Source organism: Microbacterium barkeri (genome assembly GCF_027921765.1).
GTDB classification, from domain to species: Bacteria; Actinomycetota; Actinomycetes; order Actinomycetales; family Microbacteriaceae; genus Microbacterium; species Microbacterium barkeri.
In genome coordinates this window covers 173014-230684 of the sequence record NZ_BSEJ01000004.1, presented here as the reverse complement: position 1 = coordinate 230684, position 57671 = coordinate 173014, and the positions used below count along the sequence as shown (strand labels likewise).

Annotated in this window: 47 protein-coding genes (2 of these 47 only partly in view); 24 read left to right on the top strand and 23 right to left on the bottom strand. The window is 72.5% G+C overall.

Translation table 11 applies throughout. From position 1 onward, the window contains the following. The 4 genes in view from PKE79_RS06485 to rfbA are tightly spaced (at most 6 nt apart) and all read right to left on the bottom strand, a layout consistent with a single transcriptional unit that may run on beyond the window. On the bottom strand, positions 1-939 hold the beginning of the coding sequence (locus PKE79_RS06485; protein ID WP_271172854.1) for an acyltransferase family protein. It extends 1101 nt beyond the left edge of the window; 939 of the gene's 2040 nt are visible here — the first part of the coding sequence; its start codon is at positions 937-939; its stop codon lies beyond the left edge, outside the window. Next, a complete protein-coding gene (locus PKE79_RS06480) occupies positions 936-2348 on the bottom strand; it encodes a sugar nucleotide-binding protein (protein ID WP_271172853.1) in 1413 nt (470 codons plus the stop codon). The genes PKE79_RS06485 and PKE79_RS06480 overlap by 4 nt, the downstream gene beginning before the upstream one ends. Positions 2349-2354: 6 nt before the next feature. Beyond that, positions 2355-3353 (bottom strand): dTDP-glucose 4,6-dehydratase, encoded by a 999-nt coding sequence (rfbB, locus tag PKE79_RS06475; protein WP_271172867.1) that lies wholly within the window; start codon positions 3351-3353, stop codon positions 2355-2357. 5 nt (positions 3354-3358) lie between these two features. Beyond that, positions 3359-4228, bottom strand: a complete 870-nt coding sequence (rfbA, locus tag PKE79_RS06470) for a glucose-1-phosphate thymidylyltransferase RfbA (RefSeq protein WP_271172852.1) — start codon at positions 4226-4228, stop codon at positions 3359-3361. Between the two features lie 160 nt (positions 4229-4388). Between rfbA and PKE79_RS06465 the strand changes: the two genes are divergently transcribed. After that, entirely contained in the window at positions 4389-5726 is a 1338-nt protein-coding gene (locus PKE79_RS06465; RefSeq protein ID WP_271172851.1) for an MFS transporter, read from the top strand. A 76-nt stretch (positions 5727-5802) separates the two neighbouring features. Then, positions 5803-7995 (top strand): hypothetical protein, encoded by a 2193-nt coding sequence (locus tag PKE79_RS06460; protein WP_271172850.1) that lies wholly within the window; start codon positions 5803-5805, stop codon positions 7993-7995. Here PKE79_RS06460 and PKE79_RS06455 read toward each other — a convergent pair. The 3 genes from PKE79_RS06455 to PKE79_RS06445 are packed head-to-tail and all read right to left on the bottom strand — an operon-like array spanning position 7950 to position 10215. Beyond that, positions 7950-8906 (bottom strand): glycosyltransferase family 2 protein, encoded by a 957-nt coding sequence (locus tag PKE79_RS06455; protein WP_271172849.1) that lies wholly within the window; start codon positions 8904-8906, stop codon positions 7950-7952. The two genes, PKE79_RS06460 and PKE79_RS06455, sit on opposite strands and share 46 nt — an antisense overlap. Continuing rightward, the gene (locus PKE79_RS06450) at positions 8903-9733 is read right to left on the bottom strand and encodes a glycosyltransferase family 2 protein (RefSeq protein ID WP_271172848.1); all 831 of its coding nucleotides are present in this window, start codon (positions 9731-9733) and stop codon (positions 8903-8905) included. Before PKE79_RS06450 ends, PKE79_RS06455 begins: the two co-directional genes overlap by 4 nt. Continuing rightward, positions 9730-10215, bottom strand: coding sequence for a GtrA family protein (locus PKE79_RS06445; RefSeq protein WP_271172847.1), 486 nt, complete (start codon positions 10213-10215; stop codon positions 9730-9732). Before PKE79_RS06445 ends, PKE79_RS06450 begins: the two co-directional genes overlap by 4 nt. A 96-nt stretch (positions 10216-10311) precedes the next feature. Here PKE79_RS06445 and glf point away from each other — a divergent pair, with 96 nt between their 5' ends. Together glf and PKE79_RS06435 are read left to right on the top strand one after the other, a co-directional pair. Beyond that, a complete protein-coding gene (gene glf, locus PKE79_RS06440) occupies positions 10312-11451 on the top strand; it encodes a UDP-galactopyranose mutase (RefSeq protein ID WP_271172846.1) in 1140 nt (379 codons plus the stop codon). Between the two features lie 28 nt (positions 11452-11479). Continuing rightward, positions 11480-13531, top strand: a complete 2052-nt coding sequence (locus PKE79_RS06435; protein WP_271172845.1) for a DUF6541 family protein — start codon at positions 11480-11482, stop codon at positions 13529-13531. Between the two features lie 201 nt (positions 13532-13732). Here PKE79_RS06435 and PKE79_RS06430 read toward each other — a convergent pair whose 3' ends face one another. Beyond that, positions 13733-14194, bottom strand: coding sequence for a GtrA family protein (locus PKE79_RS06430; RefSeq protein WP_271172844.1), 462 nt, complete (start codon positions 14192-14194; stop codon positions 13733-13735). A 133-nt stretch (positions 14195-14327) separates the two neighbouring features. Between PKE79_RS06430 and PKE79_RS06425 the strand changes: the two genes are divergently transcribed. Genes PKE79_RS06425 through PKE79_RS06410 form a run of 4 tightly spaced genes read left to right on the top strand, consistent with a single transcriptional unit; the run spans position 14328 to position 18276 of the window. After that, positions 14328-15305 (top strand): glycosyltransferase, encoded by a 978-nt coding sequence (locus tag PKE79_RS06425; protein ID WP_271172843.1) that lies wholly within the window; start codon positions 14328-14330, stop codon positions 15303-15305. After that, a complete protein-coding gene (locus PKE79_RS06420; RefSeq protein WP_271172842.1) occupies positions 15302-16099 on the top strand; it encodes an ABC transporter permease in 798 nt (265 codons plus the stop codon). Before PKE79_RS06425 ends, PKE79_RS06420 begins: the two co-directional genes overlap by 4 nt. Beyond that, positions 16099-16845 carry an ABC transporter ATP-binding protein gene (locus PKE79_RS06415; RefSeq protein WP_271172841.1) on the top strand — a complete coding sequence of 249 codons (747 nt, stop codon included), beginning with the start codon at positions 16099-16101 and terminating at the stop codon, positions 16843-16845. The genes PKE79_RS06420 and PKE79_RS06415 overlap by 1 nt, the downstream gene beginning before the upstream one ends. 27 nt (positions 16846-16872) lie before the next feature. Continuing rightward, on the top strand, positions 16873-18276 hold the full coding sequence (locus PKE79_RS06410; protein WP_271172840.1) for a glycosyltransferase 61 family protein: 1404 nt from the start codon (positions 16873-16875) through the stop codon (positions 18274-18276). 4 nt (positions 18277-18280) lie between these two features. On the opposite strand, the gene PKE79_RS06405 is transcribed toward PKE79_RS06410, so the two are convergent. After that, positions 18281-20317: an acyltransferase family protein gene (locus tag PKE79_RS06405; RefSeq protein WP_271172839.1), complete on the bottom strand. Its 2037-nt coding sequence runs from the start codon at positions 20315-20317 to the stop codon at positions 18281-18283. An 8-nt stretch (positions 20318-20325) separates the two neighbouring features. Beyond that, the gene (locus tag PKE79_RS06400; protein ID WP_271172838.1) at positions 20326-21972 is read right to left on the bottom strand and encodes a glycosyltransferase; all 1647 of its coding nucleotides are present in this window, start codon (positions 21970-21972) and stop codon (positions 20326-20328) included. 145 nt (positions 21973-22117) lie between these two features. Between PKE79_RS06400 and PKE79_RS06395 the strand changes: the two genes are divergently transcribed. Genes PKE79_RS06395 through PKE79_RS06380 form a run of 4 tightly spaced genes read left to right on the top strand, consistent with a single transcriptional unit; the run spans position 22118 to position 28694 of the window. Then, positions 22118-23932: a glycosyltransferase family A protein gene (locus PKE79_RS06395; RefSeq protein WP_271172837.1), complete on the top strand. Its 1815-nt coding sequence runs from the start codon at positions 22118-22120 to the stop codon at positions 23930-23932. Between the two features lie 3 nt (positions 23933-23935). Continuing rightward, entirely contained in the window at positions 23936-25822 is a 1887-nt protein-coding gene (locus PKE79_RS06390) for a DUF6020 family protein (protein ID WP_271172836.1), read from the top strand. Next, complete coding sequence (locus tag PKE79_RS06385; RefSeq protein ID WP_271172835.1) at positions 25819-27540, top strand: DUF6020 family protein; 1722 nt, start codon at positions 25819-25821, stop codon at positions 27538-27540. The genes PKE79_RS06390 and PKE79_RS06385 overlap by 4 nt, the downstream gene beginning before the upstream one ends. Next, positions 27537-28694, top strand: coding sequence for a glycosyltransferase (locus PKE79_RS06380; protein WP_271172834.1), 1158 nt, complete (start codon positions 27537-27539; stop codon positions 28692-28694). The genes PKE79_RS06385 and PKE79_RS06380 overlap by 4 nt, the downstream gene beginning before the upstream one ends. Before the next feature lie 8 nt (positions 28695-28702). On the opposite strand, the gene PKE79_RS06375 is transcribed toward PKE79_RS06380, so the two are convergent. From PKE79_RS06375 to PKE79_RS06355, 5 genes are read right to left on the bottom strand one after another with little or no spacing between them, the layout of a single operon-like run. Further along, positions 28703-29158 (bottom strand): acyltransferase, encoded by a 456-nt coding sequence (locus PKE79_RS06375; protein WP_271172833.1) that lies wholly within the window; start codon positions 29156-29158, stop codon positions 28703-28705. 4 nt (positions 29159-29162) lie between these two features. After that, positions 29163-30176, bottom strand: a complete 1014-nt coding sequence (locus PKE79_RS06370) for a glycosyltransferase family 2 protein (RefSeq protein WP_271172832.1) — start codon at positions 30174-30176, stop codon at positions 29163-29165. Further along, positions 30173-32083, bottom strand: a complete 1911-nt coding sequence (locus PKE79_RS06365) for a glycosyltransferase (RefSeq protein WP_271172831.1) — start codon at positions 32081-32083, stop codon at positions 30173-30175. The genes PKE79_RS06370 and PKE79_RS06365 overlap by 4 nt, the downstream gene beginning before the upstream one ends. A gap of 56 nt (positions 32084-32139) precedes the next feature. Then, positions 32140-33453 carry an O-antigen ligase family protein gene (locus PKE79_RS06360; RefSeq protein ID WP_271172830.1) on the bottom strand — a complete coding sequence of 438 codons (1314 nt, stop codon included), beginning with the start codon at positions 33451-33453 and terminating at the stop codon, positions 32140-32142. Next, a complete protein-coding gene (locus PKE79_RS06355; RefSeq protein WP_271172829.1) occupies positions 33450-34877 on the bottom strand; it encodes an O-antigen ligase family protein in 1428 nt (475 codons plus the stop codon). Before PKE79_RS06355 ends, PKE79_RS06360 begins: the two co-directional genes overlap by 4 nt. Positions 34878-34926: 49 nt before the next feature. On the opposite strand from PKE79_RS06355, the gene manA reads away from it, so the two are divergent. The 4 genes from manA to PKE79_RS06335 all read left to right on the top strand — a co-directional run bounded on the left by manA (position 34927) and on the right by PKE79_RS06335 (position 40845). Then, complete coding sequence (gene manA, locus PKE79_RS06350; protein ID WP_271172828.1) at positions 34927-36084, top strand: mannose-6-phosphate isomerase, class I; 1158 nt, start codon at positions 34927-34929, stop codon at positions 36082-36084. A 197-nt stretch (positions 36085-36281) separates the two neighbouring features. After that, positions 36282-36602 (top strand): WhiB family transcriptional regulator, encoded by a 321-nt coding sequence (locus tag PKE79_RS06345; protein ID WP_271172827.1) that lies wholly within the window; start codon positions 36282-36284, stop codon positions 36600-36602. Positions 36603-36676: 74 nt separating this feature from the next. Continuing rightward, positions 36677-39472, top strand: a complete 2796-nt coding sequence (locus PKE79_RS06340) for a glycosyltransferase (protein WP_271172826.1) — start codon at positions 36677-36679, stop codon at positions 39470-39472. Continuing rightward, on the top strand, positions 39469-40845 hold the full coding sequence (locus PKE79_RS06335) for a DUF5719 family protein (protein ID WP_271172825.1): 1377 nt from the start codon (positions 39469-39471) through the stop codon (positions 40843-40845). The genes PKE79_RS06340 and PKE79_RS06335 overlap by 4 nt, the downstream gene beginning before the upstream one ends. Before the next feature lie 4 nt (positions 40846-40849). Here the strand turns inward: PKE79_RS06335 and PKE79_RS06330 are convergent, their stop codons facing one another. After that, positions 40850-41308 carry a hypothetical protein gene (locus PKE79_RS06330; protein WP_271172824.1) on the bottom strand — a complete coding sequence of 153 codons (459 nt, stop codon included), beginning with the start codon at positions 41306-41308 and terminating at the stop codon, positions 40850-40852. A 71-nt stretch (positions 41309-41379) separates the two neighbouring features. On the opposite strand from PKE79_RS06330, the gene PKE79_RS06325 reads away from it, so the two are divergent. Further along, complete coding sequence (locus PKE79_RS06325; protein ID WP_271172823.1) at positions 41380-41586, top strand: DUF3499 family protein; 207 nt, start codon at positions 41380-41382, stop codon at positions 41584-41586. A gap of 17 nt (positions 41587-41603) precedes the next feature. Here PKE79_RS06325 and PKE79_RS06320 read toward each other — a convergent pair whose 3' ends face one another. Beyond that, a complete protein-coding gene (locus PKE79_RS06320; protein ID WP_271172866.1) occupies positions 41604-42599 on the bottom strand; it encodes a stage II sporulation protein M in 996 nt (331 codons plus the stop codon). A 16-nt stretch (positions 42600-42615) separates the two neighbouring features. On the opposite strand from PKE79_RS06320, the gene PKE79_RS06315 reads away from it, so the two are divergent. Beyond that, entirely contained in the window at positions 42616-43437 is an 822-nt protein-coding gene (locus PKE79_RS06315; RefSeq protein WP_271172822.1) for an RDD family protein, read from the top strand. A gap of 7 nt (positions 43438-43444) precedes the next feature. Here the strand turns inward: PKE79_RS06315 and PKE79_RS06310 are convergent, their stop codons facing one another. Further along, a complete protein-coding gene (locus tag PKE79_RS06310; RefSeq protein ID WP_271172821.1) occupies positions 43445-44200 on the bottom strand; it encodes an aquaporin in 756 nt (251 codons plus the stop codon). A gap of 127 nt (positions 44201-44327) precedes the next feature. Between PKE79_RS06310 and PKE79_RS06305 the strand changes: the two genes are divergently transcribed. Together PKE79_RS06305 and katG are read left to right on the top strand one after the other, a co-directional pair. Next, positions 44328-44789, top strand: a complete 462-nt coding sequence (locus PKE79_RS06305) for a Fur family transcriptional regulator (protein WP_374727739.1) — start codon at positions 44328-44330, stop codon at positions 44787-44789. 33 nt (positions 44790-44822) lie between these two features. Then, positions 44823-47087, top strand: coding sequence for a catalase/peroxidase HPI (gene katG, locus PKE79_RS06300; RefSeq protein WP_271172819.1), 2265 nt, complete (start codon positions 44823-44825; stop codon positions 47085-47087). Positions 47088-47301: 214 nt separating this feature from the next. Here the strand turns inward: katG and PKE79_RS06295 are convergent, their stop codons facing one another. Genes PKE79_RS06295 through PKE79_RS06275 form a run of 5 tightly spaced genes read right to left on the bottom strand, consistent with a single transcriptional unit; the run spans position 47302 to position 52873 of the window. Next, positions 47302-48606 (bottom strand): DUF58 domain-containing protein, encoded by a 1305-nt coding sequence (locus PKE79_RS06295; protein WP_271172818.1) that lies wholly within the window; start codon positions 48604-48606, stop codon positions 47302-47304. Positions 48607-48622: 16 nt separating this feature from the next. Beyond that, the gene (locus PKE79_RS06290) at positions 48623-49546 is read right to left on the bottom strand and encodes an AAA family ATPase (RefSeq protein ID WP_271172865.1); all 924 of its coding nucleotides are present in this window, start codon (positions 49544-49546) and stop codon (positions 48623-48625) included. Positions 49547-49587: 41 nt separating this feature from the next. After that, on the bottom strand, positions 49588-50766 hold the full coding sequence (locus tag PKE79_RS06285) for a DUF4350 domain-containing protein (RefSeq protein ID WP_271172817.1): 1179 nt from the start codon (positions 50764-50766) through the stop codon (positions 49588-49590). Then, positions 50763-51440, bottom strand: a complete 678-nt coding sequence (locus tag PKE79_RS06280; protein WP_271172816.1) for a DUF4129 domain-containing protein — start codon at positions 51438-51440, stop codon at positions 50763-50765. Before PKE79_RS06280 ends, PKE79_RS06285 begins: the two co-directional genes overlap by 4 nt. After that, positions 51437-52873: a DUF7847 domain-containing protein gene (locus PKE79_RS06275; RefSeq protein ID WP_271172815.1), complete on the bottom strand. Its 1437-nt coding sequence runs from the start codon at positions 52871-52873 to the stop codon at positions 51437-51439. The genes PKE79_RS06280 and PKE79_RS06275 overlap by 4 nt, the downstream gene beginning before the upstream one ends. 179 nt (positions 52874-53052) lie before the next feature. Between PKE79_RS06275 and mtrA the strand changes: the two genes are divergently transcribed. The 4 genes from mtrA to PKE79_RS06255 all read left to right on the top strand — a co-directional run. Beyond that, positions 53053-53733: an MtrAB system response regulator MtrA gene (mtrA, locus tag PKE79_RS06270; protein WP_271172814.1), complete on the top strand. Its 681-nt coding sequence runs from the start codon at positions 53053-53055 to the stop codon at positions 53731-53733. A gap of 5 nt (positions 53734-53738) precedes the next feature. Further along, positions 53739-55400 carry an MtrAB system histidine kinase MtrB gene (mtrB, locus tag PKE79_RS06265; RefSeq protein ID WP_271172813.1) on the top strand — a complete coding sequence of 554 codons (1662 nt, stop codon included), beginning with the start codon at positions 53739-53741 and terminating at the stop codon, positions 55398-55400. Then, positions 55397-57100 carry an LpqB family beta-propeller domain-containing protein gene (locus tag PKE79_RS06260; protein WP_271172812.1) on the top strand — a complete coding sequence of 568 codons (1704 nt, stop codon included), beginning with the start codon at positions 55397-55399 and terminating at the stop codon, positions 57098-57100. The genes mtrB and PKE79_RS06260 overlap by 4 nt, the downstream gene beginning before the upstream one ends. Positions 57101-57197: 97 nt before the next feature. Continuing rightward, positions 57198-57671: the 5' portion of a ComF family protein gene (locus tag PKE79_RS06255; RefSeq protein WP_271172811.1), read on the top strand. The gene runs 198 nt beyond the window's last position; 474 of the gene's 672 nt are visible here — the first part of the coding sequence; the start codon lies at positions 57198-57200; its stop codon lies off the right edge, out of view.

Here is a 57671-nt window from a genome sequence, read left to right as displayed (position 1 = left end):
ACGGCCGAGCACGTGCGGCGCGATCACCACGAGGGGCCAATGCCAGAGATACACGCCGTACGACTGATCGCCCACCCACTGCACGGGGCGCCATGCGACGAGTCGCTCGAACGCGTGCGAGGGCGCGGTCGGCCCGATCGCGATGAGGAGCGCGGTCGCCGCGGTCGGCACGAGCGCCCAGGGGCCGGGGAAAGCCGTCGCGGCGTCGAACACGAGCATCGCCATCACCAGCGCGGCGACCGCGGCGACCCAGATGGCCAGGCGGACGGATGCCCTCAGGGCGAGTGGGGGCAGGAGCGCGACGATCGCGCCCAGCGCGAACTCCCACAGGCGACTCGCGGTCGAGAAGTAGCCGTACGGATAGCTCGCGCCCGTGAGCCACACGCTCACCGCGAAGCCGACGACCGCGACCGCCACGGCGCCGACGACGAGCACCCGTCGCCCCCGCAGGCGGCGCGCGGTGGCGGCGAGGACGAGCAGGGGCCACAGGAGGTAGAACTGCTCCTCGACGGCGAGCGACCAGTAGTGCTGGGCGATCGGCGGAGCCGCGTCGTGCGCGAGGTAGTCGACCCCGTCGGCCGCGAGCTGCCAGTTCACGGCATACAGCGCGCTCGCCACGATCGAGCGCAGGTCGTGGGCCTGCTGGGGCGCGGGCGTCCACACGAGCACGAGCACGACGCTCGCGAGCAGCACGAGCAGGCTCGCGGGCAGCAGGCGGCGGGCGCGGGCGGCCCAGAACGCTCCCAGTCTCAGCGTTCCGCGCTCGCGTGCGCGGACGAGCTGGCCCGTGATGAGGAAGCCGGAGATGACGAAGAAGACGTCGACGCCCGCGTAGCCGCCCGGCAGGGCTCGCGGCCAGATGTGGAACAGGACGACGCCGAGCACCGCGAGGGCGCGGAGGGCCTGGATGTCGGCGCGCGCGGGGCTGCGCGTGGTCACTGCGGGGTGAGGTAGGCGGCGAGGCGGTCGGTGTGGTCGGCGGGGGTGTGGCCGGTGGCGGTGATCTTGGCGAGGTCGAGGACGCTGTTGCGGGGGCGGGGGGCGATGGGGCCGGTCGCGGTGGCGTAGTAGGCGTCGGTGGTGACGGGGGTGATGCGGGCGGGGTCGTGGCCGGTGAGGGTGAAGACGCTCTGGGCGATCTGGGCCCAGGTGGCGGGCTGTCCGCTGCCGGTGAGGTTGTAGGTGCCGTAGGGGGCGCGGGTGGTGAGGAGGTGGTGGATGCCGGCGGCGAGGTCGTCGGTGAAGGTGAGGCGTCCGGTCTGGTCGGCGACGACGGAGGGGTCGATGCCGCGTTCGGCGAGGGAGGCCATGGTGGTGACGAAGTTGCGGCCGTCGCCGATGACCCAGCTGGTGCGGATGAGGTAGTGGCGGGGGACGGTCTGCACGATCGCGTCGCCGGCGGCCTTGGTCTGCCCGTAGACGCCGAGGGGCGAGAGGGGGGCGTCCTCGGGGTAGGGGGCGTCGGATGTGCCGTCGAAGACGTAGTCGCTGGAGATGTGGACGAGGGTGCAGCGGTGCTCGGTCGCGATGCGGGCGAGCGCGGCGACGCCGGTGGCGTTCGCGGCCCAGGCCTGGGTGCGGCCCTCGGGGGTCTCGGCGTGGTCGACGGCGGTGTGGGCGGCGGCGTTGACGATGACGTCGTAGTCGCGCCAGGGTCGTGCGGTGTCGAGGTCGGGGGAGGCGAGGTCGAGGTCGGCGCGGGTGGCGTACTCGATGTCGGGGCGGTCGCCGAGGAGGGCGCGCAGGGCGCGGCCGAGCTGGCCGTTCGCGCCGAGCACGAGAGTCTTGCGGGGCGGGATCGGCACGACGTCGGCCAGGCGCGGGTGGGTGCGGTCCTTGTCGCTGATCTCGACGTCGGAGAGCGGGATGGGCCAGTCGATCGCGACGGTCTCGTCGGCGAGATTGAGGAAGGAGTAGGCCGCGTCGGGGGACCAGTGGTCGTTGACGAGGTAGACGTAGGCGGTGTCGGGCTCGAGGGTCTGGTAGCTGTTGCCGACACCGCGGGGCACGAAGATCGCCTTCGACGGGTCGAGCTCGGCGGTGAACACGGCCCCGAAGGTGGGGCCCTCGCGCAGGTCGACCCAGGCGCCGAAGATCCGCCCGGTCGCGACGGAGACGTACTTGTCCCACGGTTCGGCGTGGATGCCGCGGGTGGTGCCGGGCTTGTCGTTGAAGGAGATGTTGTTCTGCACGGGCCCGAAGTCGGGCAGCCCGAGCGCGGTCATCTTCTCCCGCTGCCAGTTCTCCTTGAACCAGCCGCGGGCGTCGCCGTGGACGGGCAGGTCGAGCACGACGAGCCCCGGGATCGGGGTGTCGGTGACGGCGAGGGTCTTGCCGAACGTCGTCACTGCCGGTCACTGTCCTTTCGAGGCGTAGAAGGCTTCGACGTGGTCTTTGGCGGGGGCCCACCAGGTCTCGTTCTCGCGGTACCAGTCGATGGTCGCGGCGAGTCCTGCTTCGAAGTCCTGGTAGCGGGGGGTCCAGCCGAGTTCGGTGCGGAGCTTGGTGGAGTCGATCGCGTAGCGCAGGTCGTGGCCGGGGCGGTCGGCGACGTGGTCGTAGGCGTCTCGGGGCTGGCCCATGAGGGTGAGGATGAGCTCGACGACGTCCTTGTTGTTCTTCTCGCCGTCGGCGCCGATGAGGTAGGTCTGCCCGATCTGGCCGTGCTCGAGGATCGTGAGCACGGCGGAGGAGTGGTCGTCGGCGTGGATCCAGTCGCGTACGTTCTGCCCGGCGCCGTAGAGCTTGGGGCGGATGCCGCGGATGACGTTCGTGATCTGGCGGGGGATGAACTTCTCCACGTGCTGGTAGGGGCCGTAGTTGTTGGAGCAGTTCGAGATGGTCGCGGCGATCCCGAACGAGCGCACCCACGCGCGCACGAGCAGGTCGGAGCCGGCCTTCGTCGACGAGTACGGGGAGGAGGGGTTGTAGGGGGTGGTCTCGGTGAACCGGGCCGGGTCGTCGAGCTCGAGGTCGCCGTAGACCTCGTCGGTGGAGATGTGGTGGAAGCGGGTGCCGTGGCGGCGGGCGGCTTCCAGCAGCGTGTAGGTGCCGACGATGTTGGTGTCCAGGAACGGGCGGGGGTCGTTGAGGGAGTTGTCGTTGTGGGACTCCGCGGCGTAGTGCACGACCGCGTCGGCGCGGGCGAACAGGGAGTCGACGAGGTCCGCGTCGGCGATGTCGCCCACGACGAGCTCGACGCGGTCCTCGGGCAGCCCGGCCAGGGAGGCGGGGTTGCCGGCGTAGGTGAGCTTGTCCAGCACGATCACCCGGTGGTCGGTGTGCGCGATGACGTGGTGGACGAAGTTCGATCCGATGAAACCGGCCCCGCCGGTGACGACAAGAGTGCCCACGATGCTCACTTACCCCGTTCCAGGACCTCGAGGAGGTACGCCCCGTACCCCGACTTCACCAGCTTCTGCGCCCGCTGACGCAGGTCGTCGTCGGACAGGAACCCCTGCCGCCACCCGATCTCCTCCGGAGACCCGATCTTCAACCCCGTGCGCCGCTCGATCGTGCGCACGTAGTCTCCCGCGTCGGCCATCTGATCGAACGTGCCCGTGTCCAGCCACGCCGTCCCGCGCGGCAGCACCTCCACCCGCAGCTTCCCCCGTCGCAGGTACGCGGCGTTCACGTCCGTGATCTCCAGCTCCCCCCGCGGGGAGGGCCGAAGCCCCCGGGCGATGTCGACGACGTCGTTGTCGTAGAAGTACAGGCCGGGGATGGCGTAGTTCGACTTCGGGTGCGTCGGCTTCTCCTCCAGCGACACCGCCCGCCCCGTCCCGTCGAACTCGACCACCCCGTACGCCGACGGCTCCGCGACCCAGTACGCGAACACCGCCGCACCGTCCACATCCGCGAACCGCTTCAGCTGCGTGCCCAGCCCCGGCCCGTACAGCAGGTTGTCGCCCAGCACGAGGGCGACCTTGTCATCGCCGATGAAATCCGCCCCGATCGTGAACGCCTGCGCCAGCCCATCCGGCGACGGCTGCACCGCGAACGAGATCGACACCCCGAACTGCGACCCATCCCCCAGCAGACGCTCGAACGAGGCCGCATCATGCGGCGTCGTGATCACCAGGATCTCCCGGATCCCCGCCAGCATCAGCGTCGACAGCGGGTAGTACACCATCGGCTTGTCATACACCGGCACCAGCTGCTTCGACGTCCCCAACGTCACCGGATGCAGACGCGTCCCCGACCCACCCGCAAGAATGATGCCCTTCACACAGCCATCGTGACACAGGAGACCCCGTGACCCCTGGCGGACGCCGTCGCCCGCACCGCCCATCGACGCCCGAGTTGTCGCGATTGAAACGTTCCATTACGATGGAAAACGCTTACCCACGTTCGGGTCGGCGAGTCAGTGCGGACAGGAGAGTGACGGCATGAGCGCAGCGAAGCAGGCCGAAGCCGACAGCGGGATCGTTCGGGAGCCGAAGAAGGCGGCCCTCAGCGCATGGGTGGGCAGCGCCCTCGAGTACTACGACTTCGCGCTCTACTCGCAGGCCGCGGCGCTCGTCTTCCCGGTCGTGTTCTTCCCGACCGGCGACCCGACGGTGGGCATCATCTCGTCCCTCGCGACCTACGCGGTCGGCTACGTCGCGCGCCCTGTCGGCGCCGTGCTGCTGGGCGCCTGGGGCGACCGGCGCGGGCGCAAGAACGTCCTCATCCTCGCGATGCTGCTCATGGGCTTCTCGACCCTGCTCGTCGGCCTCCTCCCGACGTACGCGCAGGTGGGCGTCCTCGCGCCGATCCTCCTCGTCATCCTGCGCCTCGTGCAGGGATTCGCCGTCGCGGGAGAGCTGGGCGGCGCCGGGGCGATGGTCGTCGAGCACTCGCCCGACGCGCGACGGGGCTTCTTCACGAGCTTCACGCTGCAGGGCACCCAGATCGGCTCCATCCTCGCCACAGGTGTGATGCTCCCGCTGGCGGCCGTGCTCAGCGAGGAGGACTTCGCCGCGTGGGGATGGCGCATCCCGTTCCTCCTCAGCGCCGTCGTCATCATCGCGGGATACCTCATCCGCCGCGGCGTGCACGAGACGCCCGTCTTCTCCGCAGAGAGCGCCGTCGAGGTCCGTCGCCGGTTCCCCGTCGTGGAGCTCCTGCGCTCGTACCCGTGGGTCATGATCCGCTGCATCCTCATGACGTTCACGAACGTGATCGGGATGGCCACGCTCGTCTTCGGCGTGTCGTATGCGACGCAGGAGGGGTACGGGATCGGGTTCTCGACGAGCGACTTCCTCTGGGTCACGCTCGTGGCCAATCTCACCGCCGCCCTCACCATCCCGATCTTCGGCGGCCTGTCCGACCGGTTCGGACGCCGTGGCTTCATGGTCGCGGGCGGGCTCGGCGGAGGCCTCCTCACGGTCGCGTACCTGTGGGCCGTGGAGCAGCGCAGCCTCGTGCTCGTGTTCGTCTTCGTCGTCATCGTGCAGAGCATCTTCTTCCAGATGTGGAACGCGACCTTCGCGACCTTCTTCCAGGAGCAGTTCCCCGCGCGCATCCGCGTGACCGGCTTCGCCGTGTCGCAGAACATCGGGCTCATGCTGGCGGCGTTCTTCCCGTCGCTGTTCACGGCGATCGCCCCTCCTGGGACGGAGAACGTGCCGCTCACGATCGGCGCCGTGACGTTCGCCATCTGCGCGGTGTCGGCGCTCGCGACGCTCCTCACCCGCGAGACCCGCGGCCGCTCGCTCGAGGAGCTCGAGGGCCCTGCGCGCTGATCGCGGGGTCCGCCCGGCCGCTCGCACTACCATCGAGTCTGGCCCGCCGCGCGGCGGGGCGAGCAGCGGAGGACAGATGACGGCGGACGGCACGAATCGGGCACGGCGGCGCGCGCAGCGGGTGGGCTGGCCCCTTCTCACCGTCCTGGCGACCCTCGCTCTCGCGGCCGCACGGCTCCTCGTGACCCCGCGGTTCTACTTCTCCGACGACACCGAGCGCGGCTCGGCGGGGCAGTGGTGGCAGCTCGGCGACCAGCTCCTGCAGGGGCGCCTGCCGATGCTCGACCCATCGGCCTGGCAGGCCGGCAACTACTGGGCCGAAGGCCAGTGGGGCCTCCTCAACCCCATGACGTGGCTCATCGCCGTCACGGCGCGGCTCAGCGAGAGTCCGGTCGCGCACGCGACCGGCGTGAAGCTCGCGTTCCTCGTCGTGCTCGCCCTGGGCGTCTACCTGCTCGCGCGCCAGTTCGGCGCGCACCGTCCGTGGGCGGCGCTCGCGGGCGTGCTCGTGCCGTCGTCCGGCTTCGTCGTCTACATGGACGCCGCGTCCTGGTCGACCGACCTCATCAACGTCGCGCTGTTCCCGTGGGTGTGGTGGGCGCTGCGGCGCACGGTCGAGCACCGCCGCTCGCCGCTGCCGTACCTCGTCGCGAGCTACCTGCTCATCACGGTCGGCTACGTGTTCGGCGTCATGATGCTCGTCGTCGTGCTCGTCGAGTCGCTCGTGCGCCATGCGGTGCGCCGCGACGGCCCCCGAGTGCTGCGGACCCTGCTCGCCTCGGCGTGGGGCGCGCTGCTCACGATCGTCGTGTACCTGCCCGCTGTCCTCACCGCGCCCGTGACGGAGCGCGGGAACGCGCCGTTCGAGAACCTCGGGTTCCTCAACGCCGATCTCACGGACCTCGCGTCGGCGGGGAGTCCCTGGGTGAGCGCGACCATCCGCTCCTGGTTCGGCGACATCACGCCCGGTCCGCTCGTCTACATCGCGTGGGTGCTCCTGCTCTTCCCGCTCGCGCTGCCGCTCGCGCGCTCGGCCGTGCGGCGCGCCATCCCGCTCTTCGTGCTCGGCGGCCTCGTGCTCGCGCTCGTGCTGGGGCCGAGCCACATGGGGCCGATCCGCTGGCCGCTGCGTCTCATCCCGTATCTCGCGATCGTGCTCATCGTGCTCTTCGCGGTGGGGATCTCGCGCCGCTTCCCCGCGGGGGCGACGCGCCGCGCCTTCTGGCTCTCGGCGCTCGTCATCGCCGTGACCTCGGTCCTGACCTGGGGAAACGGGCCGTACGCGTGGAAGGTCATCGGAGCCGCCGCGCTCGTCTCCCTCGCGGCGCTCGTCGCGCTGCGATGGGTCGCGCGCTCGCCCCGCGTGCGACGGCGCACGACCGTCGCGGTGGTCGGGGCGATGATCGTGACGGCCGTCTTCGCCGCGGGGCAGATGCGCTTCCTGCCCGAGTCGCCGCTGCCGAGCCGCAGCGCGCCCGACAGCGCGACGGCCCTGCAGGCCGTCCTCCCGGACGCGCACGGCGACGCGATCGTCGTCGGCGACGCGGAGGACGGATGGCAGGACCGCGACAGCTGGTCGGAGCGGCTGCTCGCCAACCTCTGGTACTTCAGCCCGACGGAGGTGAGCAGCCTCTACACCGTCCTGCCGTTCGAGACGTTCGGCGACGACCTCTGCATCGACCTGCGCGGGCAGACCTGCGAGGACGCCCTCGAGACGCTGTGGTCGGTCGACGAGGAGACGGGCCTGCGCGTGGCCGACCTCATGAGCGTGAGCACGATCGTCGCGATGAAGGACACGTACCCCGAGCAGCCGGAGGCGCCCGAGGGATGGACGCTCGCGGCCGACGGCGAGTACACCTGGCTCTTCGAGCGCGATGAGGCGCTGCCGAGCGCGGGCGGCGTCGTGTGGACGGCTCCCGACACGCGCGTCACGGTGACCGCGCAGGACGACACGTCGGTGTCCTTCGAGGTCGACGAGGCCGGCGAGGACGGGCGCGTGGTGCTGAGCCGTCTGCCGTACCCGGGCTACGCCGTCGCGGGCGCGGCGGAGGCCGAGCCGCTGCGGGGCTGGCTTCTCACGGTCGACACGACGGACGTGGCGCCCGGCGAGACGGTGACCGTGTCGTTCCGCCCGCCCGCGTGGCCGCTGCTCATGGGCGCCTACGGCCTCGCGATGGCGATCGGCCTCGGCTGGCTCATCGGGCGCGGGGTGGCGCGCCTCCGTCAGCGCGCGGGCGGGGGCCCGGCCTCGGCGACCGCGAAGGCGTAGAGCGGGCGGCCCTGCACCTCGACGTAGATGCGGCCGAGGTAGCTGCCGAGCACCCCCAGCATGAGCATCTGCACGCCGCCGAGGAGGAACATCCCGGCCGCGAGGTAGGTCCAGCCCTCGATGACCGACTCCGGGTTCACGAGACGCGCGATGACGAGGTAGATCGTCCACAGGAGCGCGAGGACGGCCATCGCGCCGCCCACGCGGCTGATGAGCTTGAGGGGCGCGGTCGAGAAGCCGAAGATGCCGTCGCCCGCGAGCTTGAGCATCTTCCGGAGGGGATAGCCGGTCTCGCCCGCGTGCCGCGCGTCGCGGTCGAAGAGGACGGCCTCCTGGCGGAACCCGATCGACGCGACGAGCCCCCGGATGAACCGGTTGCGCTCGGGGTGCTTGCGCAGCTCCTCGACGACCCGGCGGTCCATGAGGCGGAAGTCGCCCGTGTCGCGGGGGATGTCCACGCTCGAGAGCTTGCTCAGCAGCCAGTAGAAGCCGTGCGCCGTCGTGCGCTTGAAGAGGCCGTCGTCGCGTGTGCGCCGCTGCGCGTAGGCGACGTCGACGCCGTGCTCCCACCGCTCGATGAGCTCGAGGCTGACCTCGGGAGGGTCCTGCAGGTCGCTGTCCATGACGATCACGGCGTCGGCGTCGGCGACGTCGAGGCCCGCCGTCACGGCGATCTGGTGGCCGTAGTTGCGCGCGAGCGCGTACACGGAGACGCGAGGGTCCTGCGCGCGCAGTCCGCGCAGCAGCTCGAGCGACCGGTCGCGGCTGCCGTCGTCGACGAAGACGAACTCGACGTCGTAGCGGTCGCCGAGCGGCGCCGTGGCCGAGACGAGACGCTCGTACAGGAGGGGGATGTTCCCCTCCTCGTTGTAGATCGGCAGCACGTAGGCGATGCGCCGGCGCACGGTCATCCCATCCTCCTCTTGAGGACACGGTACGAGATGCGCCGGGCCTGGGCCATGAGACCGGCGCGGATGTCGCCCATGCGCCGATCCGCCTCGGTCACGATCTCGGGGTGCTCGGCGCGCAGCCATGCGTGGAAGGCGCGCGCCTCCGCGGTCTGCTCGTCGACGAGCGCGACCGACCACTGCGTGTCGCTCATCCGGAACGTCGCGCCCACCTCGGTGTCGGGCGTGAACCCGCCGCCGACGAGCACGCGGGCGTAGCTCGCGAGGTCGATCAGATAGGAGAAGCGGCCGTGCCATCCGCCGGCCGCCGCGAACGCCTCCCGGCGCATCATGACGGAGGCGGGCTCGCCGAGGAGGTTGCGGCCTGCGCGCACGGTGCGGCGGAGCGCCTCGCCGCCCGACATGGGCCGGCCGAGCCCCGTGAGGCCCCATCCGGCCATGAGGACCTTGCCCTCGGCATCGATGATGTCGCGCTTGCAGGCGGTGAGGACGGCGCCCGACCGCTCGAGCAGCCGCGCCTGGCGTGCGAGCACGCCGGGCCGCAGGACGTCGTCGCCGCACACGAGCTTGAGGTAGGCGCCGGTCGCGGCGTCCGTCACGCGGTTCCAGTTGCGCGCGGCGCCGCCGCCGGCCTCCGTGCGCAGCAGGGTCACGCGCGGGTCGGCGGCGAAGCCCTGCATGACATCCCACGTGTCGTCCGACGACGCGTGGTCGGCGACGACGAGCTCGAGCCCGTCGACCTGCTGGTCGAGCACGGATCGCATCGTCTCGCCGAGCGTGCGGCCGTTGTTGTACGCGGGGATGACCACGCTGATGCGCGGAGCGGTCACGCGTCCTCCTTCTTGCGGTGGAACGAGAAGCGGCTGTGCCCGAACCAGCTGGCGAACGCGATCACGACCGTGAACAGGAGCTGCGCGACGATCTCATGCCAGCCGAGCCAGAGCTTGAGCGGCGGCACGACGACGAAGTTGAGGATGAACGTCCCGAGGTACACGAGCTGGAACCGGGCGAAGTCGAGCCACACGTGGCCGCGCACCCGGAAGACGAGCTTCCGGTAGAAGACGAACGCGCTGAGCGTGCTCATGATCTGCGCGCACAGGATGACCGCGAAGACCGTCCAGGCGGCGCCCGGCCATCCGGCCTCGAACAGACGGGAAAAGAGCACGAACCATGCGAAGCCGATCGCGGTGTTGACGGCCCCGACGAACAGGAAGGCGACGCGACGGTCGCGGAAGAGGCGCAGCAGCGGGCCATCCGGCCCGCTCATCCCGGCGATGGCCTCGGTCTCGGCGGGGGATTCTTCGTTGCTCATGTGCGGCATCAGGATACGCGAGGGGCATGCACATAGACTCGGGGAGGCCGCGACAGCGTGCCAGGGCCCTTCCCCTTGAGAGAAAGAGCACCACGGATGGATCTCCTCGTCGTCGGCTCCGGATTCTTCGGACTCACCATCGCGGAGCGCGCGGCAGCAGCCGGGCGCAAGGTCACGGTCATCGACCGCCGCCACCACATCGGCGGGAACGCGTACAGCGAGAACGAGGCCACGACGGGCATCGAGGTGCACCGCTACGGGGCGCACCTCTTCCACACCTCGAACGAGAAGGTGTGGGAGTACGTCAACCGCTTCACGACGTTCACGAACTACGTGCACCGCGTGTACACGAACCACAACGGCGTCGTGTACCCGCTGCCGGTGAACCTCGGCACCATCAACCAGTTCTTCCAGGCCGCGTACTCGCCCGACGAGGCGCGCGCCCTCGTGAAGGAGCAGGCGGGCGAGTTCGACGTCAAGACGGCCCGCAACTTCGAGGAGAAGGGCATCGCCCTCGTCGGCCGCCCGCTGTTCGAGGCGTTCTTCCGCGACTACACCGCGAAGCAGTGGCAGACCGACCCGCAGAAGCTGTCGGGCGACATCATCAGCCGCCTCCCCGTGCGCTACAACTACGACAACCGCTACTTCAACGACACGCACGAGGGCCTGCCGACCGACGGCTACACCGCGTGGCTCGAGCGGATGGCCGACCACCCGAACATCGAGGTCAAGCTGAACGTCGACTTCTTCGACGAGTCGCAGCCGCTCAACAAGAAGGCGCTCGTCGGCCAGGTGCCGATCGTCTACACGGGACCGGTCGACCGCTACTTCGACGACGTCGAGGGCGCGCTGAGCTGGCGCACGCTCGACTTCGAGGAGGAGGTCCTCGACATCGGAGACTTCCAGGGGACGAGCGTCATGAACTACCCGGATGCCGACGTGCCCTTCACGCGCATCCACGAGTTCAAGCACTTCCACCCCGAGCGCGCCGACGTGTACCCGACCGAAAAGACGGTCATCATGCGCGAGTACTCGCGCTTCGCCGAGCGCGCCGACGAGCCGTACTACCCGGTCAACACCGATGAGGACCGCGCGCGTCTGCTCGCCTACCGCGAGCTCGCGAAGGGCGAGAAGGACGTGTTCTTCGGCGGCCGTCTCGGCACGTACCAGTACCTCGACATGCACATGGCCATCGGGTCGGCGCTGTCGATGTGGCAGAACCAGCTGAACGGCTGACCCGCGCCCGCCTGACGGCAGGAGTCCGATGAGCTGGGTCGTCGTCGCGCCGGCCCTCGTGTCGGCGCTCCTCGCCGTGCTCGCACCCGGGCTCATCGCGACCGCGCCCCTGCGCATGGGCGCGGTCGCGCGCGTCGCGGTGGCGTCGCTCGCGAGCGTGTGCTGCGCGGGCGTCGCGGCGGCGGTGTTCGGCGCGCTCGGCGCGCCGTTCCATGTCGTGCAGGTGCTCGCCGTCGCGCTCGTCGGGCTCGCGGCATCCCTCCTCGTCCGGCGCGCGCATCCCGACCTCGTCGTGACGGGCGCGGCCATCCCGCCGCGTGCGCTCGCCGCGGTGTGGGCCCTCGCCGCCGCGATCGTGGGCGTCGTCGCGTTCGCGGGAGTGCCGGACCCGTCTCGGATCTCGCAGACCTACGACAACGTCTTCCACCTCTCGGCCGTGTCGGCCATCCTGGACGGGTTCTCCGCCTCGCCCCTCACGCTGCGCTCGCTCATCGAGACGGGCGCGACGGGGATCGCGTACTACCCGTCGGCGTGGCACGCGCTCGTCGCGATGACGGTGCAGGGGAGCGGCGTGCCGGTTCCCGTCGCGTTCAACGTTGCATGGCTCGCCGTGCAGGCGCTCGTCTGGCTGCCCGGGGTCGCCTGGCTCGCCCAGGTCGTGCTCCCAGGGCGCTCCACGGGAACCGTCGCCCTCGTCGCGCTCCCGCTCGGCGCCGCCTTCGGCGCGTTCCCCTACGCGCTGCTCTCGTGGGGCACGATCTACCCCACGGGCCTCGCGCACGCGCTGCTCCCCGCGGCGGTCGCGCTGTCGGTCCTCGCCGTCCGGGGTGTCGCGCTCGCGCGACCCGGGAGGCGCGGACGCGCCGTCGTGCTCGCGGCGCTGTCGGGCTGCCTGTCCGTCGGGGCGCTCGCCGTGGCTCATCCGCGGGTCCTCCCGACGTGGGCGCTCATCGGCATCCCGTTCGTCGCGTGGGTTCTCGGCGGCGCGTTCGCGCGCGCCCGTCGACGCGGCGGGCGCGAGCGCCGCCGCGCGGTCATCGTGCTCGTCGCGGGCGTCGTCGGCGGCGTCGCGCTGTCGGCGGCGGCGCTCGCGATCGCCATCCTGCGGTTCGGGCTCCTCGACGAGCCGATCGAGAGCCGCCTCTCCGGCCCGCAGGCGCAGGCGGTGCAGGGCATCTGGGAGGGCGTCGTGCAGGTTCTCACGCTGCAGGCGATGACGGGGGAGGGCGGCGCGGTGACGACGGTCGCGCCCTTCCTCGCGTTCCTCGTCATCGTCGGCGCCGGGGTCGCGCTCCGCACCAGGCGCACGCGGTGGCTCGTCGTCGCCTTCGTGCTCGTCGCTGCCCTGTTCGTTCTCGCCGCCGGTTCGGACGGCGTCATCGCGAAGCTCGCGACGGGGGTCTGGTACAAGGACCGCTTCCGCCTCGCGGCCGCGCTGCCCGTCGTCGCCGTCCCTCTCGCGACGCTCGGCGCGCTCGCGCTCGCGCGACGTGCCCTCCCGGCCGAGCGCGCCATCCGGACGGGCGGATCCCGTCGAGCCCTCCCGCGCCTCGCCGCGCCGCTCGCGCTGGCCGTCGCCGTGGTGTCGGCTGCGGGGCTCGCCCTCACCGGAACGACATCGGCGATCGCGGCCGTGTTCGCGATGCCCGACGAGCGTGCGCAGTGGGAGGTCGTGTCGCAGAAGCAGATCGACTTCATGGACCACGAGGTGGCCGAGGAGGTGCCCGCGAGCGAGCGCGTGCTCGGCGACCCGTGGGACGGCTCTGCGCTGACCCAGCTGTATGCCGGACGCGAGCCGGTCTTCCCGCACGTCAACGGCCAGTGGGATCCGCTGCGTCAGACGCTCGCGTGGGGCCTCATGGACATCGACAGCGACCCGGCGGTGTGCCGCGCGCTCGATGCCCTCCGCGTGCGGCACGTGCTCTACAACCCGCACGAGTTCGGGGGAGGAGACCCGGCGGGCAACCACTTCCCCGGACCGCACGCCGCGGTGGAGGCGGGACTCTTCACGGAGGTCGCGACGGACGGCGAGTCGACGCTCTACCGCATCGACCGCTGCGGCCCGCTGCCGGCGGAGTAGCTGCGGGGCGGGTCGGCCGCGTCCCGCGGCCCCGGCATGCTCACACGCTCCTGCATGTCTCACTCGCGGCGCGTTTTCGCCCCGGATTCCCTCGTCGAGTGAGACACGTGGGGGTCGGCATGTCTCGTTCGCGGCGGGATTGGGCGGTGGATTCCGGCGGGGAGTGAGACATGCGACCCCCTGGCGCGCGATCGTGACCCGCTACGGGCGCGGGGCGGGGGAGGGCTCCTCGTGCGGGAAGACGAACCTGTCGTACGTGAGGAAGCGGAACGCGGTCGCGAGGGTCTGCCCGATTAGGGTTCCCGAGATGTTGTCGGCGACGACGTCGTCGAGACCCAGCACGTAGCGCGAGAACGCGAGGCAGCCGAGCTGGAGGCCGATCGCGATGAGGTTGCACAGCACGAAGATCGCGTAGCGCGAGAAGCGGTGCGGCAGATGCCGGTCGGAGAAGGTCCAGTACCGGTTCCCGACGTACGTCACGAGGGACGCCACGACGATCGAGATGATCTTGGCGGCCAGCGGCTGTCCGTGCATCGGCCCGTCGCCGGTCACCCAGAACACGAGCAGGTTGTAGACGCCCGCATCGACGAGGAACGCGAGACCGCCGATGACGAGGAAGGCCCCCGCCTGCTTGGCCTTCCGGGTCGCCGCGTTCCCGTGCATCGTGCTCCTCGTGAGGGCGGCGTGTGCCGAGGGGTTTCGGCAGAGCCGCGTGTTAGCCTGAACCGGCTCCGACGGCGGCCGTCTCGGCGCCATGCGGTCCATCGAAGATCCTACGTCGCCGAAAGTGCTCTCCATGACGTCGTCCCCTGTCATCGCCGCGATCGTCCCCTGCTACAACGAGGAGCTCGCGGTCGGGAAGGTCGTCCGCGATCTCCGCGCCGCCGTCCCGGGCATGACGGTCTACGTCTACGACAACAACAGCTCCGACCGGACGGCCGAGGTTGCGCGCGAGGCCGGCGCGATCGTGCGCCGCGAGGAGCGCAAGGGCAAGGGCAACGTCGTGCGCCGCGCCTTCGCCGACGTCGACGCCGACATCTACGTCATGATCGACGGCGACGACACGTACGACGCCGCCGCGCTGCCCGAGATGATCCGCACGCTGCAGGAGGGGCCGTACGACCACGTCCTCGGCGTACGCGACCAGAAGACCGAGACCGCGTACCGTCCCGGGCACGAGCTCGGCAACCGCGGCTTCAACTGGCTCGTCGGCGGCATCTTCGGCTCCGAGGTCAGCGACATGCTCTCGGGCTACCGGGTCATGTCGCGGCGCTTCGTGAAGAGCTTCCCCGCGGCGTCGCGCGAGTTCGAGATCGAGACCGAGCTGACGGTGCACGTCATGAGCATCCGTGTCCCGCAGACCGAGGTGCACGTCGGCTTCCGCGACCGGCCGGCCGGCAGCGAGAGCAAGCTCCGCACGTACCACGACGGATTCCGCATCCTCTCGCTCATCGTCCAGCTCATCCGCTACGAGCGGCCGCTCCTCTTCTACGGCCTTCTGGGTGCGGTCGCGATGCTCGTCGGCGTCGTCCTGGGCATCCCGCTCGTCGTGGAGTTCGCGCAGACCGGACTCGTGCCCCGCTTCCCGACCGCGGTCCTCGCTGTCGGCTTCGGCCTCGCCGGCGCCCTCGCCTGGACCGTGGGCTTCGTGCTCGACGGCGTGCTCAGGGCACGGCGCGAGCAGAGCCGCCTCATCTACCTGCAGTACAGCGCGCCCGCCGCGGCCGACACGTCGGGATCCGAGCCCCCGCTGCTCAGGGGCACCGCGTCGTGAGCTCGGGCGTCGTCGGTGCGCCGGGCACGCCGCGGCGCTACCTCCACTCGCTGTGGCTGCTCTCGGCGCGCGACCTCAAGGTGCGCTACGCGACGAGCTGGCTCGGCTACCTGTGGTCGATCCTCGATCCGCTCGTGATGAGCCTCATCTACTGGTTCGTCTTCACGCAGGTCTTCCATCGAGGCGGCCGGGTCGGCGAGGAGCCGTACATCGTGTTCCTCATGACCGCGCTGCTGCCGTGGGTCTGGTTCAACGCGGCCGTCACCGACTTCACGCGCGCCTTCAACAAGGACGCCAAGCTCGTCCGCTCGACCTCCATCCCCCGCTCGATCTGGATCAACCGCATCGTGCTGAGCAAGGGCGTCGAGTTCCTGTGCTCGCTCCCGGTCCTCGTGCTGTTCGCGGTCGCCGCGGGCGCGACGGTCGGATGGCAGCTGCTGCTCTTCCCGGTCGGGGTGCTCCTGCAGACGGTGCTGCTCGTGGGGCTCGGGCTCCTCGTCGCGCCGCTGTGCGTCCTCTTCTCCGACCTCGAGCGCACCACCCGCCTGATCCTCCGCGTGCTCTTCTACGCGTCGCCGATCATCTACGGGATCGGCGACCTGCCCGGTGCCGTGAGCGACCTCGGCGCGCTCAATCCGCTCGCGGGCATCTTCACGCTGTACCGCGTGGGCTTCTTCCCCGGCCAGTGGGACACCTTCGCGGTCGTCGCGGGAGCGCTCATGAGCCTGCTGTTCCTCGGCGTCGGCATCCTCACCTTCCGCCGCCTCGAGCGTCCGCTGCTGAAGGAGCTGTGATGAAGCGCGACGACGCCTACGCGATCGAGGTCGACGGTCTCGGCGTGCGGTTCCGGCGGAACCGGCGCGGGCGGCGCAGCATCAAGTCGATGTTCGCGAGCGCCTCGCGGCGCGCGCCCAAGGACGAGTTCTGGGCCCTGCGGGACGTCTCCTTCCGCGTGCGCCCCGGCGAGTCCATCGGCGTCGTCGGCCGCAACGGCCAGGGCAAGTCCACGCTCCTCAAGCTCGTCGCGGGGGTCCTGCTGCCCGACGAGGGATCGGTCGTCGTGCGCGGCGGGGTCGCCCCGCTCATCGAGATCACGGGAGGCTTCGTCGGCGACCTCACCGTGCGCGAGAACGTCCGCCTCACGGCGGGACTCCACGGCATGAGCCGTGCCCACATCGCGGCCCGCTACGACGACATCATCGCCTTCGCGGAGCTCGAGGACTTCCAGGACACCCCCTACAAGCACCTCTCGAACGGCATGAAGGTGCGCCTCGCGTTCTCCGTCGTGTCGCAGCTCGACGAGCCCATCCTGCTCGTGGACGAGGTGCTCGCGGTCGGCGACAAGGCCTTCCGCGCCAAGTGCTACGCCCGCATCGACGAGCTGCTCGCGTCGGGGCGCACCCTGTTCTTCGTGAGCCACAGCGAACGCGACCTGCGGCGCTTCTGCACGCGCGGCCTCTACATCCGCGATCACGCGCTCGTCATGGACGCGCCGATCGACGACGTCGTCGCCGCGTACAACGCCGACAACCCGGTCTGACCGGGCACCGCCGGTAGGGTGAACGGAATGGAACCGCTCTCCGCCCGCGTCGTCTCCGACGCCGTCGTCTCCCCGGTCGTCGTGCGCGAGGACCGTCCGGGCGAGCTGCTCATGGGGGTTTTCGACGCGTCCGGGCGCTACGTCGACGGCACCGTGACGGACCGGCGCTCCGGCTTGCGCGGATCGCCGATCCCGCACGAGCTCCTGGTCGACGTCGAGGATGCCGACGTGCCGGAGGCGATCTACGCCGGCGATCTCCACATGCACTTCGGCCACTTCCTGCTCGAGAGCCTCGCGCGCCTGTCGGCGGCATCGGCCGCCCCCGACGTGCCGATCGTGTGGACGGCGGCGCAGACCTGGGGCGACCGGGAGTCCTTCCGCCCCTGGCAGCGCGAGATCCTGGACATCCTGGGCGTCCGCAACCCGATCCGCTTCATCACCCGCCCGACGCGGTTCCGCATGCTCCATGTGCCCGAGATCGGCTACCGCTACGACGACTGGATCCACCCTGATCACGCGCGTTTCCTCGCGCAGCACCGCGGCCCATCCGCCGAGCCGGGCCGCCGCCTATGGCTCTCGCGCGGCGCGATCGAATCGGGCATCCGCGACCTCGGGTCCGACGCGGCCGAGCGGCATCTGCGCGCGGCGGGATGGACGGTCGTGAATCCCGAGCGGATGTCGGTGCGCGAGCAGCTCGACCAGATCTCGCGCGCCGAGGTGATCGGGGGAGAGGAGGGATCCGCGTTCCACGCGATCCTCCTGCTCGCGGATGTCGGCGCGCGGCGCTTCGAGGTCGTGCGTCGCCGCGGGCCCGAGCACAGGAACTTCCGCACGATCGGCGAGGCGCGCGATGTCGATCAGCGCTTCCACTCGCTCGCGGGCGAGCGGATCCTCCACGCCGAGGGGCGCGACGTCACGAAGCTGTCGCGCAGCGCCGTGGCCCTGCTCGACGCGCTCGAGGTGCCGCGGGCGCTCCCGCTCGCGCCGCGGGCGGGCGACCGGGCGGCCGCCGCGATCGCGCGCGAGCGCAAGGTGCAGCGCCTGCTCGAGGTCGGCGCGCGCACGGCGTTCGCGGCCGCGACGTCGGGCGCGCGCACGGTGCTCGTCGTCAGCACGCGCCTCGAGGAGGACCCCCGCGCCTATCGGGCGCTCGAGGGCCGTGTCGACGAGCTCCCGCTCGCACGCTACCGGGAGCTGTTCGTCGAGACGCCGGGGACGTACGACCTCATCCGCATCGCGGGGGAGACGGCGGAGGACGTGCTCCGCGACGTCGACGCGTCCGCCGAGTTCGCGACCGCCGACACCGTGTGGGTGCTCGACGACGACGCCGCGGGGCGGGAGGCCGCCGCCGCGCTGCGCGAGCGCGAGGGCACGGTCGTGCGCCACGAGCGCGCCGGCGGCGAGACCGCGTGGACGGTCGCGCGCGGCTGAGGCGTCAGCCGAGCGCGGCCGCGAGCCGCTCCGAGAGATAGGGCCCGAGGGTCGCGGCGTAGGTCGCCGTCAGGTGGTGCCCGTCGCGATAGACGACGACTCCGCCGATGACGACAGGGCACGTGCCGTCGGCGCAGTAGAACTCGGTCAGATCGATGACCGTGGCATTCGGGTCGCGCTCCGCCGCCGCGGCCTGCCCGTCGTCGTGCAGCACGGCGTCGGCAGGCTGCGCGCACCTCTCGTTCGCCGTCTCCGGATCCGCCTCGATGCACTGGATGGTCTCGGCCGGCATGCGGGGATTGTCGAGGATCGCGATCACGGGCACGGTCGGATCCGGGCGCGCGCCCCACGCCGACACCATGCCGTCGACCGTGGTCGCATCCGCGTCCCGTCCATCGGACGAGCGCGTCACGACGAACGCATCGATCCCGTCGGTGCTCTCCGCCACGTAGTCCGCGATCTCGCCGCGCCACGCGGTGCAGGCGTCGGTCGACACGGGCGTCGAGCGCTCGACGAGGGCGTCCGTCCAGTAGCAGCCGCCGTGCCCCGCGATGTCGATGCGCCAGTTGCGCTCCTCGGCGATGCGCGCGTAGGCGCCCACGAACACGTTGCTGTGGGAGTCGCCGATCACCATGAGGTGCCGTTCCCAGTCGGCGTCTGGTCCGAGGGAGCAGACGCGCAGCACGGTCTCATCCGGGCCGGACCAGCACGCGTCGCGGTTGGCGTCGTCGCTCGCCGCGTCCATCGGAGCGGGCACGAGCGGGTAGGCGTCGAGCTCGGGGTTCTCGCACGGTGCGAGCTCGGGGTCCATCGCCTGCGCGCCGAAGCAGTCGGGCAGGGTCTCGACGAGCGACTCGGTGGCCGCGAGCACGCGCTCCTCCTCCGCGCGGAGGGTCGCCGACGCCGCCACGGGGAACACGAGCACGCAGGCCATGCCGGCTGCGGCCCACGCCGCGACCGTGCGGGGCCGGCGACGCGCGAGCAGGCTCGGCGAGAGGCGGACCGGGTTCTCGATGAAGCGCGTCGACGCCCACGCGAGGGTGAACGCCGCGGCCGCGATCGCGACCTTCTCGACGGTCGTCAGCGGATGCCCCGTGGCGTAGGGGAGCAGCACGATGAGCGGCCAGTGCCAGAGGTACACGGCGTACGACACGGCGCCCGTGAACGCGACGGGGCGCGAGGCCCCGACCGGCGCGAGGAACGAGCCGCCGCCCGCCCACACGACGAGGGCCGTGCCCACGACGGGCAGCAGCGCCGCCGCGCCCGGGAACGGCGTGGCGCCCGACAGCGCGACCGCGCTCACAGCGATCAGCGCGACGCCGGCGACGGCGAGCGCGTTCGACATCGCGCGCCAGGCGATGAGCGGCAGGAAGGCCGCGAGGGCGCCGACGCCGAACTCCCATGCGCGGGTGAGCGTGGAGAAGTAGGCCTCGCTCGCCGACCAGGCGGTGAGCCACAGGCTGTATGCGAACGAGGCGGCGGTCGCCGTGGCGAGCACGCCGACGGCGACCTTCCGCCACGCGACGCGGCGCAGGAGCGCCATGGCGGCGATGAGCAGGAGCGGCAGGGCGACGTAGAACTGCTCCTCGACCGACAGGGTCCAGAAGTGCTGCACGGGGGAGGGCTGGTTGTCGGCCGCGAGGTAGTCGACGCTGTCGAACAGCAGGCGCCAGTTCTGCACGTACAGCGCCGCCGCGCCGACCTCGCCGAGGAACTGGTCCCACAGCGAGCGCGGCACCCACAGCAGGACGCCCACCGCGGTCGCCGCGAGCGTGAGGAGCGACGCGGGGAGAAGGCGCACCGCGCGTCGCGCCCAGAACCGCGCCACCGCGATCCGCCCCGTCTTCTCGCGCTCGCGGACGAGGTGCGAGGTGATGAGGTAGCCGCTGATGACGAAGAAGACGTCGACCCCGACGAAGCCGCCCGTCAGCCGATTCGGCCACAGGTGGTAGAGGAGGACGCTGAGCACCGCGATCGCGCGGAGCGCCTGGATGTCCGGGCGGAAGCCGGACTGATGCGATGCGTCTATGCGGGACGTCATCCGCTCGATCAGCCTCGGCGCAGACGCCGGATGGCCGCGGCGGGCGCGCCGCCGAGCCGGGCGTTGACGCCGCGCACGACGGGAGCGAGCCGCCCGCCCGATGCGGCGTTGAGCCGCTGGGCGATCTGACGCGCGAGCGACGGCGGCGGCGCGATGCGCGCGCGCAGCGCGGCGACCTCGGCCTCGAGCTCGGCGACCCGCGGGTCGACGCGCGTCACGCGCTCCGAGAGGTCGGCCTCGCGGAGGTCGATGAGCTGCGCCGTGTCGTTCGAGCCCCACTGGAAGCCCCAGACCCGGTCGACGAGGTCCTCGATCGCGTCGCCCTCGCGCAGGTACCGCTTGGCGCGGGCCACGGCGGCCGAGTCCCAGATCGTCACGGAGTCGTCCTTCGTGTGACCGGGCGTGAAGTAGCGCACCGCGCCCAGTCGGTTGCCGTCGATCTGGCGGTACATCTGCATCAGGCTGTCGCTCGTGACGCCCACCGTGATCGGCAGGTCGACGCGGTACGGGGCCGGGAACACCGTCTCGGGCACCTCCTCCGCGAAGATCACGCGGTTGTCGGTGCGCAGCCACTCGCGCACGAGGTAGAGCTCGTTCAGCGGGTCGGCGAGCATCTTCCGCCGGCCCTCGTGGAGCTGCGACCACGGGCCGACGAGCACGACGTGCACGTCGGTGAGGGTGCTGTTGAGGATGCGGTCGACGCAGTTGCGGGCGAGGTACGCGGTCTCGGGGGTCACCTCGACGACGACCTTGACGAGCGGCACCTCCCAGATGCGGTTGTCGGCCTTGCGGCGGTAGCGCGGGATCGGCATGCGCTGTGCGAAGTGCACGTCGTTGTGCCAGGCCACCTTGACCGCGTGGTCCTGCACCGTGCCGCGGCCGAGGTGCCACGTGAGCGCCTCCTCGACGGGGATGAAGACGGCGCCGGCCTGCCAGAGCTGGTAGGCGATCTCGGTGTCCTCGCCCAGGTGGAGACGGGTGTCCTGCCCGAACGTGCGGTCGTAGACCTCGCGCGTGACCGAGGCGCACGCGCCCATGTGCGTCGAGTAGTTGCGGCCGTGCGACGTGTTGAGGTCGTCCGTGTCGCGGAAGATCTGGATGGACCAGTGCTCGTGAAGCGTCGAGCGGTCGTAGTCGTCGCCGATCGTGCCGTCGAGGACCTTCTCGTACACCGTCTCGGGGGTGTAGTCCCACTCCTCGATGAAGCCCTTGTTGCCGATCGTGGCCGCCTCGGGGATGAAGTGCGCCCACTTCGCGTGCTGGCGCACGTTGTCGCGGAACAGGATCATGTCGGAGTCGACCCAGTAGATGATGTCGCCCGATGTGGCCTTGATGCCGATGTCGGTCGCGTTGGAGCGGCCCCAGCCCTCCTCGACGCGGATGAGGCGGATGTTCTTCGGCACGACCTCGCCGAGCTCGACGGGCGGCTCGCTGCCGTCGTCCACGACGACGACCTCGAGCAGGTCCTCGGGGTAGTCCTGCGCGGCGAGCGACGCGAGCGTGAGCGGCAGCGTCTTGCTGTTGTACGACGCGATGACGACGGAGACGGACTTCGTCGGCTCCCAGCCGTCGGGGAGCGTGCCGTCGAAGACGTCGCGCCACTGGTTCTGGTAGACGATCGGGGCGGGCTCGGGGGATGCGGCGGGCCTGGTCACCGCGTCATTCTACGGTGCGCTTTCTCCGAGACCGGTGGACGCGGCCCGCCGGACGCGCTCTCACGGGGACGAAAGGCGCGCACGATAGACTCCTCGCGCCGCGCTCGCGGCCATCCGTCCGCCGACTCGGGGAGCCGATCGATCTATGCCCGTCCGCCGCTGGTTCCGTCGCCCCGATGAGCAGGACGCCCCGGACCGCGACGGCGAGCACGTCGTGACCGATCCGCGCCAGGCGTCGGCGCTCGCGTCGACGGCGGACGAGCCGCTGCCCGTGCGCCTGCGGGTGCCGGACGTCGACGCGCTCCGTCACCTCGCGATGGCCGCCGACGGCGCGATGACGCAGGACCTGCGCGTCCACATCGAGCGCTGGGAGGCGCCCTCGCCGCGCTGGCGCGGCCGGATGGCGCCGCTGCGCGACACGCGCACGGTCACGCTCTCGCACGACCCCGCGCGCCGCACGGCGTCGGCGCACGTCTCGCTGCACGCGCCGCTTCCCGTCGCGCGCGTGCTCGACGCCCTCATCCCGGCCTTCGTCCCGGACGCCCCGGTCGTCGGGGCGGGCTTCCCGCTTCTCGCGGTCGATCCGAGCGCGGGCGCCGAGGCTCTGCCGCTCCTGCCGAGCCGGCGCATCCCGCAGCTCGAGCCGATCGCCCCCGCCCTCGAGGGACGGCACCTGCGCAAGGCCGATGTGCTGCTGACCGCGCGCACCGATCTCGCGCGCGAGGAGGAGGATGCCGTCCACCAGCTCACGGTGGGGGAGGCCCTCCTCGGGCACCCGCGCGTCGAGCGGCCGGTCATCGACCTCAACGTGCACAACCCGATCGGGCGCATCCTCGGGTTCAAGCCGTCGCCGCCGGCGCGACGGCTCGTCATCGACCGTCCGCGCGGGGTCGTCCGGCTCCTCGGCGCGACCGACCCCGACCTCCGCCCCATCGAGTTCGCCATCGCGGAGCCGCTCAGCGCGCGCGACGTCGCCGCCGTCCGCAATGTCGAGGCGGTCGACCTCTCGCCGCTCGCAGGGCTCGCCGGCCCCGTCCCCGAGGGACTCACGACCCGCTTCGCCGAGCTCGCGGCGGCCGGCGTCATCCTGCACTCCCTGCCGGACAGCGTCGCCATCGCGCCCGAGCAGCTCTCGCCGCGGATCGCCGACGCCATCCGGCGCCCGTATCGGCCCGCGATGGGGCTCGAGCGCGAGCGCCGCTCGGTCGCGCTGCGGCGCGCCGCGATGCACGACCACGCCGGCTTCCTGCGCCTCGCGTCGGCCGTCGAGCATCGCACGGGCTCGCGCTACCTCCCTTCGGTGAGCGTCGTGCTCTCGACGATGCGCGGCGAGCTGATCCCCGGCGTGCTCGAGATGATGGCGCGGCAGACGTACCCGCACATGGAGGTCGTGGTCGTCGCGCACGGGATCCCCGCTCCCGACCTGTCGGGGGTCGAGCTCGGCGGGCTCGATGTGACCGTGGTCGAGGTCCCGAGCACCGTCCTGTTCGGCGCGGCCCTCGCCGAGGGCGTCCGGCGCTCGAGCGGCGACCTCATCACCAAGCTCGACGACGACGACTGGTACAGCGAGCACCACGTCTTCGACCTCGTCCTCGCGCACCTCTACTCCCGTGCCGACATCGTCGGGAAGACGACGGAGTACCTCTTCTTCGAGGAGGTCGCGCAGACCGTGCACCGGACGTTCGCGACCGAGCGCTACCACGACCAGGTCGCCGGCGGCGCGATGCTCCTGTCGCGGGCGGCCTTCGACGCGCTCGGCGGATGGCGTCCCACGCCGAACTCCACGGACCGCTCGGTGCTCATCCGCGTCGAGACGCAGGGCGGCATCGGGTACCGCACGCATTCGCTCGGCTACATGTACATCCGCCACTCGTCCAAGCACACGTGGGAGCGCACCGACTCGCAGCTCCTGAACGGCTCGTTCGAGCAGTGGCGCGGCTGGCGCGCCCCCGAGGTCTGAGCCGTGCGCGTGCTCATCGCCGTGGCGGGCGCGTTCGCCACGACGCTCGCCCTGTGCGCGGGCACGACGCCCGCGACCCTCGGCGAGGTGCTCGAGGGGAACAGCCTCGTCGCGATCGCGGCGTTCGCGGCGATCGCCTACGGCGGATGGCTCGCTCTCGGCCGTCTGCCGCGCGAGGTCTGGCGCTGGGCGGTGCCGGTGGGCCTCGCCTACGCGGTCGCGGAGCTGGCCGGCATCTCCCTCCTGCGTGAGGAGGCCGACCTCTGGCTGCTGCGTCCGTCGGGCTGGAGCGCCGTGCACGGCCTCGGCACCGCGTACGCCGCCGTCCTCGGCGCAGCGGTCCTGCTGCATCTCGCCGACCGCGCGACGCCCGACGCCGCCGCCGTGCCCGCTCCCCGTCGCGGGCGGCTCAGCCGACTCGTCGAGGCGCTGCGGGCACCGGGGCCGACGCCATGGCGCCCCCTCGGGCTCGTCTTCGGGCTCATCGTGCTCTGCCGACTGCCGTACCTGCTCGTGTGGTGGCCGGGGCTCATCTTCTTCGACACCTACCGGAGCCTCTCCTACGCGCGCGGGCTCGGCCCCTGGGAGTCCTACGAGCCGGTCGGGCACTCCCTCCTCATCGCGGCGTGGAACGGCGTGTGGCAGCTCCTCGGCCTGAGCGATTCCGCGGCGCTCGCGTTCGCGGCCGTCCTGCAGATGCTGTCGACCACCGCGGTGTTCGCCGTGCTGCTCTGGCGCATCGCGGCATGGGGCGTCGGGCCGCGCATGTGGTGGGCGCTCTGGGCGTGGATCGCGCTGCTGCCCGTGCTCAGCCTGTCGTCGATCACGGTCGTGAAGGACATCCCCTTCATGTCGGCCTTCGTGCTCTTCCTCATCGGGATCGTCGAGGTCTCGCGCGCCGTCCGACGCGGGGATCGCGCGCGGTCGCCGTGGGTCCTCCTGCTCACGGCGGGCATCGCGACCATGGTCCTCCGGAACAACGGCGTCCACGTCGTCCTGCTCGGCGTCGCACTGCTCATCATCCCGTTCCGCCGCCAGTGGAAGCGCGTCGGCGCCGTGCTCGCGGCGTGCGTCGTCGCGTACGGACTCTATGCGGGGCCGCTCTCCGCGGCGCTCGACGTGCAGCCCGGCCCGAAGACCGAGGCGTGGTCGGTTCCGCTGCAGCAGATCGCGCGGATCGCGCACGACCACCACGCGACGATGAGCGACGAGGACCGGGCGTTCGTGGACGACGTCTTCACGTGGTGGAGCGTCGACGACGTCGGCGACCACTACATCCCTGGCTTCGCGGACCCGATCAAGCTCGACGCGCGGGCGGCGTGGGAGGAGCGGACGACGGGGGAGTTCGTGAGTGGATGGCTGCGGCTCGTCGCCGAGTACCCCGGGTCCGCGATCACCGCGACGCTCGCGAACACGGTCGGCTACTGGGCGCCGGGCGCGCCCTCGTACGACGGCGTCGTGCGCGAGTCGTGGAACGACATCCGCGGGATCGTCCTCGACATCCCGTATCAGATCACGGGCGACCGCGAGCAGGGGGAGCCGCTCACGGGGATCCGCGCGCTCATCGAGCGTCACGGGCTCCTCGACGAGGGGTATCTCGCGATCCCCGTGATCGGGATGACGCTGTCTCCGGGCTTCGTCACGTGGATCTGGATCCTCGCGCTCGTCGTGCTCTGGCGCAAGCGCGCCGGGCTCGAGGCGGCCTTCGCCCTGCCGGCCGCCGCGCTCATGGCGACCTTCCTCGCCGGCCCGGTCTCGGGCGGCATGCGCTACGCGCTCGGGTTCTTCGCGACGGCGCCGCTCGCGGTCGCTGTCGCCCTCGTCGCCCGTCGGCGGAACAGGAGCGAGGCGTCCTCCCCGTCGGCCGAGACGCAGCGGGCGCAGGCGTGAACCGCCCCTCCGCGCTGCGGGCCCTGTGGGACCCGCATGCCGCGGCCACGGCGCTCGTCCTCGCGGCGTTCGTCGTCGTGGGGGCGTCGTTCGACGCGAACGACAGTGCGGTGTGGTTCGCCGGCTCCGTCGGCGCCGCGGTCGGCAGCGGCCTCGTCGTCCTCGGACTCGGCGCCGCGCTCTTCGTCCCGCTGACCCTGCTGTTCCGCTGGCTCGACGGGCGTCGCGCGGCGCCCGAGCCGGCGTCCTTCCGCGAGACCGCGCGCCGGCGCCTGCTGCCGACAGCCGGCGCCATCCTCGCCGGCTGGCTGCCGTGGCTGCTCGTGCACGCGCCGGGCAACGTCGACAGCGACACCATCACGCAGCGGCTCCAGTGGATGGGGCTGCTCGAGCAGACCGACCACCATCCGTGGTTCGACACGATGGTCTTCGGATGGTTCTGGGATCTCGGATCCGCGCTCGGCGACGATCGGATCGGCCTGTTCGCCTTCCTCCTCCTGCAGGAAGCCGCCACGGCGGCCGGTGCGGCCCTCGTGCTCACCTACCTCGGATGGCTCGGGATGGCGCGCCCCATCCGCTGGACGCTGACAGCGGCGGTCGCCGTCCTGCCGGTCTTCATGGCCGCGCCGTCGGTCATGAGCAAGGACGCGTTCGCCGCCGTGTTCTGGCTCCCCTTCCTCGTGCTCTTCGTCGAGGCCGTGCGCACGCGCGGGCGCGTGCTGCTCAGTGCGCGCGTGGGCGTCGTCGCGCTCGCCATCGTCATCCCGCTCATCCTCGCCAAGCGCACCAACGTCTACCTCGTCGTCGTGTGCGCCGTCGTCCTGCTGGTGATCTGCGCGCGGCGGGCCCGCCTGCGCGTCGCAGCGGGGACTGCGGGAGCGCTCCTCGTGACGAATGTCGTGTGGCCGCTCCTCGTCCTCCCCGCGATCGGCATCGCGCCCGGCACAGCGACCGACATGCTCACGATCCCCGTCCAGCAGACCGCGCGCATCGTCGCCGAGCACGGCGACGAGATCCCCGCAGACGAGCGCGCGGTCATCGACGCCGTGCTGCGCTACGACGGCCTCGGCGAGGCGTATGTGCCGCGGCGCTCGGACACGGTGAAGGGCCGCTGGAACCTCGAGGCCGGCTCCGAGGAGCGTCTCGCCTACGCGCGGGTGTGGCTCGCGCAGGTGATCCGCTATCCGGGCACCGCGCTGTCGGCGACGGCCGCGAACACCTTCGAGTACTTCGCCCCGGTCACGCCGATGATCTTCCAGAGCGGGATCGTGCTCGACCGCTATCTCGACTTCTGGGAGGCCAGGGCTCTGCCGACCACGACGCGCGCCGAGATCGAGGCCGCCATCGAGGACCTCCACGAGTCGGCCGCACTCGACGACGCGCGCCTCGCGGTCAACCGCGCGACCGAGTCGCTCGCGGAAGGCAACCTCCTCTCCTCGAAGGCGTTCTACGCGTCGTGGGTGCCGCTCATCGCGCTCGCGTACGCCATCCGCCGGCGCAGCCCGCTGCACGTCCTCGCGGTGTCGCCTCTCCTCGTGAACCTCGCCTTCCTCGTGGCGAGCCCGGTCGCGCTGCCGCGGTACATCCTGCCGCTCGTGTACGGGAGCGTGCTCGCGATCGGCATGATGCTCACCCCCGTCCGCTGGCAGAATCGGGAGGACGACCTCGCGCCGGCCGCCCCGGCGCCCCTGACCGAGAGCGACGCGACCCCCGGATGACGATCGACCACTTCGCCGGCGCGACGATCATCGTCCCCACCTACAACGAGGCTCCGAATGTCGAGCCGCTCGTGCGGCGCATCGTCGCCGCCATGGACGGTGTCGCGTGCGAGGTCCTGTTCGTCGACGACTCGAGCGACGGAACGGCCGACGAGGTGCGCCGCGTCGCCGGCCTCGTCGACATCCCCGTGCGCGTCATCCACCGCGACGAGCCGGTCGGCGGGCTCAGCGGCGCCGTGATCCTGGGCCTCGAGCAGGCGGCCCACGACGCGTGCGTCGTGATCGACGGCGACCTCCAGCACCCGCCCGAGCGGATCCCCGCGCTCGTCGCGCGCTTCCGCGCGGGAGACGTCGACGCGGTCGTCGCGTCGCGCTACGTGCGCGACGGCTCGGCGGCGGGTCTCGCCGATCTCACCCGCAACCTCGTCTCGCGCGTCACCACCGCGCTCACGAAGGCGATGTTCCCGCTGCGACTGCGCGACTGCTCCGACCCCATGACCGGGTTCTTCCTCGTCGACCGCACGCGCGTCGACGTCGCGCTCCTGCGCCCGCGCGGTTTCAAGATCCTCCTCGAGATCCTCGCGCGGCAGCAGCTGCGCGTCGCCGAGATCCCGTTCGACTTCGCCGAGCGCGCGGCGGGCGCGTCGAAGGCGTCGATCCGCCAGGGGGGCCGCTTCCTCGTGCAGCTCGCGGCGCTGCGCTTCGGCAAGATGTCGGCGTTCGCGATCATCGGCGGGCTCGGCGCGGTCGCGAACCTCGCGATCATGTGGACGCTCACGCAGCTCGGGATGCCCTACATCTGGGCGGCGATCATCGCCGCGGAGGCCACGATCATCGGGAACTTCCTCCTCCAGGAGCGGTTCGTCTTCCGCGAGATGCTCGACGAGGCCTCGAGCGGGCGCACGCGGTTCGCGAAGTCGTTCGCGTTCAACAACACCGAGGCGCTCGTGCGGATCCCCGTGCTCGCGCTGCTCGTCGAGACGTGGCACATCTCGAGCGTCGTCGCGGCGGCGATCACGCTCGCGGTCGCGTTCGTCGCCCGCTACGCGTTCCACGCTCTCGTCGTGTACGCGCCCCGGCGCGGCCGCTCCGCGCGGACGCAGCGCGTGCTCGAGGAGATCGACGAGCAGGTCACGGCGCCCGGCGAGCTGTAGCGGTCGCGTCAGCGCAGGCGGCGGATGACCGCGGCCGGCACGCCGCCGACCATGGTGTCGTCCGGCACGTCCGAGGTCACGACCGCGCCCGCCGCGATGACGCACCCCGCGCCGATCCGGACGCCCCCGACGACCGTGACGGCCGCGCCGATCCAGGTGCCGTCGCCGACGGAGATCGGCTCGTGGCGCACGTCGCCCGCGCGCTTGTCGTGCCCGCCGATCTCATGCGTGTCGGTGATGAGGCGCACGAACGGCCCGAGGTTCACGCGGTCGCCGAGGCGCGTGCCGGGGCGGATGTACGCGTCTCGGTTGATGAAGACGTCCTCGCCGATCTCGACGGGGCCGAGGATCTCGGCCCCGCGGTAGATCTTCGTCCGGGCCCCGATCGCGATGTCGCGATCGCCGTCGCGGTGGAGGAGCTTGACCGACGGGTCGACGACCGCGTCCTCGGCGATGGTCAGCACGGGCTCAGCGCTTCTCGTCCTGCGCGGCAGGAGCGTCGAGCGGCGGCATGGTGCGCCACGAGCGGTCCTTCGCGATGCGGCGTCCGTCGCGCATGCCGCGGAAGAGGTTGCTCGTTCCCCGCACGGTCCGCTCCACGGCGATGAGGCGGATGAGCTCCTTGGCGAAGGTCAGCGCCGTGCCGAGGGCGAAGAGGACGGGGCGGTACGCGCCGTGCTCGGCGAAGTAGTGCCGCATGATGCCGCGGTTGCGCATGATGTAGTAGCGATACGCGTTGCTCGAGGCGTTGAGATGGCGCACGCCCATGTCCCACTGCTTGATCTCGCGCGTGCGGCGCAGCACGAACTCGTTGACGATCGCGGATGTCGTCTGGAGCGACGCGAGCCATCCGTACACCGAGTCGTCCCAGTAGATGAAGAAGCGCGGATCGGGCAGCCCGACCTTCTGCACGATGTCGCGGTGGATGAACATCCCCTCGAAGCACCCGGAGTTCATCTCGCGGTACCCCGTGGCATCGAATCCGGCCGGGGCGAAGGGGATCGGGATGCCGAGCGGGATCGACAGGCGGTACTGCCAGTAGAACTCGCTGCCGTCGTAGTCGTAGCGGCGCCCCTGGATGCTCTTGAAGCGCGGCGCCCACACGCCCATGCGCGCGAGCCCGTCGGGGAGCACCTCGACGTCGTCGTCCATGAGCCAGATCCAGGTCGAGCCGAGCTCGTACGCCACGCGCATGCCCTCGCTGAACCCGCCGGAGCCGCCCGTGTTCTCCTCGAGACGCCGGTAGACGATCTCGGTGCCGATCGCCGCGCGGAACGACTCGACGACCTCGGTCGTGTCGTCGGACGACGCGTTGTCGACGATGACGACGTGGCCCGGCTTCGGATCCATCTCGCCGATCGAGACGAGCAGCTTCGACAGGAGGTGCGAGCGGTTGTAGGTGACGACCACGATGGTCGCGGTCGCCGGGTCGAACGCGCGCGGGTCGTAGCTCTGCTCCACGACGGACGTCTTCTCGCTCATGACTGCCTCTCGAAGATCTCGCGCCACGCGCCCTCGGACACGAGGTCGGGCAGCGCCTCACGGTACTCCCGCTGCAGGCGCGGCCACTCCCGCCGCAGGCGCGCGTGCAGCCGGATCGAGTCCAGGAGCATGCGCCGGTACAGCAGCCGGTCGCGCGTGTAGATGTTCTTGCCCGAGCCGTCCGCCGCGCTCACGAGCGCCGAGTCGTACAGCGGGACGCGCCACCAGTGCGCGTCGGACTTGCCGAACTCGACCTCGGGGCGCTCGACGTTGGCCGGGTCGGGCTCCCGCAGCCAGTGCGAGACCAGCGTCTGCGCGGTGAAGAGCCGCAGCCGCCATCCGGTGGGGCTGTCGAAGACATGCTGCTTGAGCCGCTGGAAGACCTGGCGCCCGCGCCGCGAGCGGATGACGACCTCGGGGTCGCGATGGACGACCGTCTCGGGGAAGCGGGCGGCGAGGGAGCGCGCCTCCGGCATCGCGGTCGCGAGGTTCTCCCGCAGGTGCGCGGGCCCGCGCAGCACGTCCCGCAGCGCGCGGTTCCGCAGCGCGACGGGGTAGTACTGCATCATCATCAGGTGCTTGAGGTCCACCCGGCGCGAGTGGCGGATGAGCGTGCCGCCGCGCGGCGCATTCGAGTGGAGAAGGCCGGCGACGATCCGGTTGCGGGCGTGGAAGTACGCCTGCCAGTCGATCGAGTCGTCCTTGCCGATCCAGGACACGTGCCACAGCGCGGCGCCGGGCAGCGACACCGTGGGGTAGCCGGTCTCGCGGGCGCGCAGGCAGAACTCGGCGTCGTCCCACTTGATGAACGCGGGCAGCGCGAGGCCCACCTCGCGGATGACCTGGGTCGGGATGAGGCACATCCACCAGCCGTTGTAGTCGGCGTCCATGCGCATGTGCAGCAGGGGCGTCTGCCGGATGTTCGCGCGACGGAAGTCGTGCGGCATCCTCTCCTGGTACAGGTTGCGCCACATGAACGGCTGCTCGTCGACGACCTCCGCCCACGCGTGCAGCCGCGGGCGGTTGAGGAGGTCGAACATGTGGGCGCCCACGAGCACGGGCTGCGTCGCGAAGCGCCCGAACGTGATCGAGCGGCGGATGGACTCCGGCTCGATGCGGACGTCGTCGTCGAGGAGCTGGATGAAGTCGCTCTCGGGGCGCTGCAGCGTCTCGTGCATCGCGCGCGCGAAGCCGCCGGAGCCGCCGAGGTTCGGCTGCTCGACGACCTGCAGCTGGTCGCCCAGGCGCGCGGCGACCTCGTCGTACCCGTCCTGGGCCGCGACCTTCTGCGTGCCCTGGTCGACGATGAAGATGCGGTCGACGAGCTCGAGCGCCTCGGGGGCGTCGGCGAGCGCGCCGAGCGTCGCGACGCAGTAGTCGGGCTTGTTGTACGTCGTGATCCCGAGCGACGCCTTGCCCGTGCGCGCGGGCTCCTGCTCGGTCGTCCACTCGCCGCCGGCGAGCACGACGTCCTCCGCGCCGGCCACGACGTCGAACCACAGCCATCCGCCGTCGCTGAACTGCGTGAGCGGGATGTCGAACACGGTCTCGGCGTCGCCGAACGCGTCCTTCGTGTCGATGCGCTGCTGGGCGGCGTCGCCCGTCGAACGGTACACGAGCACGGTCGCCGTGCCCTCGGTGCGCACCGCGAGGCGCACCGAGCGGACGCTCGTCCAGTGCTGCCAGTACGACGCAGGGAAGGCGTTGAAGTACGTCGCGAACGACACGCGCGTCCCGGCCGGGATCCGCGCGCGCGTGCGGCCGAGGATGTCGGAGAGATGCGCGACGTCGGAGACGCGGACCGGCTCCTCGTCGATCGTCGACCAGACCTCGGGATCGATGTACAGCGGCAGGAGGTCGGGATCGCGGTCGAGCGGGAAGACCACGCTCTGGAGGACGTGTGTCACGGCGAGAGCTCCGGGTGCGAGACGGGATCGGCGCCGGGTTCGGGCCGCCGTCGAGCCTATCGCGGCGGTGCCAGGGGATCCTGTGATTCGCCCCCGCTCGCCACGAGATCGAGGCTCTCGCGCCACGAGCGGGACTGGCCCGCGCGGACGGCGCACAGCACGAGCAGCAGCCAGCCGGCGCCCTCGAGCGTGAAGCTCTCGAACATCGAGTCGACGATGAGCGCCGCGAGCACGGCCGGGGTCCACGCGTACACCGTCGACTTCCGCTCGCTCGCGACGAGCCAGGAGCGCACGAACGCGACGCCGCAGAGGGCGGCGAAGAGCAGCAGGCCGACCCAGCCGAGCTGGAGCAGCACGTCGAAGTAGGCGTTGAGCGCCGAGCGGTGCGACTCGCCCAGGAGCACGTTGATGACGTTCATCGGGTACGCGTCGGCATCCCAGCCGCCGTGCCAGCCGAAGCCCTGGATCGGACGGTTGCCCACCCACGTGAGGATCGCGTTCCAGAGGTCGGCGCGCAGCGAGAAGCCCGCCGTCGCGTCGAGCCAGCGGAGGATCGGATGGCGCAGGGCGTAGGCGATCGACAGCGACAGCACGAGCGCTATCGCGAGCGTCCACTGCAGGGACCGGCGCCGCTCGGGGGCCGCGCGGCGCACGAGGGTCAGGGCGAGCAGCGCCACGGCGACGGACAGCGCGAGGACGACCGCCGTCGGGGAGGCCGACAGCACCGCGAGCAGGGCCGCGAGCGTGATCGAGAAGGCGGCCTTCTGCGGCGGGACGGACTGGGTGCGCCACTCGACGAGGAACGTGACGAGGGCGACGATCGCGACGAACCCGAGCATGTTGCGGGTGCCGAAGAGGCCCTGGATCGGGCCCCCGTTCGCGATCTGGCCCGCGATCCCGAGGAACGGGAACGGCATGTCGAGGAGGATCCCGGAGAGGATCTCGAGGGCGAGGGATGCCGCGAGCAGCCACCGCAGGACGTCGCCGATGGCGCGCACCGTCTGCAGCGTGTCGCGGATGTGCGCGATCACGAGCGCGAGGAACCCGTAGGCGACCAGCGACATCCATCCGCCCAGGGTCGCGTCGTCGTCGTTCGACCAGATCGTCGAGACGAGCGCCCACACGAGGAACACCACGAAGCTCGTGGGGGCGAACCCGAGGGGGCGCAGCTCGCGCCGCCGTGCCGCGATGATGCCGATGCCGAGCACGACGAGCGACACGATGACGGTCGCGAGGGTCACGCGCCCCGCGGTGCGCTCGACCGCGTGCGACCCGAAGGCCGCCAGCAGCGTCGCGAGCGTGTAAGCGCGCGCGACATCGGCCGAGCGCAGGAGGCGCGCCGCCATCCGCACGGGCGAGTACGGGTTCATCCGCGCCGCACCCGCAGCGGACGCCTCTCCGGCGCCGACGCCTCGGCGACCCCGACGTCGATGAGCGGGACGGACTTGATCTTGAAGGCGAGCAGCGTCACGAGCATCCAGCCCCACAGCATGATCGGCCCGGACTCGGTGAGCCCCTGCACGAGCAGCATCGCGACGACGAGGATCGGCAGCAGCGTGATCGCCTGATAGGGGCGGTCAGCGCGGATGTCCCAGCGCGGGCGGTCGACGGCGAAGAACCACGCGCGCCACGTGAGCGCGGCGAACACGCCCGCGACGAGGGCCACGCCGATCGCTCCGAGCTGCAGGTAGACGTCGAGCCACATGTCGTGCGCGTGGAAGACCGTGATGCCGTGGTCGAGGATCCAGCCGTCGAAGGCCGGGTCCCAGGGGAGCCACGGGCTCGCGAAGCCGTTGCCGGCGACGGGCCGCGTGCTCGCGCGCTCGAGCACGGCCTGCCAGATGTCGCCGCGGCCGGTCAGGTCGCCCTCCCGCCCGACGAGCGCGAGCAGCCGCTCGCGCAGGAGCACCGCGGAGACGATCCCGACGACGGCCACGCCCGCGAAGACCGCATACAGCGGCGTGCGACCGCGCGGCAGCGCGGCGCGGCGGATGAGGAGGGCGGCGCAGAGGACGCCCGCGACCGCGACGAGCGCGACGAGCGTCGTGACGGATCCCGAGCGGAGGAGGAGGAAGGCCGCGACGGCGATCCAGACGATGCGGACGGCGGGCGACGGCGCCCGGTCGGCCAGCCGGATGCCGAACACGATGAGCGCGAGCAGGCACAGGATGCCGAGGAGGTTCGCGTTGCCGACGATGCCCTGCACGCGCCCGGGATCGAGCACGCTGTCGAGGAGATTGCCGCGGACCCAGTACCAGTGCGGGTCCGGATCGGCGGGGGCGTCGGAGAAGTTCGGCAGGAGCGGCCGTCGGCGGATGCCCGCGACCCACAGCTCGAGGAGGAGCGAGAGGCCGAGCACCCAGCGCAGGGAGATCTCGAGGCAGCGGACGAGCTCGCGCCAGGTGAGGGCGTCGGCGAGGAACAGCCCCTGAAGCGTCGCGGAGGCGAGGAGCAGCCAGGTCACCGCCGTCGCGGCCGGCCACGCCGACCACAGCAGCGACAGCAGTGCGAAGGCCACATAGGCGAGCCCGAGCCAGGGGAGCCGACGCCACGCGAACGGCGTCGTCCGCCGCGAGCGCCGCAGGCGCGGCAGCCAGATCGCGAGGGTCGCGAGCGTGAGCGCTCCGAGCAGGACCGCGGCCCCGGCCATCCCGGCGAGGTTGTACCAGAACGAGTGAGCGAGCGCGGAGAACACCACGAGCACCGCGTATGCGCGCAGCAGGAGGTGCCCCGTCTTCTCGCGCTCCGGCGCGGTGGGCGGGTCCGCGACCGGATGGCGGCTCAGCTGCGTCATCGCGCACCAGGCTACCGTCCGCCACGCGCGGGCACCCTAAGGTGGGATCGTGCTCGTACCGCTCACCAATGTCCCGCGCGACTACGCCTGGGGATCGCGTTCGCTGCTCGCCGCTCTCGAGGGCCGGGAGCCGGCCGAGGGGCCGGAGGCCGAGGTCTGGTTCGGAGACCATCCGTCCGATCCCGCTGACCTCGCGGACGGCAGCGGCCGCACCCTCGACGCGTGGATCGCGGACAACGGCGTGCACGTCTCGCCGACCGGGCGCCTGCCGTACCTGCTCAAGCTGCTCGCGGCCGGGTCGCCGCTGTCGATCCAGGTGCACCCCACCAAGGCGCAGGCTGAGGAGGGGTTCGCGCGTGAGGCGTCGCTCGACGCCGACGCTCCCCGCAACTACGTCGACGACAACCACAAGCCCGAGATCATCGTGGCGCTGAGCGACCGCTTCGAGGCGCTCTGCGGGCTGCGCGACCTCGACGCGACGCGGCGCCTGCTCGACGCGATCGGCCCCGCAGCCGCGCCGCTGCGCGATCGCCTCGTCGACGCGGAGGGCCTGCGCCAGGCGCTCGGCTGGCTGCTGGGCGGCGAGGCGGGGGAGACGGTCTCGGAGATCATCGCCGCCCTCGACGAGGCCCAGTCGACCGAGTTCGCGGCCGAGCTCGCGAACGCGCGCCGGGTCGCTTCGATCTATCCCGGCGACCCGGGCGTCGTCGTCGCGCTCCTCATGAACTACGTGCTCCTGCGGCGCGGCGAGGGGCTGTTCCTCGGCGCGGGTCAGCTGCACGCGTACGTCTCGGGCCTCGGCGTCGAGCTGATGGCCGCGAGCGACAACGTGCTCCGCGGCGGCCTCACCCCCAAGCGGATCGACGTCGACGAGCTCCTCGCGATCGTCGACCCGACCCCGGGCGAGGTGCCCGTCGTGCTCCCCGTCGCGGTCGACCACGGCAGCCGCGGCGTCGAGGCGTTCCCGGTGCCGGTCGCGGACTTCCGGCTCCTGCGCGTGCGCGCGGGCGAGGACGAGGAGGCGAGCCTGCGCCCGGCTGGCCCCGCGATCGTGCTCGCGACGGCCGGCGCGGTCACGGTGTCCGACGGCGGCGACGCGGTCGAGCTCGTGCCGGGACGCGCTCTGTTCGCGACGCCCGACACGGCGCAGCTGCGGTTCGACGGCGACGGCGAGGTCTTCGTCGCCGAGCCGGGCGCTGCGGCCTGACGCGGCGGGGCGCGCTGCAGCACGGCGCGTCCCGGTGTCGGCGACACGCCTCGCCGACACGCCGACACGCCCGGTGAACCTTCAATCTCCCCTTCAGGGTTTACGATCCGCGACTTGACCTATCCGAATCACACGGTTGTAATTAGGTGCACACGCTGCCCGCGTGGGGGGATAGGACAAGGGGTGGGAGAGCGACGATGGCGACTTCGCAGTATCGATCCGGAGTTCCCGACAACTGGTTCGTGGATCCGGTCGACCTCGGTGTTCCCGGTGTGCGGCCTGCGACCGAGGAGGACACGGCGCTCGCCTGGCAGAGCGACGCGCTGTGCGCCCAGACGGACCCCGAGGCGTTCTTCCCCGAGAAGGGCGGCTCGACCCGCGACGCGAAGCGCATCTGCGCGACGTGCGACGTGCGCGCCCAGTGCCTCGAGTACGCGCTCCAGAACGACGAGCGGTTCGGGATCTGGGGCGGCCTGAGCGAGCGCGAGCGCCGCAAGCTCAAGCGCCGCGCGAGCTGACCCGCCTGGGAATCCGCCCGCCCGGCGCGCCGGTGGACGGCTCGACGCGGCCCCCGGCTTAGGCTTGCCGAGTCATGCCCGCCGCAGTCCACGCCGTCCTCGTCGCGCGCTCATCCCCGGAAGCCGTGAAGGTGCTCGGCCGCACCCTCGAGGCCGTCCGCTCGCAGACCCGTCCGGTCGACGCGCTCACGATCGTGGTGTGCGGTCCGATCGCTCCCGTGCGCGAGCTCGTGTCGGCGTCCGGCGCCGAGGGCGTGATCGAGGCGTCCGCCGCGACGCCGTTCGCGGCCGCCGTGGAGTTCGCGCTGCGACGCGTCACGCCCGGGGCGTCGGTCTGGCTGCTCGCCCATGACGCGACACCCGATGCCACCGCCCTCGCGGCCCTCGCGGGCGAGCTCGAGCGCGGGCCGTCGATTGCGATCGCCGCCCCCAAGCTCGTCGACGCGGACGACGTCGACCGCATCGTCTCCCTCGGGCAGAGCATGACCCGGTTCGGCCGCGCCGTCGAGCTCGCCGACGGCGAGTTCGATCAGGGGCAGTACGACGCGCTCGACGACGTGCTCGGCTCCGACATCCGCGGCGTTCTCGTCCGCGGCGAGGTCATCGCCGACCTCGTGCCCGATCGCGCGCTCCTCGGCGTCGACGAGGGCCTCGACCTCGGTGTGCGCGCGCACCTCGCCGGCCGGCGCGTCGCGCTCGTCCCGCGTGCCCGCGTCGCCGTGCCGAGACCGGCGCGGAAGCGGATGCGCGACGACTTCCTTCAGCGCACCGCCCAGCTGCATCGCCGACTCGCGTACGCGCCCGCCTGGGCCGTCCTGCTGCACTGGCTCTCCTTCCTGCCGCTCGCCCTGTGGAAGACGGCCGTCCAGCTCATCGCGAAGAACCCGGCCTTCGTGCCCGCCGAATGGGCGGCCGCGATCGTCGCGATGGCCCGGATCCCGGCCGTGGCGCGCTCGCGCGCGCGCATCCGCCGGACGCGCCGTGCCTCGTGGGCCGCGGTCGACGCCCTCCGGGCCACCCGCGAGAGCCTGCGCGAGCGACAGGCCTCGCACGACCATCCGATCGTCCGCCGCGAGCTGCGCTTCTTCAGCGGCGGCGGCGCGTGGGCCGTGCTCGCCGCCGGCGTCGTGAGCGTCATCGCCTTCCTCGCGCTCCTGTCCTGGCCGGGCGTCGCGGGCGGCGCTCTGCTGCCCCTCGCGCGCACCGTGTCGGGGCTGTGGGCCGAGGCCGCCTTCGGCCGCCGCGCGGTCGGGCTCGACGTCGTGTCGCCGGCCGACCCGTTCGCGGCCGTGACCGCCCTGCTGGGGTCGCTGTGGCCGGGCAGCCCGTCGTTCGCGCTGCTCGCGCTGTGGCTGCTCGCCCTCCCGCTGGCGGTGCTCGGGGCCTGGTTCGCCGCGACGCGCGTCACGGTGCGCTCGGGGCTGCGTGTCGTGATGGCGGCGCTGTGGGCGCTCGCCCCGAGCTTCCTCTCGGCGCTCGTCGACCCCCGTCCTGCGGCGGTCCTCGTGCACCTGCTCCTGCCGTGGCTGCTCTTCGCCGGCGCCGCGGCGCACCGGTCCTGGGGTGCTGCCGGCACCGCGTCGCTCCTGCTGGCCGCGGTCATCGCGTGCGCGCCGTCGCTGGCCCCTGCGCTCGTCGTCGTGTGGGCGCTCGGGCTCGTCCTGACCTGCGCGCTGCGCCCGCGGGGCATCGCGCGCGTCGTGTGGACGCTCGTCCCCAGCGCGGCGCTCGCGTTCCCTGTCGTCCTCGCGCAGCTCGATCGCGGGACGCCGTGGGCGCTGCTGGCCGATCCCGGGCGACCGTGGGCGGGACCCGTGCTCGCGGCCGATGAGCGCTGGCGGATCGCGCTGGGCTTCCCGACGTCCGACCCGGGCGGATGGGGAGGCTTCCTCGCCGGCCTCGGGCTCCCGGCCGAGACGTGGTGGGTGCCGATCCTGCTCGCGCCGGTCGCGCTCGCCGCGCTCGTCGCGCCGCTCACGCGCCGCTGGCGGGCGGGGATCGCGATGATCGTGATCGCCGTGCTCGGCCTCGCGACGGCCGGCGCTGCACTGTCCGTCCAGGTCGCGTGGGCGCAGTCGCAGCCCGTCGCCGTGTGGCCCGGTGCGGGGCTCAGCCTCGCGTGGCTCGGCCTCGTCGCGGCAGCGGTCATCGCCTTCGACGTCGGCTTCGCGCCGCGCGCGGTCCTGCGCGCCGCCGCGCTCGTCGCGACCGCGTGCGTGCTGCTGGCCGCCATCCCTTCGCTCACCGCCGTCCACCGCGGGCAGGCGGCGCTGCGCAGCGGAACCGACACGACCCTGCCCGCGTACGTCTCGGCGCAGGCCGCGATCGCCGAGGACGTCGCGACCCTCGTGCTCGCGCCCCAGCCCGACGGGGGCGTCGCGGCATCCGTCGTCTGGGGGGCGAGCGAGACGCTCGGCGGCCAGTCGACGCTGCAGTCCACGCAGCCCGCTCTCTCCGACGGCGACCGGCGCATCGCGGAGATCGCGACCGACCTCGTGGCCGGGTCCTCGGCCGACGCGACCGGGGCGCTCGCCGAGCGCGGCGTGGGATTCGTGCTGCTGGCCGCGGAGGGCCAGGACACCGACGCCGCGCGCGTGCTGCGCCTCTCCGCCGCGACCGCGATCGATCAGCGGGCCGGGCTCGTGCGCGTGGGGGAGACGCCGCGCGGCGTGCTCTGGAGCGTCGACGTCGATCGCGCGCCGCGACCGGCGATCTCGGACGACGACGCGCAGACCGCTCGGGGCATCGCGCTCATCCAGCTCATCGCGGTCGCCGTCGCGCTGCTGCTCGCCGTGCCGACGCCCGCGTCGCATCGCGCGGCTCGCCGGAAGCCGCGCGTGATCGCCGCCGAGTACGAGGAGGTCTCATGAGCAGGGCGACCGTGTCGGCCCGCATCGGCATCGGCGCCGTCGTCTCGGCGGCGGCGGCCGCCGCCGCGCTCGGCGTCGGAGTCGTCCCGTGGCCCGTCGTGGGAGGCGAGGCGCCTGCGGTCGACGTGGCGCCGGCGCCCGCTGAGACGGTGCTCGCGTGCGACGGCCCCCTGCTCGCGCTCGGGCGCTCGGCCGAGGACGCGAGCGGGCTCACCGCGGCCGCCGATCCGCGCGTTGTCTCGGGCAGCACGGCCGACGGCGAGCCCGAGCGCGTCGACCTCGCCGTCGCGGGCGTCGACGGAGCGGCCGTGCCCGTCTTCCGGCAGAGTCCGGACGGGCGCGAGGCGGTTCCGGTCGCGGCGGCCTCCTCGTTCGAGACCGACGACCTCGACCTCGGCGGCTTCGCGGCGTCGGAGTGCCGCCGACCCCTCATGGAGTCCTGGATCGTGGGGGGCGATGTCACCACGGGCTCCACGGGCATTCTCCTCATCGCGAACCCGACCGACGTCAACGCGGTCGTCGCGCTCGACGTCTTCGGCGTGGACGGCCGGCGCACGCCCGTCGGGTCCGACGCGATCGCCATCCCCGCGGGCGAGCAGGTGGCCATCCCGCTCGCCGGGATCGCCGAGGGCGAGGAGGCGCCGTCCGTCCGGGTGACCGCCGACGGCGCCCCCGTGCGCGTCACGCTGCAGTCGAGCCTTGTGCGCACGCTCGAGCCCGGCGGCATCGACCTGCAGCCATCCGTCGCGCCCGCACCGGTCCAGGCCATCCCCGGCATCAGCGTGACGCGCGAGGCGAGCGAGAGCGAGAACTCGGCGGGGCTCGTGCGGCTGCTCTCCACGTCGGACGCGACGGCGACCGTGACCGTGCTGCCCGAGGGCGGGGGATCGCCCGCGCGCGCGCCCGAGCAGGTCGCCCTGACCGCCGACCAGCCGATGTCGGTCGACATCGGCGGACTCCCCGAGGGGCGCTACACGGTGCTCGTCGAGTCGGATCAGCCGCTCGTCGCGGCGGCGTGGCAGGCGACGGGGTTCGGCGCGGGCTCCGACTACGCGTGGTACGCGGCGGCTCCCGCGCTCGATGCGCCGACCGCGTTCGCCGTCCCCGACGGTCCGGGCGCGCGCCTCAGCGTCTACAACCCCGGAGACGAGGACACCGCCGTCTCGATCACGCGCGGCGACGAGTCGCAGGCCCTCGAGGTGCCGGCGGGCGGCTTCGCCTCCGTCGAGCTCGCCGAGGCGGGCGTCTTCGTGCTCGACCCCGGCGGGTCGGCCGTGCACGCGTCGGTCGGGTTCGAGAGCGGGTCGGCCCTCGCCGGTCTCCCGGTCGAGCGCGATGCGGCCGCGCCGCAGGACGTCCGCGTCTACCCGTGACCGGTCAGAACCAGCGGTAGCGGTCGGGCGCGAGGTCCCACGGATCGCGGTCGAGGTAGTCGGCCGCCGCGCGGAAGACCGCGCCCTCGATCACGAGCCGGCGGTGGAAGTCGTCGGCGCGCGCGAGGCCGATCGAGCCGTGGATGCGGCTGAGCCGCTCGACGGGGATGCGGAAGAGGATGATCCGACGCGCCGCGCGGTCGATGCGCCACCGCGGGATGCCGTCCTCCGATGGCTCGACGGGAAGGCCGGCGATCTCGAAGCTCACGTCGCGCAGCTCGGGCCACGCCCCGCGCAGGTACTCGGCGGCCGAGCCGACGGCGACGTCGAACCGCTCGTAGCGGGTGTCGACGGGCGGCAGCGGAGGGCGCACGATCGAGCTGCGGCCCGTCCGACCGTGGCGGCCGTGCCGTGCCGTCGAGCGCCGCGCGACGGGACGGGGTGCGCGATTCCACCACTTCATGCCTCCCAGCTTAGGCTCGCGCGCTGCGCGTCGTCGCTGTCCGGCGCCGCGGCCTCGATAGGCTGTCCGGGATGCGCGAGAGACTGTGCTCGAAGGTGGGCTGCGCCCGCGAGGCCGTGACGACCATGACCTACGACTATGCCGACCAGATGGCGGCCGTCGGACCGCTCGGAGCGGGCGACGACCCGCACGCGCACGATCTCTGCGCGTTCCACACCGAGCGGCTGTCCGTCCCGCAGGGGTGGGTCGTCTTCCGCCACGAGACCCTGCGCGCCTAGCGCGCGCCCGGCCATCCCTATCCGGAGACGAGCCGCGGCGTTCCCGCCTCGTATTCGGTGAGTCCTCCGGTCTCGCCGGCCCTGGCCGCCCTCCGCCCCACGAAGAGCATGTAGAAGAGGAAGACGCCGAGCGCGAGCGCGCCGATGCCGATCTTGAGCCACCACGGCCAGGGCTGGCCGGTCACGAATCCCTCGACGACGCCCGACAGGGCGAGGGCGAACACGAGCCCGATGGCGATCGTCGCGAGCGAGAGCCCGGCGTCCGCGAGCGCGGCGAGCCGGGTGCGCGGGCCCGGCGCGACGAGCGCCCAGAAGATGTGGAGCCCGGCCGCGCCCGCGACGAAGATGCAGGTCATCTCGAGGAGACCGTGCGGGAGGATGTACAGCACGAACACGTCGCCCCGATCGAACGCGAACATGACGGCGGCCGCCGTCCCCAGTCCGACCGCGTTCTGCATGAGGACGTAGACGGGGAACACCCCCGTGACGCCGAACAGCACGCACTGCGCGGCGATCCACGCGTTGTTCGTCCACACCATGCCGGCGAACACGGCGGCCGGGTTCTCGGTGTAGTACTCGGTGAACTGCTCGCGCGCGTAGTGCTCGAGAGCGGCCTGCGGCCCCAGCGAGGCGACGAGGGCCGGGTCGCTCGAGACCCACGCCGCGACGAGGGCCACGACCGCGACGAAGAGGGCCGCGATGACGAGCGTCGTCCACCGGACGCGGTACAGGGCCGCGGGGAGCCGGAGGGCGAAGAACCGGGGAAGGGTCCGCAGGACGTTCTCCGGCGCGCCCGTCAGCCGCAGGCGGGCGCGCGACAGCATCGTCGAGACGTGGTCGCCCTGCGGCGTGCGCCCCGCACTCGTCTTGATGTCGGCGAGGTCCGCCGACGCCGCCTGGTAGCGGGCGACGAGCTCGTCGACCTCGGGGCCCGTGAGCCGACGGCTCTTCGAGAGCGCGTCGAGCCGCGCCCATTCGCGGGCGCGAGCGGCCGTGAGCGCGTCGAGGTTCACCTGATTAACTGTACGCATGTCGACGCCATCCGCTCCGGCGCGCGCCACGGTGCAGGCTGTCCGTGACGACGAGGTGCTCACGGGAGAGGCCGTCGCGCTCGACATCCAGCCGGTCGGGCTCGTGCTGCGCGCCACCGGCGCCCTCATCGACGTGGTCGTGTCGATCGGGCTCTACGTGCTCTTCGCGCTCGCCGTCTGGCGCCTGCTCGACCTCGGCGTCCTCGACGATGCCACGATGCGCATCGCGCTCGTCGTCATGCTCGTGATCGTGCTCGTCCTCCTGCCGACGACGGTCGAGACGCTCACGAAGGGGCGCAGCCTCGGCAAGCTCGTCGTCGGCGGTCGCGTCGTCCGCTCGGACGGCGGGGCGATCGGGTTCCGGCACGCGCTCATCCGCGCCCTGGTCGGCGTCTTCGAGACGTACATGACCGCCGGGGGGACGGCGCTCCTCGTCGGGATGTTCACGCCGCGCTCGCAGCGTCTCGGAGATCTCGTGGCCGGCACCTACGCCGAGCGCACCCGCACGCCGCGGCTGCCGCCCGCCGACTTCTCCCTCCCGGCGGGCATGGAGTCGTGGGCCGCGATCGCCGACGTCGGTCGGATGCCGGATCGGCTCGGGCGCCGCGTCTCGCAGTTCGTCGCGGGCGCTGGCCGGATGTTCCCCGCCGCGCGCGAACGCGTTGCATATGACCTCGCACGCGAGATCGCCCCGTTCGTCAGCCCGCTTCCGCCCGTGCCGCCCGAGATCCTGCTGCGCGCGGTCGTCGCCGCGCGGCGCGATCGGGAGCTGCGCGCCCTGGCTCTGCAGGACGAGCGCGTCGCCCGGCTCGCCCGCTGACGTCGGCTCAGCGGCGATCGAGGAAGATCAGGCGGCAGGCGAAGCCGGCGAGCACGGCGCCCACGAGCGGGAAGACGAGGAACGGCCACAGCTGCGCGAGCGCCGCGCCGCCGCCGTAGACGGCGGTCGCGATCGAGCGGGCAGGGTTGACGGACGCGCCGTCGACGACGATGCCGACGAGGTGGATGAGCGCGAGCGCGAGGCCGATCGCGCCCGGAGCGAGCGCCGTGCCGCGCTCGGGGTGGGTCGCCCCGAGGACGACGAGGACGAGCACCGCCGTCAGCACGACCTCGGCGATGATCGCGGCCGGGAGGTCGAACCCGCCCGGCGACCGCTCGCCCCAGCCGTTGCTCGCGAACCCTCCGTTCTGCGCGGCCTCGAGCCATCCGGCGGGCCCGAACAGGCCGATCAGCACGAGGAGGGTCGTCGCGACCGCACCGCCGATCACCTGGACGAGGGCGTACTTCCACACCTCCGCCCACGGGAACCGTCCTGCCACGGCGAGGCCCAGGGTGACCGCGGGATTGAAGTGCGCACCCGAGACGCCCGCGAACGCGGCGGCGCCCACCGCGGCGGAGAGGCCGAAGGCCGCCGCGGTGGCGAGGTACACGATGCCCGGTGCGAACGCGTCGCCCGCGTCGGCGAGATGCGCCGCGAACAGGGCCGTGCCGACGCCGCCGAACACGAGGAGGAAGGTCCCGACGGCCTCGGCCATGAGGCGCGCAGCGGGCGTCGTCGGGGCGGGGGAGGTGCTCTCGGACATGACATCCTCTCGGGCGGATGGTCTGCTCTCGCTTGCATCGTGGCACACGGTGCCGAGGAGCGGGGCAGGGCGCGTGCACGGCGGGGGACACGCCGGGAGCGGCCCTTGTTTTGAAGAGTTCAAAACGATGGCTAGCATGGACGACGTGACCCTCACCCCGCCCGCCCCCGACGCCGAGGCCGCCATCCGCGCCGTCGGGCTGCGCGTGACGACTCCGCGACGAGCCGTCTACACGGCCCTCGCGACGATGCCGCATGCGCGCGCCGACGAGGTGTTCGACCGCGTGCGCGACACCGTGCCGGGCACGAGCCTGCAGGCCGTGTACAACGTCCTCGGCGACTTCGTCGAGGCCGGACTCGCGCGGCGCATCGAGCCGAGCGGTCAGCCGGGCCTCTTCGAGCTGCGCGTCGGCGACAACCACCACCACGTCGTGTGCACGTCGTGCGGACGCGTCGACGACATCGACTGCGTGCAGGGGGCGGCCCCGTGCCTGCACCCCGCTCACGAGACCGGCTTCCGCATCCAGGTCGCCGAGGTGACGTTCTGGGGCGTGTGCCCCGACTGCGACGCCTCGTCCGGCGACACCTGACCGACCCCTCCTTCCGCGAACGAAAGGACATCCATGAGCAGCGACACGATCACGGGCTGCCCCGTCATCCACGACGGCTCCGCCGACGACACGACCCGCCTGCCCGCGGCCGACCTGCCGGCGAGCGAGCCGCGCGCCGACCTCGTCCACCCGACCCAGGGCGACCCGAACCGGGAATGGTGGCCCGAGCGCCTGAACCTCAAGCTGCTCGCGAAGAACCCCGCGGTCTCCGACCCGTTCGCGGATGAGGACTTCGACTACGCGGCGGCCTTCCAGTCCCTCGACCTCGCCGCGGTGAAGGCCGACATCGCGGAGACGCTCACGACCTCGCAGCCCTGGTGGCCCGCCGACTTCGGCCACTACGGCCCGCTCATCGTGCGCATGGCATGGCACAGCGCCGGCACCTACCGGGCGACGGACGGCCGCGGCGGTGCGGGAGCCGGACAGCAGCGCTTCGCTCCGCTGAACAGCTGGCCTGACAACGCGAACCTCGACAAGGCGCGCCGCATCCTCTGGCCCGTGAAGAAGAAGTACGGCAAGAGCCTGTCGTGGGCCGACCTGATGATCCTCGCCGGCAACGTCGCGCTCGAGACGATGGGCCTGAAGACGTTCGGCTTCGCCGGTGGCCGCGCCGACGTCTGGGAGCCGGACGACGACGTGTACTGGGGCGCCGAGAAGATCTGGCTCGGAAGCGACAAGCGCTTCTCGGGCGACCGCGAGCTCGAGAAGCCGCTCGCGGCGACGCACATGGGCCTCATCTACGTGAACCCCGAGGGCCCCGAGGGCGTGCCGGACCCGCTCGCCGCGGCCGACGACATCCGCACCACCTTCCGCCGCATGGGCATGGAGGACGACGAGACCGTCGCCCTCATCGCGGGCGGTCACACGTTCGGCAAGACGCACGGCGCCGCACCCGACACGCACGTGGGCGACAACCCCGAGGCCGCGGGCCTCGAGGAGCAGGGCCTCGGCTGGAAGAGCTCGCACGGCTCGGGCAAGGGCGACGACACGATCACGTCGGGTCTCGAGGTCACGTGGACCTACCACCCGACCCGCTGGGACAACGAGTTCTTCCACATCCTCTTCGGCTACGAGTGGGAGCTCATGGAGAGCCCCGCCGGCGCCAAGCAGTGGCGACCGAAGAACGGCGGCGGCAGCGACATGGTTCCGCTCGCGCACTCGGACGGCAAGCGCGAGCCGCGCATGCTGACGACCGACCTCGCCCTGCGCGAGGACCCGTCGTTCCGCGAGATCTCGCTGCGCTTCCGCGACGACCAGGACGCCTTCAGCGACGCGTTCGCCCGTGCGTGGTTCAAGCTCACGCACCGCGACATGGGCCCGAAGGCCCGCTACCTCGGCCCCGAGGTGCCCGCCGAGGACCTCATCTGGCAGGACCCGCTCCCCGCGGTGGACCACGAGCTCATCGACGCGGCGGACGCCGTCGTACTCAAGGAGCAGATCCTCGCGTCGGGCCTCACGGTGGCCGAGCTCGTCTCGACGACCTGGGCCGCCGCTTCGACCTTCCGCGGCGGCGACAAGCGCGGCGGCGTCAACGGCGCGCGCATCCGCCTCGCCCCGCAGAAGGACTGGGACGTCAACAACCCCGAGCAGCTCGCGAAGGTGATCGGCGTGCTCGAGGGCATCCAGGCCTCGTTCAACGCCGCGCAGACGGGCGACAAGCGGGTGTCGCTCGCCGACCTCATCGTGCTCGCGGGCAACGCGGGTGTCGAGAAGGCCGCGGCGGACGCCGGCGTCGAGGTGCGGGTCCCCTTCCACGCGGGTCGCACCGACGCCACGCAGGAGCAGACCGACGTTGCGTCGTTCGGCTACCTCGAGCCCATCGCCGACGGCTTCCGCAACTACACCGGACCCGACGCGACGCTCCCCGCGGAGTACCTCCTCATCGACAAGGCGAACCTCCTCACGCTGAGCGCGCCCGAGATGACGGTCCTCGTCGGCGGGCTGCGCGTGCTCGGCGCCAACTGGGACGGCTCGCCGTACGGCGTGTTCACCGACCGCCCCGGCACGCTCACGAACGACTTCTTCGTGAACCTGCTCGACCTCGGCAAGACGTGGCGTCCGCTCGACCCGGGCAAGCACGCGTTCGAGGCCACGGACGACGTCACGGGCGAGGTCTTCGGCCGCGGCACGCGCGTCGACCTCGTGTTCGGCTCGAACTCGGAGCTGCGCGCGCTCGCCGAGGTCTACGCGAGCGACGACGCGCACGAGAAGTTCGTGCGCGACTTCGTGAAGGCGTGGACGAAGGTCACGGAGCTCGACCGCTTCGACCTGGCCTGAGCCCCGCCGCGGAGCGGCCCGTCCCCGTTGGGGGCGGGCCGCTCCGCCGTGTCCGGGGTCCGGAGCGGGGTTCTTGCCGCGAAGGGTCGGTGTGGGATGGCGGTGGCGACCGTTCGGGGCAAGGGCCGGGGGATGGGGCCCGGGGCAAGGGGCCCGGGGCAAGGGCCCGGGCGGCGGCGCCGCGAGGGCGGCCGGCCCCCGGTCGCGGGTGTCCCTACAGGCGCCCGGCCCGCTTGAGCGCGAGGTACCGGTCGGCGACGAGCGGCGGGAGGTCGTCCGGTGACGCCGAGATGGCGTCGGCGCCGGCCCGCTCGATCGCCCGCGCCACGCGCCGCGCGGCCGAGAGCCCGGCCTCGGCGGCGGCTGCGCGGTACACGGCGTCGGCCGACCCCCGCTCGCGCGCCGCGCTCTCGAGGGTCGTGTCGGTGGCGGCGCCGACGAGCACGACCGTGCCGCGACGCGCCGCCGACGGGAGGACGCCGAGGAACGCGCGCGAGGCGTCGACGGACTCCTGGGCCGTGAGCAGCACGAGCAGCGACGGGTGCGGGGCGAGCCGGCGCGCCTGCGCGAGCGCGGCATCCCAGTCGGTGTCGATGAGCTGGGCGTCCACGGGAGCGAGGGCGTCGACGAGTGCGGGCAGGAGCGCCGGCCCCTCGACGCCCGTGACGCGCGCGCGCACGACCCTGTCGAACGCGACGAGATGCACGTGGTCTCCCGCGCGCTGCGCGAGCGCCGACAGGAGGAGCGCGGCCTCGAACGCCGCCTCGAGACGCGTGCTGTCTCCGACGCGCGCAGCGGACGTCCGGCCCGTGTCGATCACGATGACGACGTGGCGGTCGCGCTCGGGTCGCCACGTGCGGAGCATGGTCGTCGACGCGCGGGCCGTGGCCCGCCAGTCGATCGAGCGCACGTCGTCCCCGCGCACGTACTCGCGGAGCGAGTCGAACTCGGTGCCCTGACCGCGGACCTGGATGCTCGTGTTGCCGTCGAGCTCGCGCAGCCGCGCGACGCGGCTCGCGAGGTGGCGGCGGCTGTGGAAGGGCGGCAGGACGCGGATGGCTCCCGGAGCCGCGATCACGGCCTGGCGCCCCGCCATGCCCAGCGGGCCCGCGCTGCGCACGGCGACGAACGCGGAGCGCAGCTCGCCGCGCCGCCGGGGGAGGAGCGGGACGCGGTAGGCCCGGGACTCGCCGGGCGGCACGTCGATCGCCAGGCGCTCGGCGGGAGCCCCCGCGGTCGGCTGCCACGCGTCCCGCGCGCGCCCGCGCAGGCGGCGCTGGCCCGTGTTCACGAGGCGGACGAGGGCAGACGCCGGCTCGCCCAGCCGGACGCGGGCCGGGGCCTCGCGCAGCACGCGGAGGGCGCGCGGGTCGGCCGCGGCGGCGACGTCGGCGACGAGCACCGCCGCGCACACGACGAGCCACATCGCGAGCACGGCCCATGGCGCCGAGCCGCCCAGCAGGACGACGGGCACGATCCCGCAGCCCACGAGCACGGCGAAGCGGCCGGTCAGGTACATGGCGACCTCCGCGCGCTCAGAGCGGCACCGGCGTCTGCTGCAGCACCGAGGTCAGCACGGCCTCGACCGAGACGCCCTCGATCTCGGCGTCGGCTCGGAGGCGGATGCGGTGTCGCCACACGGGCACGATCATCGCCTGCACGTGATCGGGCGTGATCGCGGGGTAGCCGCCGAGCCAGGCCCATGCCTTGGCCGCCGCCAGCAGAGCGGTCGCCGCGCGCGGGCTCGCGCCCAGCTGCACGGAGGGGCTCTGCCGGGTCGCGCGCGCGAGGTCGACGATGTAGGCGAGCACGTCGTCGGTGACCGTCACCGCCTCGACCGCCCGCTGCGCGGACGCGATGTCGGATGCCGTCACGACCGCCTCGACCCCGTCGAGCGCGCGCGGCGAGAACCCGTCGGCGTGGCGGCGGAGCACGGCGACCTCGGCATCGCGCGCGGGCACCTCGACGACGAGCTTCATGAGGAAGCGGTCGAGCTGCGCTTCCGGCAGCGTGTACGTGCCCTCGTGCTCGATCGGGTTCTGGGTCGCCGCCACGAGGAACGGGGCCGGCAGCGGGCGCGTGACGCCGTCGGTCGAGACCTGCCGCTCCTCCATCGCCTCGAGCAGGGCGGCCTGGGTCTTCGGAGGTGTGCGGTTGATCTCGTCGGCGAGGAGGATGTGCGTGAACACCGGGCCCTCGCGGAACTCGAACTCGCCCGAGCGGGCGTCGTAGATGAGCGAGCCGGACACGTCGCCCGGCATGAGGTCGGGCGTGAACTGGACGCGCTTGGTGTCGAGGCCCAGGGCCCGGCTGAAGGTGCGCACGAGGAGCGTCTTCGCGACGCCGGGCACGCCCTCGAGCAGCACGTGGCCGCGGGCGAGCAGCGCGATGAGCAGGCCGCTCACGGCGCCGTCCTGGCCGACGACGGCCTTGCCGATCTCCTGGCGCACGCGCCCCATCGCCTCGCGGAGCGCCGCGGGATCGCCGTTCGGGGTCTCGGTCACGATGGTGTCCTTTCGGTGCGGACGGCCGCGTCGACGGCCGTCTCGAGGTCGTGGAGGCGCTCGCCGAAGGCCACGAGCGATGCGTCGTCGTGGGGCTCGGCGAGCAGGATGCCGCGCACGGCGTCGGCGCGTGCGCGCAGGCGGATGGCCGCGGCGTCGGCGACCTCGGCGGGCGGCGCGGTGCGAGGCAGGCCGAGTCGCACGGCCATCCGGGCGGATGCCCCCGCGCGCAGCAGCCGGGCGGCGTGCGCGGCGTCGGATGCGCGCGCGTAGAGCCGCGCGCGCCCCTCGAGGGTCTCATTCGCGCGCACCGTGACCGGCAGATCCTCCGCGACGAGCGGGCCGAAGCGCCGGCCCCGCCAGATGCCGGCCGCGAGAGCGGCGAGTGCGGCGGCGACGATCGCGGGGGTGACCCACGCCGGCGTGAGCTCGCCGAGCGTCGCGGGGGCCGTGCTCGCGGCGTCGGCGATGCGGGGCAGGTACCAGACGAGCTCGTCGCGCGCCGCGAGGAGCCCAAGCGCGAGCGCCGCGTTCCCCTCGCGGTCGAGGTGCTCGTTGACGAGCAGAGACGCGCCGTCGACCGCGGACACCGTACGGCCGTCGCCCTCCTGCTGCAGGAGGGCGAACCCGCTGTCGGCGACCGGGTAGCAGGCGACGTCGGCGCCGCCGCGGTCGTACGCCTCTCCGGGCACGACATCGCCTGCGTTCACGGCGACCTCGAGCCCGCAGGACGGCGCGGCGGGCGTGCCGTCGCCGAAGGCCTGGAAGCCGGAGGAGGCGAACAGGATGCGGAGATCGCGCGAGGTCGGCGCGAGGAGCACGGTGTCGCCCGCCTGCGCCACGAGCCGCTCGACGTCGTCGTCGGCGAGCGGGGCCGTCGAGCCGAGTGCGAGCCCTGTTCCGTCGTCGACCGCGTCGAGCGCCTCGTCGAGGCTCGACACGATGACGACGTCGACGTCCAGGCGCTCCTCGAGCAGCCGGGTGACGGCGAGTGCGCCGTCCGGGCCCGCGGACTCCGCGTCGAGCGCCGGCCGCTGCGACCATTCGCGACCCGCGACGAGCACGAGCACGAGGCCGAACACGACGAACCCGGCGACGAGGGCGATCCAGCCGAGGGCGCGCCGGCCGCGGCGCGCGGGTGCGGCTTCCGGCGCGCTCTCCCGGAGCTCGGTCATCCGAGAACCCCCTCGCGCAGGCGCGCGGGGCGCGCGGCCGAGATCGCGTCGTCGAGCTGCGCGACGGCGGCGTACATCTCGGCGGTGCCCTCGCGGCGCAGGTAGCGCACGTCGTCGAACGCTGCGGCGGCCCGCGATAGCGCGTCCGCGTGAGCGGGGAACGGCGCCTTCGCGAGCACGGCGAAGCGCTGGGCGGTCGTGCCGGGGGGAGCATCGAGGAGGTCGCGTTCCTCGAGCGACCGTGCGAGCGCGCGGAACCGGTCGACCACGGCGCCGGTCCAGTCGCCCGCTTCGGCTCGGCGAGCCGCTGAGGCGCGGAGCTCCGCCGCCGCGCGGTGCTCGTCCTCGCCGAACAGCAGCGCCGAGCGCGACGGCGCGCGATGCGCGGAGCGGGGGCGACCCCAGATGAGGAAGGCGCACACGACGACGATCGCGATGACGCCGGTGACGACGATCGCGAGGAGCGGGTTCCATTCGGCGCCGAGCTCGGTGTCGAAGAGCCGCGCGAAGAAGTCGGCGATCGCCCCGGCGATGCGGTCGAGGAGAGTCGGCTGGGCGGCGTCGTAGACCGGGTCGCCGAGCTCGTCCTCGGCCCAGTCGCGGGCCTCGTCGCCGTCCGGCAGGGTCGCGAGGACGAGCCGGAGCGCGCCGGTCGCGAGCTGCGCGCCCGTCACGAGCCGTCCGCGGCGTCCGTCCGCCCCGCGTCGGGCGCCGAGCCGGTGTCGACGGGACGCGCGTACGGCGGGGCGGTCGGGCGCTCGGCCGATGCCGGGGCGCCGGACGCGTCGGGAGTGCGCTCCGACGGCGCCGGCTGTCCGGAGGTCGGCGCGTACTGCCCGTATTGCGGGGCCGGCTGCCCGTACTGCGGCGCCGGCTGACCGTACTGGGGTGCGTACTGGCCGTACTGCGGTGCCGGCTGTCCGTATTGGGGTGCGTACTGCCCGTACTGCGGTGCCGGCTGCCCGTACTGCGGAGCCGGCTGCCCGTACGGCGGCTGCGCGCCGTAGGGCGCGGCGGGAGAGCCGTACGCGGGGCCCGCGTATGCGGGCCAGGACGCCCGCACCGGCGCGACCGCGTCGGGGTCGAAGGCGTAGGGGTCGTCGAGGTCGGTGCGGCCGCTGTCGCGGCGCTCGACGTAGGACTGCATCCGCAGGTCGATGCCCTCGCGGCGCATGCGCGCGTCGATGTAGACGAGCGCCGACGACGTCGCCTGCACGACCACCGTCACCGACGAGATGACGAGCGTCACGATCTGGCTCGCGGCGATCGCGAGCACGAAGCCGATCCCGGCGGCCGCGTCGGGAGACCCCGTCGGGGCGAAGATGCTCGACATCGCGGAGCCGAGGAAGGTGAACGGCATGCCCACGACGTACGAGGCGGTGTTCATGATCAGGCCGATGAGCACGATGATGCCGAACGTGGGCCAGAACCGGCCGCGCGTGAGCTGCCACGAGCGGCGGATGCCGCCGATCACCGTCGCGTGCTCGAGGATGATCGCGCTCGGCACGACGAAGAGCTTCGTGCCGAGCCACGCGTACAGCACGATCGCCGCCAGCGCGGCGAGCACCCCGTAGACCACGGCCATCCAGATCTCGACCGAGCCGAGTGCGAACCCGACCGCGATGAGGACGCCGACGGCGACGGAGACGGCGATCGTGACAAGGGCGTAGTACCCGATCAGACGCCACACGACCGGGCGCACCCGGCGCCAGATCGCGCCGAGCGTCGCGCGCCCGCCGAGCGCGGCGTGGGCGACCTCGCCCACGACGACCGCCTGGACGATGATGCCGAGGACGCTCATCACGAGCGCGACGCCGATCGTCGTGAGAACGGCGATGAGCGTCGAGCCGGCCGCGATGAGGCCGAAGTCGTCGGAGAACTCGTTCACGGTGTCGAGGCGCGACATCGCCGCGTACGTGACCCAGCCGATCACGACGACCCCGACGATCGACGCAGCCAGCTGCACGACCATCGCGAAGCCCAGGAGCACGCGGGGGTTGCCGCGCAGGGCGGAGAAGGACCTGCCGAGGATCGTGCCGAACCCGAGCGGCTGGAGCGGGATGAGCCCGCCCCGCGGCGCCGGCGTCCACGACGGTTCTGCGGTCACGTCGATCCTCCCTCGACCTGCCTGCGAGCGGACGGCTGCCGCCCCCGCTCTCATCGTGTCACACGCGCGGGGCCCCGTGTCGCCGCCGCTCGGCGCGACCGTTCGTCTAGGCTGTCGAGGACGCCTCGCCCGCGCGAACGACGCGCGTCGGCGCGCAACCGGAGCAAAGGACCAGCCTCATGAGCGCCCGCATCCTCGTCGTCGACGACGACACGGCCCTCGCCGAGATGATCGGCATCGTCCTGCGCACGGAGGGCTTCGACACGGCCTTCTGCGCGGACGGAGCGCTCGCCGTCGACAGCTGGCGGCAGGAGCGCCCCGACCTCGTGCTGCTCGATCTCATGCTCCCCGGCAAGGACGGCATCGAGATCTGCTCCGAGATCCGGGGAGAGTCGGGCGTCCCGATCATCATGCTGACCGCCCGCTCCGACACCGCCGATGTCGTCGCGGGCCTGGAGGCGGGCGCCGACGACTACATCGTCAAGCCCTTCAATCCGAAGGAGCTCGTGGCGCGCATCCGCACGCGCCTGCGACCGGCCCCCGAGTCGTCGGGCGACGTCCTGCGCGCGGGCGACCTCACGATCGACGTCGCGGCGCACGAGGTGCGTCGGGGGCAGACCCCGATCTCGCTCACGCCCCTCGAGTTCGAGCTGCTCGTCGCGCTCGCCTCGAAGCCGCAGCAGGTCTTCTCGCGCGAGGCCCTCCTCGAGCAGGTCTGGGGATACCACTACAAGGCCGACACGCGCCTGGTGAACGTCCACGTGCAGCGCCTGCGCGCGAAGATCGAGATCGATCCGGACAACCCGAAGATCGTCATGACGGTGCGCGGCGTCGGCTATCGCGCCGGCGCGGCGATCTAGCGCGCATGTCGCAGGGGCCCGCGCGCATCACGCTCCGGCGCCCGTCGACCTGGGTGCCGGCCATCCGGGCGCAGTGGACGAGCTCGCTCCGCTTCCGCACGACCTTCATGACGGTGGCGGCGACAGCGCTCGCGATCGCCGTGACGTGCGTGTGGACGGCCCTGGCCATCCACAACAACCTCTTCTCCACGAGCAGGGACGAGGTGCTCGATCAGGCGCAGCGCGCGGTGCTCGCCGCGCAGGACGTCATCGACACGGCCGAGGTCGCCGCGGACGGCGCGGCCCTCCAGCAGGTGCTCTTCGACGCCCGCACCGCGTTCACGAGCCAGGGCGGCACGCCGTACTTCGCCTACTTCCGCATCGACGACGCGCCGTCGGCGATCGCGCCGCCCGACTTCGCCTTCCTCCTCGCCGACGGCGAGGAGGCCATCCTCAGCGAGGGGCTCCGCGAGCGCGTGCGCGCCTCCGACGAGAACCAGTGGTGGCAGTCCGTCGCCCTGCAGCTCGACGACGACGAGGAGCCGGTGCCCGGCATCGTCGTCGGCCAGCAGCTCCAGGTGCAGAACGCGGGCGCGTACGAGGTGTACCTCGCGTACAGCCTGCAGGAGGCAGACCGCACCCTCCGCTTCGTGCAGGGCACCCTGTGGGTCACGGGCATGGTGCTCGTCGTGCTCGTCGCGGCGATCTCGTGGTTCGTGCTGCGCACGGTCGCCCAGCCGCTCATCGAGGCGAGTCAGACGAGCGCGCGCTTCGCCGCCGGCTACTTCGACGTGCGGCTCCCCGTCCGCGGCAAGGACGAGCTCGCGGCTCTCGGCCGCTCGTTCAACGCCATGGCCGACAGCATCGAGGCGCAGATCACCGAGCTCGCCGAGCTCTCGCAGGTGCAGCAGCGGTTCGTTTCGGATGTCTCGCACGAGCTGCGCACGCCGCTCACGACCATCCGGCTCGCGTCCGAGATGATCAACGACCGTCGCGCCGAGTTCGACGAGGCGACGGCGCGAGCGGCCGAGCTGCTGCACGATCAGGTGGCGCGCTTCGAGCAGCTGCTCACCGATCTGCTCGAGATCAGCCGCTACTACGCCGGCTCGGTGCAGCTCGAGCTGGAGTCGACGAACCTCGCGCAGCTCGCCGAGGACGTGGCCGCCTCCATGCGGCAGGTGGCGGCGCAGCACGGCAGCGAGCTGCGCATCGTGGCGCCCGGGGGGTACTCGCCGGTCGACGTCGACCCGCGGCGCGTCCGCCGCGTGCTCCGCAACCTCATCGGCAACGCCATCGAGCACGGCGAGGGACGGCCGATCGTCATCACGATCGACAGCGACGCCAGGGCGGTCGCGATCGGCGTGCGCGACTACGGCCTCGGCATGTCGCCCGAGCAGGCGGCGCGCGTCTTCGACCGGTTCTGGCGCGCGGATCCGTCGCGCAAGCGCACGCTCGGGGGCACGGGCCTCGGCCTCGCGATCGCGCTCGGCGACGCGAAGCTCCACGGTGGCGCCCTCGAGCTGTGGTCGGAGCCGGGGCGCGGGTCGCATTTCGTGCTCACCGTCCCGCGTGTGCCGGGGCAGCCGGTCGAGCGCTCGCCGATCCCCGTCGAGCCCACCGAGAGCGTGACCGACGAGCTCGGGCTGACCCAGCCCATCCGCACCGAGGACGAGGAGGACCCCGCATGACCCGCCTCCGCCGCGTGCTCGCCGCGCTCGTCCTCGTTCCCGCTCTCGCGCTCGCCGCGTGCTCGGGCCTGCCGATGAGCGGCCCGGTCTCGGTCGGCAACGCCCCGGGCGACGTCGTCGAGGACGTCACGGGCGGCAGCTACGACGCCGAGTCGCCGCGCCCCGGCGATTCGCCGCAGGAGATCGTCGACGGCTTCCTGCGCGCGTCGATCTCGCCCGAGCAGAGCTGGGCGACCGCGCGCGAGTACCTCTCCGACGATCTCGCCGACACCTGGAACCCCGTCGCGAGCGTCACGATCGACACGACCGACGACCGCGAGGTGAGCGAGGTCTCGGCATCGGAGGACGCCGCGAGCGTCTCGGCCGAGGTGCACGGGGAGGCCGTGGTCGACTCCGACGGGCGATACCGCCTCATCGCCGACGGCACGACCTCGCTGTCGTTCGAGCTCGCGCGCGACGCCGAGGGGGAGTGGCGGATCGTGTCGGCCCCCGACGGCATCGTGCTCGACCGCCTCTTCTTCCGCGAGCTGTACGCCGCGCACGACCTCGCCTACTTCGACGCGACGTGGCGGCACATCGTGCCCGACCGGCGGTGGTTCCTCACGCTCCAGCACGCGCCCACGCGCATCGTGCAGAAGCTCGTGGAGGGTGCGCCGAGCGACTGGCTCGCTCCCGGGGTCGAGACCGCCTTCACCGACGACGTCCAGCTCGCGAGCGGGACGATCGAGGTCGACGCCGATCGCGTCGCCCACGTCGAGCTCACCGACGCCGCGGGAGCGGACGACGAGACGCTCAGCCGCATGCGCGCGCAGCTCGAGCAGAGCCTGGCGTCGACCGACGTGCGCGAGGTCGCGCTCACGGTCGAGGGCCAGGAGGTCGACGTGCCGGCGGCGCCGGTCGCGTCGACGCGGATCGACTCGCGCGCGCTCGTGCTCACGGACGACGGGTTCGGCTACCTGTCCGGCGGCGAGGTCGTCGCCGTCGACGGGATGTCGGAGGTCCTCTCGGACTTCCCCGAGGACATCGCGTCCGTGGCGATGTCGGCCGACCAGCAGATCGCGGCCGTGGGCCTCGCGGACGGGCGCGTCATGCGCGTCACGGCCGACGACCATCCGTCGGAGATCGACGCGGGCGGCACGGCGATCGCACCCGCGCTCGACCCGCACGGATGGATCTGGACGGTGCGGCCGGGCGATCCGCGCTCGCTCACGGCCTGGAGCGCCGACCTCGAGCCGACCCCGATGACCGGCGGATGGACCGACGTCTCCCGCGTGACGGCGATCGACGTCTCGCGGGACGGCGCGCGGATCGCGGCGATCGTCGCGATCGGCGACGAGCAGTGGGTGATCGTGTCGGCGATCGAGCGCGACTTCGACGGCGCGCCGCTCTCGGTGGGCGCGCCGACGCGGATCGCGCAGCTGCGCATGCCGGGCATCGACCTCGCCTGGATCGACGACAGCACGGTCGGCATCGCGGCCGGCGGCACCGACAGCGCGCAGCTCATCCAGCAGCCCATCGGGGCGCCGGGGACGACCGCGACCGCGCCGCTCAACGTCGTCGCAGTGGGGGCGGGCAACCAGGACTCGCCTGTGCGCCTCCTGACCTCGGAGGGGAGCCTGCTCGTCATGCGCGGCCGCAATCCCACCGAGTCGGCGAAGGGCGTCGATGTGCTCGCGACGCAGCTCGGCCTGCCCGGCTGAGCCGACGCCGCGTGCACAGGCGCGCGGCGCCGGCGTGCCGCGCCGTGTGCCGACGGCGGCGTCCCTGTGGAGGGCGCGGCATGCGCAGGGTGTCCTCATGACGACGATGACCGATGGCCTGCGCGTCGCCCTGCGTGAGGCCGGCGCCCTGCTCCTGCCCGTCGACTGCGCGGGATGCGGGGCACCCGGCGCCGCCGTGTGCGACCGCTGCCGCGCGGCGCTCGGGCCGTGTGTCGTGCGCCGCACCCTCGACGACGACTTCGAGGTGATCAGCGGGCTGGCCTATCAGGGTGCCGCGGCGTCGTCCCTGCGTGCGTTCAAGCAGCGCGGGCGCACCGACCTCGCCCGCGTCCTCGCGCCGGCGCTGCGGGCGGCGCTCGTGAGCTGCGCCGTCGCGAGCGGGCGCCTCGTCGACGCCGTGCCCATCCCGCCGTCGGCCGCCTCGTCGCGACGGCGCGGCTACCGCCCGGTCGAGCTGCTGCTGCACCACGCGGGGGTCGCCCCGCTGCGCGCGCTGCGCTGGGCGCGCCGCATCGACGACCAGCGTGCGCTCGACGTGGCCGAGCGCGGG

What these genes read in the sequence shown, in the direction of transcription:
- PKE79_RS06345 (WP_271172827.1), top strand. Translation starts at nt 36,282, where the DNA reads ATGGCGACTTCGCAGTATCGATCCGGAGTTCCCGACAACTGGTTCGTG.
- PKE79_RS06305 (WP_374727739.1), top strand. Translation starts at nt 44,328, where the DNA reads ATGGCTAGCATGGACGACGTGACCCTCACCCCGCCCGCCCCCGACGCC.
- mtrB (WP_271172813.1), top strand. Translation starts at nt 53,739, where the DNA reads ATGTCGCAGGGGCCCGCGCGCATCACGCTCCGGCGCCCGTCGACCTGG.
- PKE79_RS06415 (WP_271172841.1), top strand. Translation starts at nt 16,099, where the DNA reads ATGAAGCGCGACGACGCCTACGCGATCGAGGTCGACGGTCTCGGCGTG.
- PKE79_RS06435 (WP_271172845.1), top strand. Translation starts at nt 11,480, where the DNA reads ATGAGCTGGGTCGTCGTCGCGCCGGCCCTCGTGTCGGCGCTCCTCGCC.
- PKE79_RS06370 (WP_271172832.1), bottom strand. Translation starts at nt 30,176, where the DNA reads ATGAGCGAGAAGACGTCCGTCGTGGAGCAGAGCTACGACCCGCGCGCG.
- PKE79_RS06425 (WP_271172843.1), top strand. Translation starts at nt 14,328, where the DNA reads ATGACGTCGTCCCCTGTCATCGCCGCGATCGTCCCCTGCTACAACGAG.
- PKE79_RS06260 (WP_271172812.1), top strand. Translation starts at nt 55,397, where the DNA reads ATGACCCGCCTCCGCCGCGTGCTCGCCGCGCTCGTCCTCGTTCCCGCT.
- PKE79_RS06430 (WP_271172844.1), bottom strand. Translation starts at nt 14,194, where the DNA reads ATGCACGGGAACGCGGCGACCCGGAAGGCCAAGCAGGCGGGGGCCTTC.
- PKE79_RS06310 (WP_271172821.1), bottom strand. Translation starts at nt 44,200, where the DNA reads ATGTCCGAGAGCACCTCCCCCGCCCCGACGACGCCCGCTGCGCGCCTC.
- PKE79_RS06405 (WP_271172839.1), bottom strand. Translation starts at nt 20,317, where the DNA reads ATGACGTCCCGCATAGACGCATCGCATCAGTCCGGCTTCCGCCCGGAC.
- katG (WP_271172819.1), top strand. Translation starts at nt 44,823, where the DNA reads ATGAGCAGCGACACGATCACGGGCTGCCCCGTCATCCACGACGGCTCC.
- PKE79_RS06335 (WP_271172825.1), top strand. Translation starts at nt 39,469, where the DNA reads ATGAGCAGGGCGACCGTGTCGGCCCGCATCGGCATCGGCGCCGTCGTC.
- mtrA (WP_271172814.1), top strand. Translation starts at nt 53,053, where the DNA reads ATGAGCGCCCGCATCCTCGTCGTCGACGACGACACGGCCCTCGCCGAG.
- PKE79_RS06445 (WP_271172847.1), bottom strand. Translation starts at nt 10,215, where the DNA reads ATGAGCAACGAAGAATCCCCCGCCGAGACCGAGGCCATCGCCGGGATG.
- PKE79_RS06455 (WP_271172849.1), bottom strand. Translation starts at nt 8,906, where the DNA reads ATGACCGTGCGCCGGCGCATCGCCTACGTGCTGCCGATCTACAACGAG.
- glf (WP_271172846.1), top strand. Translation starts at nt 10,312, where the DNA reads ATGGATCTCCTCGTCGTCGGCTCCGGATTCTTCGGACTCACCATCGCG.
- PKE79_RS06285 (WP_271172817.1), bottom strand. Translation starts at nt 50,766, where the DNA reads ATGACCGAGCTCCGGGAGAGCGCGCCGGAAGCCGCACCCGCGCGCCGC.
- PKE79_RS06395 (WP_271172837.1), top strand. Translation starts at nt 22,118, where the DNA reads ATGCCCGTCCGCCGCTGGTTCCGTCGCCCCGATGAGCAGGACGCCCCG.
- PKE79_RS06460 (WP_271172850.1), top strand. Translation starts at nt 5,803, where the DNA reads ATGACGGCGGACGGCACGAATCGGGCACGGCGGCGCGCGCAGCGGGTG.
- PKE79_RS06330 (WP_271172824.1), bottom strand. Translation starts at nt 41,308, where the DNA reads ATGAAGTGGTGGAATCGCGCACCCCGTCCCGTCGCGCGGCGCTCGACG.
- PKE79_RS06360 (WP_271172830.1), bottom strand. Translation starts at nt 33,453, where the DNA reads ATGAACCCGTACTCGCCCGTGCGGATGGCGGCGCGCCTCCTGCGCTCG.
- PKE79_RS06340 (WP_271172826.1), top strand. Translation starts at nt 36,677, where the DNA reads ATGCCCGCCGCAGTCCACGCCGTCCTCGTCGCGCGCTCATCCCCGGAA.
- PKE79_RS06410 (WP_271172840.1), top strand. Translation starts at nt 16,873, where the DNA reads ATGGAACCGCTCTCCGCCCGCGTCGTCTCCGACGCCGTCGTCTCCCCG.
- PKE79_RS06355 (WP_271172829.1), bottom strand. Translation starts at nt 34,877, where the DNA reads ATGACGCAGCTGAGCCGCCATCCGGTCGCGGACCCGCCCACCGCGCCG.
- PKE79_RS06325 (WP_271172823.1), top strand. Translation starts at nt 41,380, where the DNA reads ATGCGCGAGAGACTGTGCTCGAAGGTGGGCTGCGCCCGCGAGGCCGTG.
- PKE79_RS06315 (WP_271172822.1), top strand. Translation starts at nt 42,616, where the DNA reads ATGTCGACGCCATCCGCTCCGGCGCGCGCCACGGTGCAGGCTGTCCGT.
- PKE79_RS06295 (WP_271172818.1), bottom strand. Translation starts at nt 48,606, where the DNA reads ATGTACCTGACCGGCCGCTTCGCCGTGCTCGTGGGCTGCGGGATCGTG.
- PKE79_RS06380 (WP_271172834.1), top strand. Translation starts at nt 27,537, where the DNA reads ATGACGATCGACCACTTCGCCGGCGCGACGATCATCGTCCCCACCTAC.
- PKE79_RS06290 (WP_271172865.1), bottom strand. Translation starts at nt 49,546, where the DNA reads ATGGGGCGCGTGCGCCAGGAGATCGGCAAGGCCGTCGTCGGCCAGGAC.
- PKE79_RS06465 (WP_271172851.1), top strand. Translation starts at nt 4,389, where the DNA reads ATGAGCGCAGCGAAGCAGGCCGAAGCCGACAGCGGGATCGTTCGGGAG.